At 73.4% G+C, this 56,749-nt stretch carries 51 protein-coding genes and 1 pseudogene (1 of these 52 cut by a window edge); 19 read left to right on the top strand and 33 right to left on the bottom strand.

Annotated features, from left to right (window positions below; genetic code table 11):
- Together R2740_RS16425 and R2740_RS16430 are read right to left on the bottom strand one after the other, a co-directional pair.
- The coding region (locus tag R2740_RS16425) for a DEAD/DEAH box helicase (protein WP_371303774.1) at window positions 1-2,124 on the bottom strand (2,124 nt) is incomplete at its 3' end.
- A 296-nt stretch (window positions 2,125-2,420) separates the two neighbouring features.
- Window positions 2,421-2,873, bottom strand: coding sequence for a MarR family winged helix-turn-helix transcriptional regulator (locus R2740_RS16430; protein WP_371303775.1), 453 nt, complete (start codon window positions 2,871-2,873; stop codon window positions 2,421-2,423).
- A gap of 53 nt (window positions 2,874-2,926) precedes the next feature.
- On the opposite strand from R2740_RS16430, the gene R2740_RS16435 reads away from it, so the two are divergent.
- Window positions 2,927-4,054, top strand: a complete 1,128-nt coding sequence (locus R2740_RS16435) for a phosphotransferase (protein WP_371303776.1) — start codon at window positions 2,927-2,929, stop codon at window positions 4,052-4,054.
- Between the two features lie 11 nt (window positions 4,055-4,065).
- On the opposite strand, the gene R2740_RS16440 is transcribed toward R2740_RS16435, so the two are convergent.
- A complete protein-coding gene (locus R2740_RS16440; protein ID WP_371303777.1) occupies window positions 4,066-5,511 on the bottom strand; it encodes a glycine hydroxymethyltransferase in 1,446 nt (481 codons plus the stop codon).
- A 558-nt stretch (window positions 5,512-6,069) separates the two neighbouring features.
- Between R2740_RS16440 and R2740_RS16445 the strand changes: the two genes are divergently transcribed.
- The gene (locus R2740_RS16445; RefSeq protein ID WP_371303778.1) at window positions 6,070-6,813 is read left to right on the top strand and encodes a sirohydrochlorin chelatase; all 744 of its coding nucleotides are present in this window, start codon (window positions 6,070-6,072) and stop codon (window positions 6,811-6,813) included.
- Between the two features lie 20 nt (window positions 6,814-6,833).
- Here R2740_RS16445 and R2740_RS16450 read toward each other — a convergent pair whose 3' ends face one another.
- From R2740_RS16450 to R2740_RS16500, 11 genes are all read right to left on the bottom strand, one after another.
- Entirely contained in the window at window positions 6,834-7,229 is a 396-nt protein-coding gene (locus R2740_RS16450; RefSeq protein WP_371303779.1) for a DUF3037 domain-containing protein, read from the bottom strand.
- A complete protein-coding gene (locus tag R2740_RS16455; protein WP_371303780.1) occupies window positions 7,226-7,990 on the bottom strand; it encodes a HipA family kinase in 765 nt (254 codons plus the stop codon). Before R2740_RS16455 ends, R2740_RS16450 begins: the two co-directional genes overlap by 4 nt.
- The gene (locus tag R2740_RS16460; protein ID WP_371303781.1) at window positions 7,987-8,829 is read right to left on the bottom strand and encodes a PPK2 family polyphosphate kinase; all 843 of its coding nucleotides are present in this window, start codon (window positions 8,827-8,829) and stop codon (window positions 7,987-7,989) included. The genes R2740_RS16455 and R2740_RS16460 overlap by 4 nt, the downstream gene beginning before the upstream one ends.
- A 52-nt stretch (window positions 8,830-8,881) precedes the next feature.
- Window positions 8,882-9,586, bottom strand: coding sequence for a GNAT family N-acetyltransferase (locus tag R2740_RS16465; protein ID WP_371303782.1), 705 nt, complete (start codon window positions 9,584-9,586; stop codon window positions 8,882-8,884).
- 37 nt (window positions 9,587-9,623) lie between these two features.
- Entirely contained in the window at window positions 9,624-10,289 is a 666-nt protein-coding gene (locus R2740_RS16470) for a regulatory protein RecX (RefSeq protein WP_371303783.1), read from the bottom strand.
- The gene (gene recA, locus R2740_RS16475; RefSeq protein ID WP_371303784.1) at window positions 10,273-11,334 is read right to left on the bottom strand and encodes a recombinase RecA; all 1,062 of its coding nucleotides are present in this window, start codon (window positions 11,332-11,334) and stop codon (window positions 10,273-10,275) included. Before recA ends, R2740_RS16470 begins: the two co-directional genes overlap by 17 nt.
- A 193-nt stretch (window positions 11,335-11,527) precedes the next feature.
- On the bottom strand, window positions 11,528-11,980 hold the full coding sequence (locus tag R2740_RS16480) for a hypothetical protein (protein WP_371303785.1): 453 nt from the start codon (window positions 11,978-11,980) through the stop codon (window positions 11,528-11,530).
- Window positions 11,980-13,152: a molybdopterin-dependent oxidoreductase gene (locus R2740_RS16485; RefSeq protein ID WP_371303786.1), complete on the bottom strand. Its 1,173-nt coding sequence runs from the start codon at window positions 13,150-13,152 to the stop codon at window positions 11,980-11,982. The genes R2740_RS16480 and R2740_RS16485 overlap by 1 nt, the downstream gene beginning before the upstream one ends.
- Entirely contained in the window at window positions 13,149-13,793 is a 645-nt protein-coding gene (locus R2740_RS16490) for a class I SAM-dependent methyltransferase (RefSeq protein WP_371303787.1), read from the bottom strand. Before R2740_RS16490 ends, R2740_RS16485 begins: the two co-directional genes overlap by 4 nt.
- The gene (locus R2740_RS16495) at window positions 13,790-14,491 is read right to left on the bottom strand and encodes a DUF2064 domain-containing protein (protein ID WP_371303788.1); all 702 of its coding nucleotides are present in this window, start codon (window positions 14,489-14,491) and stop codon (window positions 13,790-13,792) included. The genes R2740_RS16490 and R2740_RS16495 overlap by 4 nt, the downstream gene beginning before the upstream one ends.
- Window positions 14,488-15,144: a glycosyltransferase family 2 protein gene (locus R2740_RS16500; protein ID WP_371303789.1), complete on the bottom strand. Its 657-nt coding sequence runs from the start codon at window positions 15,142-15,144 to the stop codon at window positions 14,488-14,490. Before R2740_RS16500 ends, R2740_RS16495 begins: the two co-directional genes overlap by 4 nt.
- 113 nt (window positions 15,145-15,257) lie before the next feature.
- On the opposite strand from R2740_RS16500, the gene R2740_RS16505 reads away from it, so the two are divergent.
- Window positions 15,258-16,613: a hypothetical protein gene (locus R2740_RS16505; RefSeq protein ID WP_371303790.1), complete on the top strand. Its 1,356-nt coding sequence runs from the start codon at window positions 15,258-15,260 to the stop codon at window positions 16,611-16,613.
- A 188-nt stretch (window positions 16,614-16,801) separates the two neighbouring features.
- On the opposite strand, the gene R2740_RS16510 is transcribed toward R2740_RS16505, so the two are convergent.
- From R2740_RS16510 to R2740_RS16520, 3 genes and pseudogenes are all read right to left on the bottom strand, one after another.
- A complete protein-coding gene (locus R2740_RS16510) occupies window positions 16,802-17,497 on the bottom strand; it encodes an NAD-dependent epimerase/dehydratase family protein (protein ID WP_371303791.1) in 696 nt (231 codons plus the stop codon).
- Between the two features lie 77 nt (window positions 17,498-17,574).
- Window positions 17,575-17,841: pseudogene (locus R2740_RS16515) on the bottom strand (NAD-dependent epimerase/dehydratase family protein); the annotation flags it as partial.
- Entirely contained in the window at window positions 17,838-18,650 is an 813-nt protein-coding gene (locus R2740_RS16520) for an S-methyl-5'-thioadenosine phosphorylase (RefSeq protein ID WP_371303792.1), read from the bottom strand. The gene R2740_RS16520 and the pseudogene R2740_RS16515, both read right to left, overlap by 4 nt.
- Before the next feature lie 108 nt (window positions 18,651-18,758).
- Here R2740_RS16520 and R2740_RS16525 point away from each other — a divergent pair, with 108 nt between their 5' ends.
- The 8 genes from R2740_RS16525 to R2740_RS16560 are packed head-to-tail and all read left to right on the top strand — an operon-like array spanning window position 18,759 to window position 27,336.
- Window positions 18,759-19,559: a DeoR/GlpR family DNA-binding transcription regulator gene (locus tag R2740_RS16525; RefSeq protein WP_371303793.1), complete on the top strand. Its 801-nt coding sequence runs from the start codon at window positions 18,759-18,761 to the stop codon at window positions 19,557-19,559.
- A complete protein-coding gene (locus R2740_RS16530) occupies window positions 19,556-20,599 on the top strand; it encodes an SIS domain-containing protein (RefSeq protein WP_371303794.1) in 1,044 nt (347 codons plus the stop codon). The genes R2740_RS16525 and R2740_RS16530 overlap by 4 nt, the downstream gene beginning before the upstream one ends.
- Entirely contained in the window at window positions 20,596-21,894 is a 1,299-nt protein-coding gene (locus R2740_RS16535; RefSeq protein WP_371303795.1) for an extracellular solute-binding protein, read from the top strand. Before R2740_RS16530 ends, R2740_RS16535 begins: the two co-directional genes overlap by 4 nt.
- 21 nt (window positions 21,895-21,915) lie before the next feature.
- The gene (locus tag R2740_RS16540; protein ID WP_371303796.1) at window positions 21,916-22,932 is read left to right on the top strand and encodes a carbohydrate ABC transporter permease; all 1,017 of its coding nucleotides are present in this window, start codon (window positions 21,916-21,918) and stop codon (window positions 22,930-22,932) included.
- Window positions 22,932-23,834 carry a carbohydrate ABC transporter permease gene (locus R2740_RS16545; RefSeq protein WP_371303797.1) on the top strand — a complete coding sequence of 301 codons (903 nt, stop codon included), beginning with the start codon at window positions 22,932-22,934 and terminating at the stop codon, window positions 23,832-23,834. The genes R2740_RS16540 and R2740_RS16545 overlap by 1 nt, the downstream gene beginning before the upstream one ends.
- The gene (locus R2740_RS16550) at window positions 23,835-25,169 is read left to right on the top strand and encodes a hypothetical protein (protein ID WP_371303798.1); all 1,335 of its coding nucleotides are present in this window, start codon (window positions 23,835-23,837) and stop codon (window positions 25,167-25,169) included.
- Window positions 25,166-26,071: a carbohydrate kinase family protein gene (locus tag R2740_RS16555; RefSeq protein ID WP_371303799.1), complete on the top strand. Its 906-nt coding sequence runs from the start codon at window positions 25,166-25,168 to the stop codon at window positions 26,069-26,071. Before R2740_RS16550 ends, R2740_RS16555 begins: the two co-directional genes overlap by 4 nt.
- Window positions 26,068-27,336, top strand: coding sequence for a class II D-tagatose-bisphosphate aldolase non-catalytic subunit (locus R2740_RS16560; RefSeq protein WP_371303800.1), 1,269 nt, complete (start codon window positions 26,068-26,070; stop codon window positions 27,334-27,336). Before R2740_RS16555 ends, R2740_RS16560 begins: the two co-directional genes overlap by 4 nt.
- A 46-nt stretch (window positions 27,337-27,382) precedes the next feature.
- Here R2740_RS16560 and R2740_RS16565 read toward each other — a convergent pair whose 3' ends face one another.
- The 3 genes from R2740_RS16565 to R2740_RS16575 are packed head-to-tail and all read right to left on the bottom strand — an operon-like array spanning window position 27,383 to window position 30,014.
- Window positions 27,383-28,657 (bottom strand): MFS transporter, encoded by a 1,275-nt coding sequence (locus R2740_RS16565; RefSeq protein WP_371303801.1) that lies wholly within the window; start codon window positions 28,655-28,657, stop codon window positions 27,383-27,385.
- Window positions 28,654-28,848, bottom strand: coding sequence for a DUF3046 domain-containing protein (locus tag R2740_RS16570; protein ID WP_371303802.1), 195 nt, complete (start codon window positions 28,846-28,848; stop codon window positions 28,654-28,656). Before R2740_RS16570 ends, R2740_RS16565 begins: the two co-directional genes overlap by 4 nt.
- Complete coding sequence (locus R2740_RS16575; protein ID WP_371303803.1) at window positions 28,845-30,014, bottom strand: class I SAM-dependent methyltransferase; 1,170 nt, start codon at window positions 30,012-30,014, stop codon at window positions 28,845-28,847. The genes R2740_RS16570 and R2740_RS16575 overlap by 4 nt, the downstream gene beginning before the upstream one ends.
- Before the next feature lie 69 nt (window positions 30,015-30,083).
- On the opposite strand from R2740_RS16575, the gene R2740_RS16580 reads away from it, so the two are divergent.
- The gene (locus tag R2740_RS16580) at window positions 30,084-30,575 is read left to right on the top strand and encodes an N-acetyltransferase family protein (protein ID WP_371303804.1); all 492 of its coding nucleotides are present in this window, start codon (window positions 30,084-30,086) and stop codon (window positions 30,573-30,575) included.
- Window positions 30,576-30,593: 18 nt separating this feature from the next.
- Here R2740_RS16580 and R2740_RS16585 read toward each other — a convergent pair whose 3' ends face one another.
- The 3 genes from R2740_RS16585 to R2740_RS16595 are packed head-to-tail and all read right to left on the bottom strand — an operon-like array spanning window position 30,594 to window position 33,157.
- Complete coding sequence (locus tag R2740_RS16585) at window positions 30,594-31,409, bottom strand: ABC transporter permease (protein ID WP_371303805.1); 816 nt, start codon at window positions 31,407-31,409, stop codon at window positions 30,594-30,596.
- A 9-nt stretch (window positions 31,410-31,418) separates the two neighbouring features.
- The gene (locus R2740_RS16590; protein WP_371303806.1) at window positions 31,419-32,240 is read right to left on the bottom strand and encodes an ABC transporter permease; all 822 of its coding nucleotides are present in this window, start codon (window positions 32,238-32,240) and stop codon (window positions 31,419-31,421) included.
- Window positions 32,241-32,242: 2 nt separating this feature from the next.
- Window positions 32,243-33,157: an ABC transporter ATP-binding protein gene (locus tag R2740_RS16595; RefSeq protein ID WP_371303875.1), complete on the bottom strand. Its 915-nt coding sequence runs from the start codon at window positions 33,155-33,157 to the stop codon at window positions 32,243-32,245.
- A 133-nt stretch (window positions 33,158-33,290) separates the two neighbouring features.
- On the opposite strand from R2740_RS16595, the gene R2740_RS16600 reads away from it, so the two are divergent.
- The 4 genes from R2740_RS16600 (at window position 33,291) to R2740_RS16615 (ending at window position 41,438) form a co-directional block, all read left to right on the top strand.
- Window positions 33,291-34,871: an MFS transporter gene (locus tag R2740_RS16600; protein WP_371303876.1), complete on the top strand. Its 1,581-nt coding sequence runs from the start codon at window positions 33,291-33,293 to the stop codon at window positions 34,869-34,871.
- Window positions 34,872-34,920: 49 nt separating this feature from the next.
- Window positions 34,921-35,919 (top strand): beta-ketoacyl-ACP synthase III, encoded by a 999-nt coding sequence (locus R2740_RS16605; protein WP_371303807.1) that lies wholly within the window; start codon window positions 34,921-34,923, stop codon window positions 35,917-35,919.
- 119 nt (window positions 35,920-36,038) lie between these two features.
- Window positions 36,039-40,643: an ATP-dependent helicase gene (locus R2740_RS16610; protein ID WP_371303808.1), complete on the top strand. Its 4,605-nt coding sequence runs from the start codon at window positions 36,039-36,041 to the stop codon at window positions 40,641-40,643.
- A 3-nt stretch (window positions 40,644-40,646) separates the two neighbouring features.
- Window positions 40,647-41,438 carry a DNA-formamidopyrimidine glycosylase family protein gene (locus tag R2740_RS16615; protein WP_371303809.1) on the top strand — a complete coding sequence of 264 codons (792 nt, stop codon included), beginning with the start codon at window positions 40,647-40,649 and terminating at the stop codon, window positions 41,436-41,438.
- Window positions 41,439-41,445: 7 nt separating this feature from the next.
- Here the strand turns inward: R2740_RS16615 and R2740_RS16620 are convergent, their stop codons facing one another.
- Window positions 41,446-41,766, bottom strand: a complete 321-nt coding sequence (locus tag R2740_RS16620; protein WP_371303810.1) for a helix-turn-helix domain-containing protein — start codon at window positions 41,764-41,766, stop codon at window positions 41,446-41,448.
- A 49-nt stretch (window positions 41,767-41,815) separates the two neighbouring features.
- On the bottom strand, window positions 41,816-42,331 hold the full coding sequence (locus R2740_RS16625) for a CinA family protein (RefSeq protein WP_371303811.1): 516 nt from the start codon (window positions 42,329-42,331) through the stop codon (window positions 41,816-41,818).
- 48 nt (window positions 42,332-42,379) lie between these two features.
- Between R2740_RS16625 and R2740_RS16630 the strand changes: the two genes are divergently transcribed.
- Window positions 42,380-44,146 (top strand): glycoside hydrolase family 15 protein, encoded by a 1,767-nt coding sequence (locus R2740_RS16630; RefSeq protein ID WP_371303812.1) that lies wholly within the window; start codon window positions 42,380-42,382, stop codon window positions 44,144-44,146.
- A 63-nt stretch (window positions 44,147-44,209) separates the two neighbouring features.
- On the opposite strand, the gene R2740_RS16635 is transcribed toward R2740_RS16630, so the two are convergent.
- From R2740_RS16635 to rimO, 4 genes are all read right to left on the bottom strand, one after another.
- The gene (locus R2740_RS16635) at window positions 44,210-45,892 is read right to left on the bottom strand and encodes an ExeM/NucH family extracellular endonuclease (RefSeq protein WP_371303813.1); all 1,683 of its coding nucleotides are present in this window, start codon (window positions 45,890-45,892) and stop codon (window positions 44,210-44,212) included.
- A 34-nt stretch (window positions 45,893-45,926) separates the two neighbouring features.
- Window positions 45,927-47,042: a lamin tail domain-containing protein gene (locus R2740_RS16640; protein ID WP_371303814.1), complete on the bottom strand. Its 1,116-nt coding sequence runs from the start codon at window positions 47,040-47,042 to the stop codon at window positions 45,927-45,929.
- 128 nt (window positions 47,043-47,170) lie between these two features.
- Entirely contained in the window at window positions 47,171-47,800 is a 630-nt protein-coding gene (gene pgsA / locus R2740_RS16645) for a CDP-diacylglycerol--glycerol-3-phosphate 3-phosphatidyltransferase (protein ID WP_371303815.1), read from the bottom strand.
- On the bottom strand, window positions 47,793-49,238 hold the full coding sequence (gene rimO, locus R2740_RS16650) for a 30S ribosomal protein S12 methylthiotransferase RimO (RefSeq protein WP_371303816.1): 1,446 nt from the start codon (window positions 49,236-49,238) through the stop codon (window positions 47,793-47,795). Before rimO ends, pgsA begins: the two co-directional genes overlap by 8 nt.
- A gap of 101 nt (window positions 49,239-49,339) precedes the next feature.
- Between rimO and R2740_RS16655 the strand changes: the two genes are divergently transcribed.
- Window positions 49,340-49,771 (top strand): GNAT family N-acetyltransferase, encoded by a 432-nt coding sequence (locus R2740_RS16655; protein WP_371303817.1) that lies wholly within the window; start codon window positions 49,340-49,342, stop codon window positions 49,769-49,771.
- Between the two features lie 49 nt (window positions 49,772-49,820).
- Here R2740_RS16655 and R2740_RS16660 read toward each other — a convergent pair whose 3' ends face one another.
- From R2740_RS16660 to R2740_RS16675, 4 genes are all read right to left on the bottom strand, one after another.
- Window positions 49,821-51,386, bottom strand: a complete 1,566-nt coding sequence (locus R2740_RS16660; protein ID WP_371303818.1) for a helix-turn-helix domain-containing protein — start codon at window positions 51,384-51,386, stop codon at window positions 49,821-49,823.
- Entirely contained in the window at window positions 51,383-53,932 is a 2,550-nt protein-coding gene (locus R2740_RS16665; RefSeq protein WP_371303819.1) for a DNA translocase FtsK, read from the bottom strand. Before R2740_RS16665 ends, R2740_RS16660 begins: the two co-directional genes overlap by 4 nt.
- Before the next feature lie 80 nt (window positions 53,933-54,012).
- Window positions 54,013-54,888 (bottom strand): M56 family metallopeptidase, encoded by an 876-nt coding sequence (locus tag R2740_RS16670; protein ID WP_371303820.1) that lies wholly within the window; start codon window positions 54,886-54,888, stop codon window positions 54,013-54,015.
- A 1-nt stretch (window position 54,889) separates the two neighbouring features.
- On the bottom strand, window positions 54,890-55,273 hold the full coding sequence (locus R2740_RS16675; protein ID WP_371303821.1) for a BlaI/MecI/CopY family transcriptional regulator: 384 nt from the start codon (window positions 55,271-55,273) through the stop codon (window positions 54,890-54,892).
- A 104-nt stretch (window positions 55,274-55,377) separates the two neighbouring features.
- Between R2740_RS16675 and R2740_RS16680 the strand changes: the two genes are divergently transcribed.
- A protein-coding gene (locus R2740_RS16680) for a cytochrome ubiquinol oxidase subunit I (protein ID WP_371303822.1) crosses the window boundary here: on the top strand, window positions 55,378-56,749 show its 5' portion. 74 nt of this gene lie beyond the right edge of the window; 1,372 of the gene's 1,446 nt are visible here — the first part of the coding sequence; its start codon is at window positions 55,378-55,380; the stop codon falls past the right edge of the window.

Here is a 56,749-nt window from a genome sequence, read left to right on the forward strand (position 1 = left end):
GAGCGCCTGGGTGAGGATCTCCACCAGCGCCTCGACCTGGACGTCGACGGTCTCGCCGGTGTCCTCGGCCGCACCGTCGAGGGCCCGAGCGGCGAGGCCGGCCTTGCTGTCGACCAGCTCGGCGATCTTGGCGTCGATGGTCTGCGCGGCGATGATCCGCCACGCGGTGACCGGCTCGGTCTGGCCGATGCGGTGCACCCGGTCGATCGCCTGGGTCTGCTCGGCGTCGGTCCAGGACAGCTCGGCGAGCACCACGTTGGACGACACCTGGAGGTTGATGCCGACGCCGGCGGCGGTCAGCGAGCAGACGATCACGGCCACGTCGGGGTCGTTGACGAACCCGTCGATCGCGGCGGTGCGGGCCGTCGGGGTCTGGTCGCCGCGGATGGTCGTGGTGCGCAGCCCGCGCTTGGCGAAGACCTCCTCGGCGGTGTCCATCACGTCGAGGTGCTTGGCGAAGAACACCACCTTGCCGGCGTTGCGGGCCAGCTGGGCGGCGTAGTCGGCCGCGAGCTCGGCCTTGGCCTGGCCGATCTTGCGGACCATCGTGAAGACGTTGTCCTCGGTCTTGGACTCGGCGGCCTCGGCGATCTCGCGCTCGGCCACCCGGCGTACGAGCGTGAGGTCGATGCCGTCGATGGTGGCGCCGGCGCGGCGGTGCTCCAGCGCGGCCTGGTAGCGGCTGACCAGCCGCTTGGCGAGCCGGTCCTCGGCGTCCTGGATGGAGCGGCCGACGGCGCCCTCGAGCTCGACCGGGAGGTCGGCGACCCGGCGGGCGGGGATGTCGGCGGCCACCTCGACCTTGCGGCGGCGGACGATGCCGAGGTCGATGACCGCCTGGCGGGCCAGCGGGTAGAACCCGTGGGAGGCCGGCGTCAGGTCGGTGTCCTCGAGCGCGGCCATCAGCGTGTTGCCGGGCCGGCGCTCCTCGATCCAGCCGAGGAACTGCCAGATCGTGCGGAAGTCCTCGATGTCGTTGATCAGCGGGGTGCCGGTGAGGGCCATCAGCAGCGGGCGGGCCATCCGGCGGCGGATCCGCTCGGAGATCTCCAGGACGTGCTGCGAGCGCTGGGACTTCTTGTTCTTGATGTAGTGGGCCTCGTCGACCACCATGCCCCGGAACCCGTGGTTGCCGATCCAGTCGACGTGCCGGTCGAGCACCTCGTAGTTGACGACCACCACGTCGGCGAAGCCGTCGACGGTCACGCCGTCGCCCTGGATCACGGTGACCGAGCGCTGCGGGGTCCACATCCTGACCTCGCGCGCCCAGTTGGTCTTGACGACGTTGGGCACCACGCACAGCAGCGGGTAGGCGTCGGCGACCTGGGCGGCCAGCAGTGCCTGGGCGGTCTTGCCGAGACCCGGCTCGTCGGCCAGCAGGAAGGTGCGGTGGCCGTCGGCGACGGAGGCCAGCAGCCGCGCCTGGTGGGCCATCAGATCGACGTCCGGCGGCAGCAGGATCGGCCGCGGGTCGGGCAGGTCCATGCAGGCCGGCGCGCCCGGAGCCGGGTGCTCGAAGGCGTTGAGCAGGGGCCCGATCAGCTCCCAGCCCACCAGGGTGCCCTGAGTCCGCGGGGGCGCCTGGGAGAAGTCGGGGACCAGGAACGGGTTGGCGAGCTGGGCGGCCATCACCGACGGCGGGATCACCCGGCGCTCGTGCCGCAGCGACTCCTCCGCGTCGGGCTCCTCCGGCTCCGGCTCGGGCTCGAACCCGGCCTGCCTCTGCATCTCCTGCTGCAGCCGGCGGGTCGCCTCGCTGACCTCGGCGTCCTCGGACAGCAGGCCGAAGAAGGCGGGCTGGTGGGCCGCGATCTGCGCCAGGATGGTGGCGATCCCGTCGAGCCGCTTGAGCTGCCCGTCACGCTGCGCGTCGGTGAGGGCGGTGTCGGCCTTGACCTTGGCCCGCTCGGCGCGCGCCAGCAGCGCCACCGCCTGGAACCGCGCGGTCGTGCCGGAGGACAGCTGGCCCTTCTTGACCGCCGTCTCCACCTCGCGCACCGTCATCGCGAGGACCGGGATGATCCCCTCGTTGTCGCGGGCCCGGGTGCGGGAGCGCCCGTTGCCCTGCCGCGAGCCGGAACGCTGTCCGCCCCGACCCGACCGGGATGTCTGTCGTGCCGCCAACCTGGCAGCCCCTTCCTGTGCGGCCGCGCGCGCGGCGGGCCGGTCGTGCTGCGCCGACGACGCTTGCGTCGGACGAGGTGCGGTCCGGGCGTCGCCCCGCGGACGGGGCGGCTCACCTGGACGAGTGCGGCGCCCGGCGGTGCTGCCGTGGAGCGCCTGACTGCGAGACCACAGCCGCGCCCATGATGGCGTCGAGCGGTGGCGGTCGCAACTACCTGCGGTCGAGTGTACGCCGTGGCGGCGGGTCCGCACAGCCGGACCGGGCGACGTTGCCGACCGGGGCCGGGAGCCCGCGATCAGACATCGCTGTCCGGAGCCGACGACAGCGCGGCCAGGTCCGCTCGGAAGCTGGCGTAGCGATCCGGGCCGATCCGGCGGGCCAGCTGGTCCTCGAACGCGGAGAGACGCTGGTGGATCTCGGCCACCAGGGCCCGACCGCGGCGGGTGAGCGACACCGTGCGCACCCGTCGGTCGGCTGGGTCGGTGGCGACCTCCAGGTGTCCGGAGCCGGTGAGCGCGGCGACGAACTGACCGCACCCCTGCTTGGTCATCCCCAGCCGCTGGGCCAGCTCGGTGATGCTCAGACCGCTCTCGTCGACGCCGGCGACCACCCGCAGGTGCGAGGGGCGAAGGCCGTCGAGGCCGTGGGACTCGAGCACCTGCCGCAACGGCTGCTCGCGGATCTGGTCGAAGAGCCCGGCAAGCAGGTCGGGGAGGGGGCGGTCCGCAACCTGGTTGACCACGATCATCAAGCAAGTTTACCTTTGGTCATTGGGAAAGCAACTTTCCGAAAGAGGCGATCATGGGCGACCGAACCCTGCTGGGCGCCGCCGGCGTCAGCGACGCATGGCTGGAAGGGATCGTGCGCGACCGACTGGCCGACCCGGCCGCAGCGCTGCTGAGCAGTCGCGTCGACGAGGTCGACTACGCGCTGCCCGCCATCACCACGGGTGGCAGGTGGTGGGTGAGCGGGACCGCCGCGTCCCGGGGCGAGGTGACCCCGTTCCGGTTCTTCGTCAAGGTGGTGCGCTGCTGGAGCCGCTCCCCGGAGTTCGTCCAGGTGCCCGAGGACCTCCGCGAGATGGCCGCCGCGGACGTGCCCTGGCAGACCGAGGCCGAGGTCTACCGCAGTGACCTCGCGGACCGTCTCCCGGCGGGGCTGTCGATGGTGCCGGCGTACGCCGTGCTCGACCTCGACGACCTCTCGCGCGCGCTGTGGCTGGACGCGGTCGAACCGGTCGACCTCGCCTGGGACCTGCCGACCTTCGACGCGGCCGCCCACCTGCTCGGGCGGATGGCCGCCAGCGCCAGGGTCGCTCCGCTCCGCAACGTCGGCCACACCGCGGCCGGCCCGCGGACCTACCTGCGGGGTCGGCTTCGCCACGCGGTGCTGCCGATGCTGCGCTCCCGGGTCTGGGATCACCCGCTGGTGGCCGAGACCTTCTCACCCGAGCTGCGCGCTCGCCTCCTCGCCGTCGCCGACCGGGTCGAGCAGGTGGTGGAGGAGCTCTGCTCGTTCCCGACGCACGCCGCGCATGGCGACGCCTGCCCGAACAACCTGCTCGGCCGCCCCGACGGCGGCTTCTGGCTGATCGACTTCGGGTTCTGGAGTCCGCAGCCAGTCGGCTTCGACCTGGCCCAGCTCCTGGTCGGCGGCGTGCAGACCGGTGCGATCCCGGCCGATCGGCTCGCGGAGATCGAGGCGACGATCGTGCCGGCCTACACGCAGGGGCTGCACGCGGAGGGCTCCTCGGTGACCGAGGATCAGGTCCGCCGGGCCCACGCGCTCCAGCTGGTCGTGTTCACCGGCCTGTCCACCCTGCCCTTCGAGCACCTCGAGTCGGCGATCACCCCCGCACTGGTCGCGGATGCCCGGGGGCGCGCCAGCATCGCCGAGCACAGCCTGGACCTGCTCGACGCGACGGGGTGAGCGCCGACCCGTCAGCCCAGGTCGAGGCCGGGGTAGAGCGGGTTGGCGTCGAGCAGCTCCGCGGAGGCGGCGCGGACCCGGTCGGCGACTCCGTCGCCCAGCGTGTACGACGCCTTCGACGGCGCCCCCGCGCTGGTGGTGCCCGGCGTGGTGTTCGAGAGCACGTCGACCATCAGCTCGGCGACCTTGTCGAACTCGTCGGCACCGAAGCCGCGGGTCGTGAGCGCCGGCGTACCGATGCGGACGCCGGAGGTGTACCACGCGCCGTTGGGGTCGGCGGGGACCGAGTTGCGGTTGGTGACGACGCCGGCGTCGAGCAGCGCCGACTCGGCCTGGCGGCCGGTGATGCCGAAGGAGCCGACGTCGAGCAGCACGATGTGGTTGTCGGTGCCGTCGGTGACGAGCTTGACGCCGCGCTTCATCAGCCCCTCGGCGAGCGACTTGGCGTTGTCGGCGATCCGCTGGGCGTAGTCCTGGAACGCGGGCTGCCGGGCCTCGGCGAGCGCCACGGCCTTGGCCGCCATCACGTGCGAGAGCGGACCGCCGAGCACCATCGGGCAGCCGCGGTCGACCGAGGAGGCGAACTCCTCCTGGGCGAGCACCAGGCCGCCACGCGGTCCGCGCAGCGACTTGTGGGTGGTGGTGGTGACCACGTGGGCGTGCGGCACCGGGTCCTCGTCGCCGGTGAAGACCTTGCCGGCGACCAGGCCCGCGAAGTGGGCCATGTCGACCATCAGCGTGGCGCCGACCTCGTCGGCGATCTCGCGCATCGTGGCGAAGTTGACCCGGCGGGGATAGGCGGAGTAGCCGGCGATCAGGATCAGCGGGCGGAACTCCCGCGCCTTGGCGGCGACGGCGTCGTAGTCGAGCAGCCCGGTCTCGGGGTCGGTGCCGTACTGCTGCTGGTGGAACATCTTGCCGCTGATGTTGGGTCGGAAGCCGTGCGTCAGGTGGCCACCGGCGTCGAGGCTCATGCCCAGCAGGCGCTGGTTGCCGAGCTCGGCGCGCAGCGTCTCCCAGTCACCCTCGGAGAGCTCGTTGACGTTCTTGACGCTGTGCTTCTCCAGGGCCGGAGTCTCGACCCGATGGGCCAGGATCGACCAGAACGCGACCAGGTTGGCGTCGATGCCGGAGTGCGGCTGGGCATAGGCGTACGGCGCGCCGAACAGCTCGCGGGCGTGCTCGGCCGCCAGTGCCTCGACGGTGTCGACGTTCTGGCAGCCGGCGTAGAAGCGGTGGCCGACCGTGCCCTCGGCGTACTTGTCGCTGAACCAGGTGCCCATGGTCAGCAGCACCGCCGGGGACGCGTAGTTCTCCGAGGCGATCAGCTTCAGCGAGCCGCGCTGGTCGGCGAGCTCCTGGCGGGTGGCGGCGGCGATCCGCGGCTCCACGCTCTCGATGACCTCGAGGGCCTGACGGTAGGTCGAGCTGACGAGCTCGCTGGAGGGGTCGGTCATGCGAGACAGCCTAGGAGTCCGGGTGAGGCGGCGTCAGCAGGGGCGGGTCGTCTCATTTGACGAGACGCCGTCTCACCACACGAGATTGCGATTTGTGGGACGGGCGTCCGACCCGTGAGACTGGTCGGGTGATCACTGCGGACACGCATCCCGTCCTCGTGGCCAGGCGCCACGTGGGCCTCGGTCGCGTCGTTCCTCTGATGTGTTGGCATCGCTGACCCGCCGTCCCGAGCCTCTCGGAACCCGACGGCGACCCGCCCAGCAACACCCCTCTGGGCGCCGGTCAGCGGCCCAGCCGGTCACATCCTCAGCGTCGAGGAGCCCCGAGCCGCCGATCGAGCGTCTTCCACACCCCAGGAAGCAACCGATGACCTCCCTCGCTCCCTCCCCCGCACGGACGTCGCGGACCCACGGTCCGGTCGGCCTTCCCGACCGCGCGCCGGCTCCCGGCGGCCGCCGGTCCAGGGCCCGCACCCGTCCTCGCCGGTCCGGAGACCTCGACAGTGCCGTCGGGAGCGCCCCTCGTGTCACCCCACTCCTCGAAGGGAGTTCGCTGTCATGACCGCACCCGCCCTGGTGGCGCTGGCCCCCGGCAGCCGCGACAAGCGCTCGTCGCAGACCATCACCGCACTCGTCGACGAGGTCCGTGGGCTGCGCCCGGACCTGCGGATCGAGAAGGCCTTCCTCGACCAGGCCCGACCCGACTTCCAGACGGTCGTCGAGCGCCTGGTGAAGAAGGGCCACGACGAGATCGTGGTGGTCCCGCTGCTGCTGACCGAGGCCGACCAGGCCAAGGTCGACGTACCCTCGGCGGTGGCCGAGGCGACCGCTCGGCACGAGGGCCTCAAGATCCGGGTGACGAAGATCCTGGGCCTGGAGGCGTGCTTCCTGGAGGTGCTCGACCTGCGGATGCGCGAGGCCCTCAAGACCGCGCGGGTGCGCGAGCTCGACGCGCTGGTGCTCGCCGCGGCCGGGTCGTCCGACGCGCTCGCCAACCAGTCGGTGGCCCGGCTCGCGCGGGTGTGGGGCACCCACCACAAGCTGCCGGTGACGGCGGCGTACGCGTCGTCCGCGCCGCCGGCGACCGGCGAGGCGGTGCGTGCCTTCCGCGCCGAGGGCCGCCGGCACATCGCCGTCGCCTCGCTGTTCCTCGCCCCCGGGCCGCTCCCCGACCGGGCCGCCGAGCTCGCGCTCGAGGCCGGCGCCGTCGCGGTCTCCGAACCGCTCGGCGCCCACCCGGAGATCGCCCGCACGATCCTCGCCCGCTACGCCGTCGGCGCCGTCGAGCTCGTCCCCGTCTGACCGCGAGGCGACGCGTCGGGCTAGGAGACCAGCTGGTCCAGGAGGCGGTCGAGCTGGCGGGCCGGGTCGCCGGTGACCCCACCGTGCACCGGGCCGGGGCGCAGCACGGTCGAGCGCGGGGCCTTCAGGAAGCCGAAGCGGGTGCCGCGGGAGCCGAGCCCCGCGGGCCCGGCGCGCTCATCGCCGGCGCACACATCGGTGACGAACTCCAGCCCGGAGCGGACCTGGGCCAGGTCGACGCGGGGGTCGAGGGCGAGCAACCGCTGCTCGTCGACGTGGCAGGCGGCCTGGAGGAAACCGGCCTCCTCGCAGAACAGCACCACGCCGACGTTGAGGAACTCCTCGCGGTCCGCGCGCGGGACGCAGCGGAGGACGACGTACTGGTAGGACAGCCTCGCCCCGGCGGGCATGCTCATGCCGCGCCTCGCCGCGGGAGCCACTGCCGGGCGGCGAGCCGCGCCCCCAGGAACCGCACGTACGCCGACCGCACGGCCGCCGCGTCGGCCGCCCCGGGCACCGGCGTCAACCAGTCGTCGGGCACCTCCTCGACGATCTCCGCGAGCACCGCCTCGTCCACCCGGGCGCGCAGCTCGTCGTCGACGTCGGCGACGGACGGCACCGCGAAGCCCAGCACGTGGTCCTCGGCGCTCCAGGGCTGGGCGGCGAACCGAGCGGGGTCGCCGACCCCGCCGCCCCATCCGTGGTGGAAGTAGAGGCAGGCGCCGTGGTCGATCGCCCAGGTCCGGCCGTGCCAGGACAGCAGGTTGGGGTTGCGCCACGACCGGTCGACGTTCGCGGTGAACGCGTCGAGCCAGACGATCCGGGCGGCGTCCAGCGGTGAGGGACGCTCGCCGTCGTAGCCGAAGGCGCCGGGCAGGAAGTCGACACCGAGGTTGAGCCCGAGGCTCGCGGTCAGCAGGTCCTGGACCTCCTCGTCGGCCTCGTACCGCGCGATCTCGCGGTCGAGCTCGAGCGCCACCAGGCGGGGAGTCGGGATGTCCAGTCGGCGGGCCAGCTCTCCGACGATGACCTCGGCGACGAGCACCCGCTCGCCCTGGCCGGCGCCGCGGAACTTGCAGACGTAGGTGCCGAGATCCTCGGCCTCCACCAGGCCGGGGAGCGAGCCACCCTCGCGCAGCGGGGTGACATAGCGACTCACCGCGACGGTGGGGATCACGCGATCGGCGCCTCGGTCTCGAGGCGGCGGCGCTGCTCGTCGATGTCGAAGTCGGCCTCCGGCCAGCGCAGCCCCATCCCGCGCAGCGTGTCGCGCAGCAGCACCCCGATGGCAAGGTTGCGCAGCCACTTGCGGTCGCTCGGGATGAGGTACCACGGCGCGACCTCGGTGTTCGTGCGCTCGAGGGCGATCTGGTAGGCCTCGCGGTACTGCGCCCAGCGGGACCGCTCGTCGATGTCGCCCGGGTTGAACTTCCAGTACTTCTCGGGGTCGTCGAGGCGGGCGAGCAGCCGCTCCTTCTGGGTGTCGGCGGTGATGTGCAGGAAGCACTTGACGACCTTGACGTCGCTCTCGACCAGGTCGGCCTCGAAGTCGTTGATCGCGCCGTAGCGCCGCTCGATCTCGTCGGCGTCGGCCCACTCGTGGACCCGGACGATCAGGACGTCCTCGTAGTGCGAGCGGTCGAAGGCGCCGATCTTCCCCGGCCCGGGCAGCGCCTTCTTGATCCGCCAGAGGAAGTCGTGCTTCTTCTCCTCGTCGGTGGGGGCCTTGAACGCGGTGATCCGCACGCCCTGCGGGTCCACCAGCCCGACGGTGTGCTTGAGCACGCCACCCTTGCCCGAGGTGTCCATGCCCTGGAGGACCAGCAGCACGCTGCGCGCGTGGTCCGCACCTCGTTGCGCGAAGAGCTGCTCCTGCAGCTCGGCCAGCTCCGCACCCAGCCCGGCCAGCGCCTCCTTCCCTTGGTCCTTGTCCTCGGGGAAGCCAGCGGCGCTGGCGGCGTCGAAGGTGGTCAGGTCGACAGGGCCGGGCGGAAGCCGGAGGACGTCGCTGCGCATGGGCACACCCTAGTCACCACGCCGCCGGCCGGCCGGGAGCGCCGTCTCGGGGTCAGCCGAGGACGGTGGGGACGTCCAGGGTGCAGCCGACCACGGTGCCGGTGGTGCCGTCGGCCCGCGGCTCGTCGAACCACACGCCACGCACGAAGCCGGCCTTGTCGAGCATCCGCAGCGAGGCTTCGTTGCGGTGGTCGGGCGCCGCGAAGTACGTCGTCACGTCGGCGAAGCGACGCTCCGCCCGGCGCGCCCACACCCAGACCACGCGGGCGCCCAGCCCGCGGCCCACCCAGGCCGGGTCGCCGATCGCGTAGTCGAGGCCCACCGCGTCGGGCTCGGGGCAGACGAGGGCGAAGTCGGGATGCTCGGCGATGCGATAGTCCTGCACGAAGCCGACCGACCGGCCGTTCACCTCCGCGACCCACATCCGGGTCGGGCTCATCCCGTCGATCCGCGGACCGTACTGCTCGGCCACCGACTCCGGCGTCGGGTCGCCCTCGGCGTGCCACCAGCGGCGTACGTGCTCGGCCCCTCGCCAGCGCACCAGGTCGGGGAGGTCGCCGCGGGTCATCGCGCGCAGGGTCACCATGCAGTCGTGGTCGACGACGAAGTGCTTGACCTCGCCGGAGAGGTCGACCGGGAGCGGCTCCCCCACCACGGACCGGGCGGTCCGACGGGCGGCGGCACCCCAGGACTCACCCTCGTGCACGACGCCGGAGAGCTCTCGACCCCGGTCGTGCACGACGACGTGCACGCTCATGGGGGCTTCCGCGGCGACATGCCGGCAGCCTACGACCTCAGTCGGGCGGCACCACGCCGTCCAGCGCCTCCGCGTCGTCGCGGTCGGCGAGCTCCTCACGGACCACCGCGAAGGCCAGCCCCGAGGAGTAGCCCTTGCGGCCGAGCATGCCGACCAGCCGCCGGGTGGCGGTCTGCGTGTCGACGGAGCGCAGCGACCGCAGCTTGCGGCGCACCAGCAGGCGGGCCGCGTCGCGCTGCGCCTCCTCGTCGACGACCGCGAGCGCCTCGCGGGCCACCTCGTCGGGCACTCCCTTGCGGCGCAGCTCGGCGGCCAGCGCCCGCGGGGCGAGCCCCTTGCCGGCCTGCCGGGACTCCACCCAGGACCGGGCGAAGGCGGCGTCGTCGACCAGGCCCACCTCGGTGAAGCGGTCGAGCAGCCGCTCGGCGATCTCGGGCGGCACGTCGCGGCCGTCGAGCTTGGCCCGCAGCTCGGCACGGCTGCGGGCCCGACCAGTGAGCTGGTCGAGCAGGATGGTGCGCGCCACCGACTCGGGGTCGGCGTCGGGTCCGACCGCGGCCTCGTCGTCCGGGGGCGGGGCGGCCGCCTCGGGTCGCTCACCGACCCAGGCGGTCACCCCCGCCGAGACGTCTCCGCGCCAGTGGCCGGCCGGGCGGCTCGCGGTCTCGACCCGCCCGGCTGCGCGGTCAGAAGTCGTTGACACCGATGGGCTCGTCAGACAGCGCCTCGAGCGGGTCGGCCTCGGCGTCGACCTGCGGGCCCACGCCGAGCTTCTCGAGGATCTTCTTCTCCAGCTCGTTGGCCAGGTCGGGGTTGTCCTTGAGGAACTGGCGGGCGTTCTCCTTGCCCTGGCCGAGCTGGTCGCCGTCGTAGGTGTACCAAGCGCCGGACTTGCGGACCAGGCCGGCCTCGACGCCGACGTCGATCAGGCCGCCCTCGCGGGAGATGCCCTTGCCGTACATGATGTCGAACTCGGCCTGCTTGAACGGCGGGGCCACCTTGTTCTTGACGACCTTGACCCGGGTGCGGTTGCCGACCGGCTCGGTGCCGTCCTTGAGCGTCTCGATGCGACGCACGTCGAGGCGGACCGAGGCGTAGAACTTCAGCGCCCGGCCACCGGTGGTGGTCTCGGGGCTGCCGAACATCACGCCGATCTTCTCGCGCAGCTGGTTGATGAAGATCGCGGTGGTGCCGGCGCCGTTGAGGGCGCCGGTCATCTTGCGCAGCGCCTGGCTCATCAGCCGGGCCTGCAGGCCCACGTGGCTGTCGCCCATCTCGCCCTCGATCTCGGCCCGCGGCACCAGCGCGGCCACCGAGTCGATGACGATCAGGTCGAGCGCGCCGGAGCGGATCAGCATGTCGGCGATCTCCAGGGCCTGCTCCCCGGAGTCGGGCTGGGAGACCAGCAGGGCGTCGGTGTCGACGCCGAGCGCCTTGGCGTATTCAGGGTCGAGGGCGTGCTCGGCGTCGATGAACGCCACGATGCCACCGGCGCGCTGGGCGCTGGCCACGGCGTGCAGCGCGACGGTCGTCTTGCCGGAGGACTCCGGACCGTAGATCTCCACCACGCGGCCGCGCGGCAGGCCGCCGAGGCCGAGCGCGATGTCGAGGCTGATCGCCCCGGTGGGGATCACCTCCAGCGGCGCCCGGGCGTCGTCACCCAGCCGCATCACCGAGCCCTTGCCGAACTGCTTCTCGATGCCGGCCAGCGCGGCGTCCAGCGCCTTCTCGCGGTCTCCAGCGGCCATGTCGCTCCTGCCTCTCCAGCGGTGCGCCCGCTGACGTCGGTCGCCGCGGTCCCGCGGCCGGTCGGATCGGTCGATCTGTGGAGGTGACGCTAGATCGGGCCACCGACAACGCCCGAGGAAGGCGGAGACGTCTGTGGAGGACCGGGCCAGCCGTGTCACCTGTGGACACAACCTAGCCCGAACACGTGTTCGATCAGGGTACGTCGTCCCGGCGTGTCGCGACCCCGGAGCGACCCTCCAGCCAGGCGCCGACGGCGACGCCGACCAGGCACAGGCCGACCAGCAGCGCCCAGCCGGGCCAGTAGGCCCGGTCCAGCAGCGTGGCGTTGTCGGCCCGGGCGCCGAACCGGCCGAGCACCGGCACCGCGAGCAGGGTGACCGGCCCGACGAGGACCCCGAACCGCGCCGCCGGCCCCAGCCATCCGCGAGGCAGCAGCCGGGCGGCCAGCAGTCCCGCCAGCAGCGTCAGCGGGGCCAGCAGCCCGTCGTGGCCGACCACGCCGGCGCCGAGCCAGACGGCCGTCGCCACCAGGTCGGCGAACCCGCGCTGCACCAGCAGCCAGCCGCCGTACGCCGCCCCCGCGACGCCCAGCGCGCCCAGCACCACCCGGCCCGCCGACACCCGGCCCGCCCCCACTCGACCCATCACACGACCTCCAGCCGGGCGACCCACTTCGTCTGCAGCACGCCGGGGCGGTTGGGCGCGATCACCCGGGCCGGGTAGCCGTGGTCGAGCGACAGCGGCTCGCCGGCCAACGCGAGCGCGAGCAGGCTCGAGGCGTCGTCGGCGAAGGCCGCCGGCAGCCGAGTGACCCGGAACGGTCCCGAGGGCTGCAGCGAGGTGACCAGCACCGCCGACCCGTGCGGGGCGTCGACCAGGTCGAGCAGCTCGCGGATGCGGACCCCGGTCCACGAGCCCTGGGCGCTCCACCCCTCGACGCAGGCGATCGGCAGCTCCGCGGTGGTCTGGGGCATCGCCTCCAGGTCCGCCCGCGACAGCGACGTCTCTCGGTCGCCGTGGGCCACGACCAGCCGATAGTCCGCGGCGTCGGCGAGACCGGTCACCCGCGCCGCGGCCGCTGACTTGTTGATGGGCACCCCGCCCGGCCCGTCGCCGGACCTGACCGCCAGCACCGACACCTTGCGCAGCCACGGCACCGTCGCTCCCGCGGTGGCCAGGACCGCGACGCCGGCCGCGACCCAGGTGGTGCGCAGCAGCGACCGGCGGCCCAGCGCCGAGGCCGGGAGGTCGGCCGGCCGCTCGACGATGTCGTCGTCGACGTCGTGCGCGAACGCCTGCCGGACGACGGGCAGCTTGACCGCGATATGCACGGCCAGCGCGCCGATCGCGACCCAGGCGACGGCGTCGTGGGTGGCCCGGAAGGAGAACGTCCAGGGGTACCACTGCGCGGTGTTCATCAGCCCGGTCACGAGCTGGAAGATCGCGGCCGCCATCAGCACGCCGATCGACACCCGCTCGGCGCCGTGCAGCGCCAGCTCGCGCAGCTCCTTGGGTGGCCGCGCGAAGAGCTTCGGGAAGACCGACCAGAGCTTCACGAGCAGCAGCGGCACCGCCGCCGTGCCGGCGGTCACGTGCAGCCCCTGGGTGAGCCGATAGAGCCACACCGGGTGGGTCGGGAGCGGGATCACCGGGTCGGGTTGCTGGGAGAGGTGGCTGTAGACCCCGGTGAGGAACGCGACGGCGAAGCAGACGCCCAGCCAGACGCCGATCCGCGACGTCACCTCGGGCCCGCGCAGGCGGGACCGGAAGTCCTCCTCGCGGGGGATCCGCGGACGCGTCGGGAGCCCCGTCGTCATCGAGCCACCTCCAGGACGCCGAACCAGCGGCCGGCGTGCTCGTGCACCTCGGTCGTCACCAGCCCGGCCGCCTCGGCGACCGCTGCCACGGCATCGGCGCCCACGATCGCCCACGGGAAGGGCTCGCTGTGCTGCTCCTGGGTGCGGATCGTCAGGGAGGTCCGGCGTACGCCGGAGCCGTAGGCCGCCAGGTCGGCGACCACCCGTCCGCCGACGGCCAGCAGTCCCACGACCCGGCGCAGCAGTCGCACCGGGTCGCCACCGATGCCGATGTTGCCGTCGGCGAGCAGGGCGGTGTCCCAGTCACCTTCGTGCGGGACCGGCCCGAAGACGTCGCCCTGCACCGCCGGCACCCCCCGCGCCCGCGTCTGGGCGACCGCCGCCGGCACCAGGTCGAGCCCGACCACGGCGTGGCCGAGCGAGGCCAGGTGGGCGCTCATCCGCCCGGGGCCGCAGCCGATGTCGAGGGTGCGACCCCGGCAGTGGGCGAGCAGCGCCATGTCGGAGTCGTCGGCCGGCCCGAGCCACCGCAGCACCGGCAGCATCCGGTCGTCGCCGTTGCCGCCCACCACGGCCCGACCGTCACCGGTCAGCGCCGCGGCATAGACCTCCGCGAACGGAGGGCGGTCCATGGTGGTCATCCCTGCTCCCTCTCCCCCGGACCCACGTGGAGCCCCGAGACCTCGGCCCAGGCCCGCGCGAACGCCGAGCCGGGGGCGGACGCGGCGACGGCCGCGGCGTCGTCGTGGTGGTCGACGTCGCGCAGCGTCGCGGTCGCCCCGACGGTGAGACCCGCCGCGACCAGGGCGCTGAGCGTCGCCGCACCGGTCTCGGGGGTGGACATCGGAACCCCGCGAAGCAGCTCGGCCCGGCCGGGGTCGCGCAGGGCCAGCACCCACCAGCCACCGTCGGCCGCGGCGCCCAGCACCGCGCTCGCCCTGTCGAGGCCGGCGGCCACCTCGAGAAGCAGCGCGGCCGTGACCTGGGGCGTGTCCATGCCGACCTGGACCACCGGCCCCGGGCCGGCGTCGGCGTCGGCGTGCGCGGCGACCAGCCGCTCGGCGAGGCCGTCGCCGCGCTGTGGGACGACCGTCCAGCCCCGGACGGCGTCGGTCAGGGCCGCGCCGTCGACCGCCGTCGACAGGTCGCCGTCGAGCGCCAGCACACAGCGGTCGGCGCCCACCGCCGCGGTGGCGGCGACGACGGTGTCGAGCAGCGCCGCAGCGGCCAGGCGGGCGGCGTCGGCCATCCCGAGCGTGGCGCCGAGGCGGGTCTTCACCCGGCCGGGCACCGGGGCCTTGGCCACCACCAGCACCCGGGCGTCGTACGCCGCGTTCATCGGGCCACCCGCCACAGGTCGCGGGCGGTGCGCAGGGTGCCGCGCAGCGAGCCGGAGACCTTGGAGCGGGTCCCCTCGGCGCGCGGCAGGTAGTCGACGTCGTGCTCGCTCATCCGCCAGCCCGCCTCGGTGGCCCGGCGCAGCAGCTCGAAGGGGTAGCCGAACCGGCGGTCCTCGACGCCGAGCGCCAGCAGCTCCTCGCGACGGCACACCCGCAGCGGCCCGAAGTCGCGCACGGGCAGCGACCACCGCCACCGCATCCACGCGACCACGAGCGCGTTGCCGGCCCGCGCGTGCCAGGGCCAGACACCGCGACCGACCGGCCGGCGACGGCCCATGGCCAGGTCCGCCCCGCCGTCTCGCACCTGCGCCAGCAGGGGCAGCACCGCGGTGGGGTCGAAGGAGCCGTCGCCGTCCATCACCGCGACGTACGGCGCCGACGCCGCCTCGACGCCGGCGTGCACGGCGGCGCCGTAGCCGGGCCGCGACTCGTGCACCACCAGGGCCCCCAGCCCCGCCGCCACCGCGGCCGTGTCGTCGGTCGACCCGTTGTCGACGACGATCACCCGCAGCGCCGCGGGCACCTCCGGGAGCAGGGCGCGCAGGGCCGGGCCCTCGTCCCTGCACGGGAGGATCAGGTCGCAGTCGGTCACGCTGGCCACGCTAGGTCCTCCCGAGGGTCGAAGGGCTGCCGAAAGCCTTACGAGTGCCTGACGGTGCGGTACCCGACCGGGTGATCGCGACACCCGCGCCTAGGCTCGGCAGCGTGCCCGCCACCACTGCGCCCGTTCGCGCCTCCACGACCGAGGCGCCGGCCGCCCGCGCCGTGCCCTGGGCGCTCGGCGCCGGGCTGGTGCTGGTGGTCGTGGCCATGGCGCTGCCGGCCGTGACCGGGTGGAACGTCCACGTCTTCCACTTCCCACCGCTGCACGCCGACTGGGACCCGCGCGTCGGCTGGGGCACTCCCCTGGCCCTGGTCGTCGGCGGCCTCGGGGCGACGTACGCCGTCCGGCTGGCGCAGGCGCTGTCGTGGGGCCGGCTGCTGCTCACCGTCTATGCCGGCGGGCTCGCCTGGCTGCTGTCGCTGGCCTTCGTCGACGGGACGGAGGGGATCGGCCACATCCTCACGACGAGCTACGAGTACCTCGGCACCGCCCGCGCGGTGACCGACTTCCCGGCGACCCTGCAGGAGTACGTCTCCCGCATCCCCTACTCCGCCGAGCCGAACAACTGGCCGGTGCACATCGCCGGCCACCCGCCGGGGGCGCTCCTGTTCTTCGTGGTGCTCGTCCAGCTCGGGCTCGGGTCGGGCTTCGGGGCCGGCTTCGTGGTCACCCTGTTCGCCGCCAGCACCGCGGTGGCGGTGATGGTCACGATGCGGGTGCTCGGCGCCGAGGAGTGGGCGCGGCGCGCGGCGCCGTTCCTGGTGCTCGGCCCGGCCGCGGTCTGGCAGGCGGTCTCTGCCGACGCGATGTTCGCGGCCGTCGCCGCCTGGGGGATGGCCGCGCTGGCGCTGGCGGCGACCAGTCGGGACCGACGGTGGGTCCTCTGGTCGGTGGTCGCCGGGCTGCTCCTGGGCTACACGGTGATGCTGTCCTACGGCCTGCCGCTGCTGGGCATTCTGGCGCTGACCGTGCTCTGGCTGGGGCGCAGCTGGCGGCCGCTGGTGCCGGCCGCGGTGGCGGCGCTCGGGGTGGTGCTGGCCTTCGCGGCCTACGGCTTCTTCTGGTGGGACGCCGTGCGGGTGCTGCACGGCCGCTACTTCGAGGGGGTCGCCGGGCGCCGCCCGCCGGCGTACTGGATGTGGGGCAACCTGGCCGCCCTCACCTTCTCCGCCGGGCCCCTGGTGTGGGCCGGCGTCGCCCAGGCGGCGGGTCGCTGGCGCGACTGGCTGGTGGCCGCGCGGGTGCCGCTGGGCCTCACCGCCGCAGGCACCGCGATGGTGCTCGCCGCCGACCTCTCCCAGATGAGCCGGGCCGAGGTGGAGCGGATCTGGCTGCCGTTCGTGCCGTGGATGCTGGTCGGCTGCGCGCTGCTGCCCGAGCGGTGGCGGCAGCGCGGACTGTGGCTGCAGGTCGGCGTCGCGCTGGTCGTCCAGCACCTGCTGTTCACGGGCTGGTGAGCCGGCCGGGCCCTCGACGACGGCGGGCGTCGCTGGAGCGACTGGTTGGCGTCATACGTTCCGGCGTGCCGGGCGACCACCTCGGATGACGCTGCCGGGACGTCATCCGGAAGGCTCGCCCCGGCAGCCGCTTCGGATGACGTCCCGCGCACCGACACGGTGGCCCGGCGGGTAGCCACCGGCGGGGCTCACCGCAGGGGCGCGGTGGCGAAGGCCGGCAGCCCCTTGGCGGGACCGACCTGCGCAGTGAAGCCCAGCTCGACGGTGGCCAGCGCCGGGGAGGCGACGATGTGCCGGACGTCGCCGAGGCGGTACTCCCCCGTGGTCACCGGCTCGAGGTCACGCTCGGCGCCCCGGGCGACCAGCCGGGCCACCTCCGCGATCGAGACCGGCTGACCCGAGCAGACGTTGTAGGCGGCGTACGACGACCCGGCCGCCGCGAGGGCCGCGTCGATGGCCGCGAGGTTGGCGCGGGCGACGTCGTCGACGTGCACGAAGTCGCGCATCTGGCCGCCGTCCTCGAAGACCCGCGGCGGCTCGCCGCGCTCCAGGGCGGAGCGGAAGATCGCGGCCACCCCGGAGTAGGGCGTGTCGCGCGGCATCCCGGGGCCGTAGACGTTGTGGTAGCGCAGCGCGACCACCCGACCGCCGCCCTGGCTAGCCCAGGCGGCGGCGTAGTGCTCCTGGGCGACCTTGCTGGCGGCGTAGGAGCTGCGCGGGTCGAGGCGGGCGTCCTCGGGCACCGTCGCCCAGCCCATCGGGCCGGCGCAGACCGGGCACGGGTTCTCGAAGCGGCCCGCGTCCAGGTCGGCGATCGCCCGCGGCGCGGCGGGCTGCCGGCCGTGCTCGGGGCAGGTGTAGCGCCCCTCGCCGTAGACCACCATCGACGAGGCCAGCGCCAGCGCCCCACCCCCGCCTCGTGCATCGCGGCGAGCAGCGCGGCGGTGCCCAGGTCGTTGTGGGCGGCGTACGCCGGCAGGTCGGCGACCGTCACACCGGCGCCGACGATCGCCGCCTGGTGGCAGACCACGTCGACGCCGCGCAGCAGGTCGCCCCAGGCGTCGGCATCGCGGACGTCGAGCCGATGGGTGCCCTCCGGAGGGGAGCCCGCCCCGTGCGCCTGCGGGACCATCAGGTCGACCGCGACGACCTCGTCGCCGCGCGCGACCAGCGCCCGGCCCACGGCGCCGCCGATGAAGCCGGCGGAGCCCGTGAGCAGCACCCTCACGAGGCGTCCCCGGGGATCTGGTAGGTGAGCTCGATCCCGTCGGCCCAGGTCGAGCAGCCGCAGCCGGCCGGGTCGGGCAGCTCGCCGACGACGCGGACCAGCAGCCCCTTGAGCCGCTCGATGTTGCGGGCGAACGCCGCGAACACCTCGGCCTGCCCGACGCCCTCGCCCTCCTCGACGCCGGCGTCCATGTCGGTCACCAGGGCCACGGCGGAGTAGCAGAGCCGCATCTCGCGAGCCAGCACGGCCTCCGGGTGGCCGGTCATGTTGACCAGCGTCCAGCCCTGCGCGGCGTAGGACTGCGACTCGGCGCGGGTCGAGAACCGCGGTCCCTCGATCACCACCATCGCCCCGCCGCGCTTCACCGCAGGGTCGGCGGCGGCGACGGCGTCGGAGAGGCGCGGGCAGTAGGGGTCGGCGAAGGGGGCGTGCACGGCGCCGGTCTCGACGTAGGTCTGCAGCCGCCCGCTGGTGCGGTCGACGAGCTGGTCGGGCACGACCACGTCGCCGGGCGCCACCTCGGGCCGGAGCCCACCGACCGCGCAGGGCGCCAGCACCTGGCGCACCCCCAGCGAGGCCAGCGCCCAGAGGTTGGCGCGGTAGTTGATCCGGTGCGGGGGGTACTCGTGACCGGCCCCGTGCCGGGGCAGGAAGGCGACCCGGCGGCCGGCGGCCTCGCCGATCGCGATCTGCCCCGACGGGGCGCCGTACGGCGTCTCGACGGTGACGCCGACGGGGTCGTCGAGGAACTCGTAGAAGCCGCTGCCGCCGATCACGGCGACCTCGGCGCGGGGAGAGGGTGCGCTCACGCGGTCACTCTGCCAAACGTCCACCAACCCCCGACAGCGGGCCGGCGCGACGTCACGGATCGGCAAGAACCCTTGACAGACTCCGATCAGAAATGAGCAGAATCTGTCATGCCCGCTCACAAAACGCTCAAGATCGCTCGCCATGCGCAGATCCAGACGGCGCTGCGCGGCAGCGACGCGGTCAGCGTGCGCGAGCTGACCGAGCTGCTGGGGGTCAGCGAGGCCACCGTCCGGCGCGACCTGGAGGACCTGGAGCGCTCCGGGGTGGTCCGCCGCACCCACGGCGGCGCGGTGCCGGTGCGCGAGCTGCCACTCCCCGACCGCGAGGGTCGCCAGGTCGCCGAGAAGCGGGCCATCGCCACCGCGGCGCTGCCGCTGGTGCGCCCCGGCTCGACCTGCTTCCTGGGCGGCGGCACCACCACGCTGCAGCTCGCCGAGCTGCTCGGCGGGCTCGACCTGACCGTGGTCACCAACTCGATCCCGATCGCCAGCAGCCTCGCCGACGGTCGCGCCCGGGTGATCGTCATCGGGGGCACGCTGCGCACCCCGGAGCTGTCGATGATCGGGCCTCGCGCGGCCGAGGCGATCCGCGCCTACCGCGCCGAGACCGCCTTCCTCGGCGCCCCGGCCCTCGACCCGGTCTCGGGCTTCACCCAGGACGGGGACGCCGAGGCGGCCACCGACCTGGCCTTCCTCGAGATGGCGCGAGCCACCGTGATGCTCGTCGACCACACCAAGCTGGGCAGGGTCAGCACCACCTTCGTCGCCGACCTCGACTCGATCCACACCGTGGTGACCGATGCCGGCGCGCACCCCTCCGACGTGGAGGCGCTCAGCGAGGCCGGCACCAGGGTCGTCGTCGCCGACCCTGCCGCCGGTCCCGCGACGGACGACGGCGGCCGGGCATGAGCGCGCTGAGCCACACCGAGCGGGAGATCTGCTCGCAGCCCGAGGTCTGGCGCGAGACCCTCGACGCGCTGGACGTCTCGGCCGCCGATCGGCTGGTCCGGGACAGCGACGACGTGGTCGTCACCGGCTGCGGGTCGACCTACTATCTCGCGCTGTCCGCCGCCGCCCTGCTGCGTGCCGCCGGGGTGCGCGCCTGGGCGGTGCCGTCCTCCGAGCTGCTCACCCCCGCAGGCCTCCCGGTGCCCGACCAGAGCCGCGCCACGCTGCTGGCGTTCTCACGCTCGGGCACCACGACGGAGACCGTGCGTGCGGCCGAGCAGGCGCTCGCCGCCGGCACCGGCACCGTCGCCGCCGTCACCTGCGACCCCGACTCCACGCTGGCCGAGCTGGCGACGCTGGGCTGGCACGCCCCCGCGGCCGCGGAGCGGTCGGTGGCCCAGACCCGGTCCTTCGGGAGCATGCAGCTGATCGGGCAGGCGCTGGCCGCGACGGTCGCCGGAGGCCCCCTCGACGACCTGCGCCGGCTGCCGGGGATCGCGGCCGACCTGCTCGACTCCTCGCGGGCCTCGATGGCCGACCTGGCCCGAGACCCCGCGCTGTCGGCGTACTTCTTCCTCGGCAGCGGCCCGCTGTTCGGGCTCGCCAGCGAGGCGATGCTGAAGCTGAAGGAGATGTCGCTGACCTCGTCGGAGGCCTACCACACGCTGGAGTTCCGGCACGGCCCGATGAGCATGTGCGGCCCCGAGACCGCGGTGGTCGGGCTGCTCGACCCGGCGCGGGCGGTCCTCGAGCGGGCGGTGTTCGACGACATCGCTCCCTTCGGGCCGCGGATCCTCACCGTGGGTGCGGGCGCCGAGGTGTCGGTGCCCACCGACCTCGACCCCTACGCCGCGCCGGTGCTGCACCTGCTGCCGCTGCAGCTGCTGGCCCTCGAGCGAGCGCTCGCCAAGGGCCTGGACCCCGACTCCCCGCGCCACCTGGTCGCGGTGATCCGCCTCGACGACCGACCCGAGCCAGTCCACCCAGGAGGAATCTCATGAAGCGCACCCTCGCCGCGGCCGCCGTCGCGGCCCTCGCCCTGTCGCTCACGTCGTGCTCGGGCGACGACGGCGGCTCCGGCTCCTCCGGCGGGGCGGCCGGTGACATGACCGGCACGATCCGGGTCTGGACCCACCAGAACAAGTCGTTCAACAAGTCCTACAAGGCGCTCGCCGAGAGCTACATGGCCGACCACCCCGGGGTGGACATCCAGTTCGAGACGTTCGTCTACGACACCTACATCCAGACCCTGCAGACCTCCCTCCCGGCCGGCACCGAGGCCGACGTGCTGCAGATGTTCGGCTCCTGGACCTGCTCCTACTCCTCCAACCTCTCGCCGGTCCCCGACGACGTGATGACGATGTCCGACGCGGAGGCGACCTACTTCCCCGGCCCGCTCGGCGGCTACCAGTGCGACGACGCGCTCTACGGCCTCCCCCAGGAGTCCAACGTCGAGTACGGCGCGGTGCTGCTCAACACCGACATGGCCGCCGAGGCGGGCGTCGGCACCGACGGCTGGGCGAGCTTCGACGAGTTCATCGCCGACGCCAAGGCGATGACCGTCACCGACAACGGCACCATCACCCGGGCCGGCTACCACTTCACCACCAACGACGGCATCGCCTACACCTTCCTCAGCCTGATCCTCCAGAACGGCGGCAGCTACCTCGCCGACGACGGCAGCTTCACCTTCCAGACGCCGGAGGCGCAGGCCTCGCTGGAGCTGATGAAGCGGATGGTCGACGAGGGCATCACCGACCCCACGCTGTTCGGCGACACCGCCAACTGGGTCGGCGACTGCTACTTCACCGAGCTCTGCGCGATGGGTCTGGTCGGCCCCTGGGTGGTGCCCGAGTACGCCTCCGACTTCCCCGACATCGCCGCGGTCACCAAGTACGTCCCCCTGCCGACGCTGGACAACCCGACCTTCGCGGCCGACTCCGGCTGGGGGCTCACCGTCTCCGGGGCGAGCCAGCAGCAGGCGCTCGCCTGGGACTTCGTGAAGTACGTCGCCGCCGAGCAGGACAACTCCCTCCAGTGGAACCTCGACACCTCGACGCTGCCGGCGATGCAGGCCAACACCGAGGGGGCGGCGCGCGACCGGATCGTCAGCGAGCTGCCGCACGTCGAGCCCTTCCTCGACATCCTGGGCAACGCGCAGTACCTCGGCAGCCTGTCCGACCGCGACCGGCTGTTCTACGACGTGATCGTGCCGGCCATCCTGACCGTGCTCGAGGGCAACGGCTCGGTCGACGACGCGCTGGCCACCATCGAGCAGCAGTCCAACGCGATCTGACGCCTCCGGCGAGACAGCACGATGACGACCCTCCTGAACCGCGCGGCGGGGCCGCGACCTCCCCGGGCCCGGGCCCGCGAGCGGCGTGAGCGCGAGCGGCCCCAGCGCTGGTTCCGGCGGCTGGTCCTGACGCCGAGCCTGGCCTACCTGGCGTTCTTCACGCTGCTGCCGCTGGTCTGGGTGGGCGCCCTCGCGCTGTTCTCCTACAGCCCGCGGCGTGAGGGCAGCGGGCCGGGTGGGCTGGGCGGCGCCAACCCGTTCGTCGGCCTGGACAACTTCACCGCGATGTTCGACACCAGCGGCGCCAACCCCCTGGCCGACGCCTTCCGCGGCTCGCTGGTGACGACGCTGCTGTTCGCCTTCCTGGTGCTGCCCCTGAACCTGATGATCACGCTGCCACTCGCGGCCATGATCGAGTCGGTCGCGCGCCGGCTGCGACCGCTGTTCCGGACCCTCTTCTTCATGCCGGTGCTCACCTCGGCAGTCGCGGTGGCGGTGATCTGGAGCTATGTGCTCAACCCGCAGTTCGGACTGGCCAACTCGATGCTCACCAAGGTCCGGGGCGTCAGCACGGTGATCGCGTGGATCAACGACCCGTCCCTGGTGGTGCTCGGGATCCCCGTGGCACTGCTCGCCGTCACCGCGGCGTACCTCTGGATGGACATCGGCTACAACCTGGTCATCTTCATCGCCGCGCTGCAGGGCATCCCGAGCTCGGTGACCGAGGCCGCGGTGCTCGACGGCGCCAACGCCTGGCAGCGGTTCCGGCACATCACCCTGCCCATGCTCAAGCCCACGATCATGCTCACGGCCGTGCTCACCATGATCTCGTCGTTCCAGGCCTTCGACCTGTTCCAGGTGATGACGCTGGGTGGCCCGGACCGGCAGACCCGGGTGCTGGCGCTGGACATCTACGAGAACGCGTTCCGGTTCCAGGCGATGGGCTGGGCGGCGGCCGAGTCGCTGGTGCTGATGGTCCTGGTGCTGGCCATCGCCCTGATCCAGTCCCGGCTGCTGCGCACGAGCTGGGAGTACTGATGACCTCCCTCACCGGACCCTCGACCGACGAACAGCCCGGCCGGCTGCGGCGGGCCCCTCGGCTGGCCGCCACCCGCGGCGGCAACCCCCTGGCGCGGGCCGCGCTCTACGCCGTGCTGTGCATCCTCAGCGTGATCGCGGTCCTGCCGTTCCTCTGGATGGTGTTCGGCGCGTTCAAGTCGGGCCAGGAGATCCGCACCTTCCCACCCGACCTGCTGCCCCGCGACTGGACCCTCGACAACTTCCGGACCATCCTGTCCGACCCGGAGATGCCGCTGCTGACGTTCTACAAGAACTCGCTGTTCGTCGCCGTCGCCAACGTCGTGATCCAGCTGTTCCTGGCGTCGCTGCTCGGCTACATCTTCGCGAAGTACGACTTCCGGTGGCGCCAGCCGCTGTTCTGGTACCTGCTCGCGCTGATGATGGTCCCGCCGAGCGTCCTGATGATCCCCAACTACCTGATCCTCAGCGAGCTGGGGCTGCTCAACAACCTGTGGGGGCTGGTCGTCACCGCCGCGATCAACCCGTTCGCCATCTTCGTGATGCGGCAGTTCATCTCCACGCTCCCCAACGACCAGATCGAGTCGGCGCGCATCGACGGCGCCTCGGAGTGGCGGATCTATCGGTCGGTGGTGCTCCCCCAGGTCCGCCCGGCACTGGCGACCCTGGCCCTGCTGGAGTTCATGTTCAACTGGAACGCCTACCTCTGGCCGCTGATCGTGCTCACCGAGAACGACAAGCGCACGCTGCCGGTGATCCTGACGTGGTACTCCACGCAGCACGGCGCTCAGCTCAACCTGGTGATGGCGGCGTCGGTGCTGCTCGTCATCCCCGTGCTGATCTTCTTCCTGCTCACCCAGCGCTGGATCGTCGCTGGACTGACCCTGACCGGAGGCAAGTAGATGACCACCGTGACCATCATCGGAGCCGGGAGCACGGTGTTCGCCGCCGAGCTGGTGACGGACTTCCTCCTCACTCCCGGGCTGCCCGAGGGTGAGTTCCGGCTGGTCGACCTCGACCCGGTCCGCCTCGACCTCGCGCATCGGTACGCCGAGCACCTGGTCGCCCGGGCCGGTCGCGACTGGACGGTCCGCTCGGCCACCGACCGGCGCGAGCTGCTGGCCGGCAGCGACGTGGTGATCTCGACCATCGAGGTGGCCGGGCTGGCCACCGTCGACCACGACTACGAGATCCCGCTGCGCTACGGCGTCGACCAGTGCATCGGCGACACCATCGGCCCCGGCGGCCTGTTCAAGGCTTTCCGCACGGTGCCGTCGGTGCTGGCGATCCTCGCCGACGTCGAGGCGCTGTGCCCCGACGCGCTGGTGCTCAACCACACCAACCCGATGTCGATCACCGTGGAGGCCGCCGCCCGGTCCGGCTCGGTGCCGATGTGGGGCATGTGCCACTCGGTGCACTACACCGTCGAGCAGCTCGCGGAGTACCTCGGCCGGCAGCCCGGCGACCTGCGGTTCCGCGCTGCCGGGGTCAACCACCTCGCCTGGCTGACCGAGCTCGCCGACGGCGACGGCGACCTCTACCCCGCTCTGCGCCGAGCCGGCGCCGTCCCCGAGATCCGCGCCCAGGACCCGGTGCGCTTCGAGCTGATGGACCAGCTCGGCGCCTTCCCCACCGAGAGCAGCGGGCACGTGTCGGAGTACGTCCCGTGGTTCCGCACCCACCCCGAGCTGGTGGCCTCCTGGGCCGGCACGGACTACCGCGGCGAGTCCGGGTTCTACGCCAAGAACTGGCCCGACTGGCGGCGCGACAACGACGCGCAGCTCGAGGCGGTGCTCGCCGGCGGCGAGGAGCTGCCGTTCGAACGGGGCGGGGAGTACCCCTCCCACATCGTCGAGGCGATGACGAGCGGCGAGCCGACCACGATCTACGTCTCCACCCCCAACCTCGGGTGGGTCGACAACCTCCACCAGGGCCGCGTCGTCGAGGTGGCGGCCCGGGTCGACCGGGACGGCATCCACCCCGAGCCGTTCGGCTCCCTGCCCGAGCACCTCGCGTCGCTGGTCCGGCGGCACCAGGAGGTCAACGAGCTGGCGGTGACCTCGCTGCTGGAGCAGGACCGCGAGGCCGCCGTCCACGCGCTGATGCTCGACCCGCTGACCTCCGCGGCCTGCGAGATCGGCCGGATCCGGGAGATGTTCGACGAGATGGTCGCCGCCCAGGCCGAGCACCTGCCGGACTACCTGGTGGCCGGCACGCCCGGCGTGGGGGCCTCGTGACCGACCTGCTGGTGATCGGCGACGTCAACCCCGACGTCGTGGTGTCCGGGGTGCCCGCCGACCTCGCCTTCGGCCAGGCCGAGCGGCTGGTCGACGGGATCGACCTGCTGGTCGGCGGCTCCGCCTCGATCACCGCACACGGCGCCGCCCGGCTCGCTGCCGACGTCTCGCTCGTCGGCGTGGTCGGCGCGGACCCGCTCGGCGGGTGGCTGTGCGAGCAGCTGTCGAGCGCCGGCGTCGACGTGTCGCGCGTGCGGGTCGACGACGCCGCGCCCACCGGCGCCTCGGTGGTGCTCGACCGCGGTGGCGACCGGGCGATCCTCACCCGGCTGGGCGCGATCGGGTCGCTGTCCGCCGGTGACCTGGAGGACCTGCCCGACCTCCCGGCCCGACACGTCCACGTGGCGTCGTACTTCCTGCTGCCGCCGGCGGCCCGCGAGGCGCTCCCGTCGCAGCTGGCCCGCTGGCGGACCGCCGGGGCGACCTGCTCGGTCGACACCAACTACGACCCTGCCGGGCGCTGGGACGTCGGTGGGCTGCTGACCTCGGTCGACCTGTGCCTGCCCAACGAGACCGAGGCCGCGGCCCTGGACTGGACCGGGTACGCCGGCGAGCGGGTGACCAAGCGCGGCGCCGCAGGTGCCGACTGGGAGGGAGGTGGAGACCGGGTCCGGGTCGCCGCCCCCACCGCCGACGACTACGTCGACTCCACCGGTGCCGGCGACTCCTTCGACGCGGCCTACCTCGTGGCCCGCCTGGAGGGCCGCACCCCCGCGGAGGCGCTCACCTGGGCGGTCGCCGCGGGCACGCTGTCCACCCGGGGCCGCGGCGGCACCGCGGGTCAGCCCACCCGCGCCGAGCTCGTCGAGCTCGCCGCCCGGCTGGAGCCGAGGGCCGGATGAGCCTGCTCGACTCCCTGGTCTCGACCCCCGGCTCCGGGGTGGCCTCGGTCTGCTCCGCCCACCCCGTCGTCCTCGACGAGACGCTGCGGCACGCGGCCCGGACCGACCGGCCCGCCCTGGTCGAGGCGACCTGCAACCAGGTCAACCACGAGGGCGGCTACACCGGGATGACGCCGGCCGACTTCGCCCGCGACGTCCGCGACCGGGCCCGGGAGGCCGGGCTGCCGCCCGAGGCGCTGGCGCTGGGCGGCGACCACCTCGGGCCCAACCCCTGGAAGCACCTGTCGGCCACCGACGCGATGGCCCGTGCGGAGCAGATGACCGCCGACTATGCCGGCGCCGGGTTCACCAAGCTCCATCTGGACACCTCGATCCGCTGCGCCGACGACCCACCGGGCGCCCTGGCCCCCGAGGTCGCCGCCGCACGAGCCGCGCGGCTGGCCGTCGTTGCCGAGCGCGCGGCCGACCCGGCCACCCTGCGCTACGTCATCGGCACCGAGGTGCCCGTGCCGGGCGGCGAGTCGGCCGGCGACCACGGCATCCACGTCTCGGCCTCGGCCGACGTGGCGCGCACCCTCGAGGTGTCGCACGCCGCCTTCGAGGCCGCCGGCGTCGCCTCGGTGTGGGAGCGGGTGCGGGCCGTGGTGGCACAGCCCGGCGTGGAGTTCTCGGACCGGGAGCTGTTCGACTACCACCCGGGCCAGGCCGCGCACCTCACGGAGGTGCTGCCCGCCACCATGGTCTTCGAGGCGCACAGCACCGACTACCAGCGGGGCGAGGCGCTGGCGGCGCTGGTGCACGACCGCTTCGCCGTGCTCAAGGTCGGCCCCGGGCTGACCTACGCCTACCGCGAGGCGATGTTCGCTCTCGCCGCGGTCGAGGACGAGCTGCTCGGGACGCGCGGATCGGGGCTGCGCACGGCCCTGGAGGCCGCGATGCTCGCCGACCCGCGGCACTGGGAGCCGTTCTACCCCTCCACGCCGGTCCCGGCGGCCTTCGCCCGGGCCTGGTCGCGCAGCGACCGGTCGCGCTACTACTGGCCGGTGCCGGGCGTCGAGGCGGCGGTCTGCCGGCTGCTGGCCAACCTCGACCGGGTCGGCATCCCCGACGAGCTGGCCAGCCAGTACCTCCCCTGGCTGTCCGCCGGCGAGGTCCCCGGCATCGCGCTCGACCCCGCCCCCACCGCGGACGTCGTACGCCGGGCCGCGGTGCGGCGGGTCCTCGACGTCTACGCCGCCGCCACCCCGCCGCCGGTCACCCCCTGACCGCGACGCGTCGCAGACGGGCACCCGAGGCGTCGCAGACGGGGCTTCAGGCCTCGGCGGGGGTCGCGACCCGCGTCAGCGAGACGCGGGCGGCAGCCGCAGCGGCGAGCGTGCCGGCGGCGATCAGCGCGGCGAAGGCGTTGAGCGACGGGTAGCCCCAGGCGCCGACGATGAGCCCGGCGACGCCGCCGGCCAGGGCCGCCGCGACGTTCATCAGCAGGTCGGCCGCGCCCTGGATGTCGGTGCGCGACTCCAGCGGCGCGTGCTCGGCGATCAGCGTCGAGGAGGCGACGGTGGCCAGCGACCAGCCGAAGCCGAGCAGGAAGAGCCCCGCGAAGATCTGCCAGGAGCTGCCCTCCGGGGACCGGCCGCTGAAGAACAGGCTCACGAGCAGCACCACCCCACCGATCGCGACGGTGGTCGCCCGGCCCAGCCGGTCGGCCGCCCAGCCCGAGACGGGGGCGAAGGCGAACATGCCGAGCACGTGGATCGAGATCACCAGGCCGATGACCCGCAGCTGCGCGCCGCCGTGTTCCATGTGCAGCGGCGTCATCACCATCACCGCCACCATCACCGCGTGCGCGGTGCCGAGCCCGGCGGTGGCCGCAGCCAGCACCGGCCGCTCGCGGACCGCACGACGCACCCGCTTCCAGGAGGTCCCCCGAGGAGGGGCCGGCGCGGCGCCGGCGTGCTCCCGGGCCACGAACAGCGGGTCCGGTCGCAGGAAGAACCCGACGACCAGCGCGGCGAGCAGCATCCCGATGCTGCCGAGGGCGAAGGGACCGGTCAGCACGGGGATCCCGACGGTGTCGGCGACGTCGCGGGCGAGGCCGGTCAGGTTGGGGCCGGCGACTGCTCCGATGGTGGTCGCCCAGACCACGATCGCCAGCGACCGACCACGGGTGTCGTCGGTGGCCAGGTCGGTGGCGGCGTAGCGCGCGCCGAGGTTGGCCGCCGAGGTCGAGCCGAGCAGCAGCGCCCCGAGGAGCAGCACCGTCATCGAGTCGAGGACCCCGGCGACGACGACCACCACGGCACCGAGCGCGCCGAGCAGGAAGCCGGTGACCATGCCGACCCGACGCCCGCGCACGGCCATCACCCGGGCCAGGACGTAGGACGCGACGGCGGTGCCGAGCACCTGGAAGGTCTGCGCCAGACCGGCCATCTTCTCCGAGCCGGAGATGTCCTTGGCCAGCAACGACGCGGTGGCGATGCCGATCGTGATGCCGACCGCGCCGAGGGCCTGGCCGGCGACCAGCGTGCCGAGGGTGCGCCGCTGGACGGCGTGCAGGTCGGGGCTCGACCCCGTGACGGCGCTCACCGCTCGCTCGCCGGCAGCTCGAGGGCTCGCCAGACGGCGGCCCACACCTGCTTGGGGGGTACGCCGTCACGCAGCGCCTGCCCGGCGGTTCGCGAGCCGAGGTCGGCGATGACGAACTGGTCGGCCCAGTGGTGCGCGTAGGCGCCTCCCAGCGCGTGCTCGAGACGAGCCCAGAACTCGGTGTGCCTCATCGGCTCTCCTCGGACCCGCGGCTCGCGAAGACGGCCAACCACGGCTCGCCCTGGCTGCCCGTGCTCCGCTCTACCGTGACCACGCTCCAGCCCGCCCCCTCCAGCGCATCGCGCAACGCCTGCTCGCGCCAGAGCACGAAGCGCCGCGGTCCGGCCACGTGGCCGTGCACCGACCAGCGCTCGCCATCTCCTTCCTTGAGCGACAGGTGCAGCACCCCACCGGGCGCCGTGACCTCGTGCAAGCGGCTGAGAACGCCGCGCAGCGCCGAGCGGTCGACGTGCAGCAGGCAGGCCGAGGCCCAGACGGCGTCGTAGGGCGCGCCGGAGCGGTCGGGGTCGCTCAGGTCGCCGGTCACGGGATCGACGACGTCGGCGGACAGACCGTGGGCACGCAGGTCTGCCACGAAGCCCGGGGAGATGTCGGTGCAGCGCACCGAGAGCCCGGCGGCGGTCAGCGCCCGGGCGTCGTGGCCGCCGCCGCTGCCGATCTCGAGGACCCGCGCGCCCGCCGGCACCAGGGTCAGGAACCGCTCGACCTCCTCCTGGACCCTCTCGGCCAACGCCGCGACTCCCTCGCGGTAGGCCGACGCCGAGGCGTCGTACGACGCCCGGGTGACCTCGCCGGCGTCGAACCCGACGTCCCACAGGTGGTGGACGATGTCGTGGAGGTGGTAGCGGCCCAGCGACTCCACCGTGAAGGTCGAGCCGTTGCTGCGCCGGCCGGGGCGCTGCCACCGGTCGCCCTCGACGCCGGCGTAGACGGCCGCCACGTCGGCGGCGGCCGCCACCAGTTCGTCGGACACCACCGCGGGGTCCTGCCGGTGGTAGCGCTGCTCGAGCGCCGTCTCGTCCTGGTCCCAGTTGGCGAACAGCGGGTCGTCCTCACCGAGCATCAGCCGCAACCGCTCGGCGAACAACCGGTGCACGTCACGCACGTGACAGGCGTACTCCAGCGGCGACCAGGTCTGCGGGTCGGGACGCACCGTCGCGCCGGGCTCGGCCAGCACCCGCTGGAAGCCGGCGGCGTTGGTCTCGATGGTGCCGGGCAGGTCGGCGACGGCATAGGCGGCGGCCACGAAGCCGCACTCCGGGCAGGGAGCGTCGAGCACCCAGGTCCAGTCCTTGGTGTCCGGCGCGATCTCCTCCGGCGCCTGCGCGTCAGTCATGCGCGCCATCCTCTCAGGCCCCTCCACCGCGCCTGCCGGACGTCCGGAGGCACGCTGGATACTGCTGACATGGAGACGATCCGGCCGGCGGCGGCTGACGACCTGACCGGCGTCGCCGCGATCTACGCCGACGCCGTGCGCACCAGCATCGCGACCTTCGACGTCGACCCGCGACCGACGGCCTACTGGGAGGACCGGCTCGCCTCCACCGACCCCGGCGACCACCTGGTGGTCGCCGTCGAGGGCGACCGGGTCCTGGGCTATGCCTACTCCTCGCCCTACCGGCCGCGGCCGGCGTACTCCCGGACCCGGGAGACCTCGGTCTACCTCCATCAGGACGCGCGAGGCCGCGGCCTCGGCCGGCGGCTGTACGACGACCTGCTGGCGCGGATGGCCGGCAGTGACGTGCACACCGTGGTCGCCCTGGTCGCGCTCCCCAACGACCCGAGCGAGGCGCTGCACCGCGCCTGCGGGTTCCGGCACGTCGGGACGATGACCGAGGTCGGCTTCAAGTTCGGCCGGTGGATCGACACCGCGTGGTATGAGCTGCGGCTCGTCTGAGCGCCTCGTGCTGGGCCCCTACTTCAGCAGCAGCCCGTCGAACCGCCGGCGGACGATCCGCAGACCGAGCAGCCCGATGGCGGCGAGGTAGACCACCGAGAACACCGAGCCCCAGGTGAGCAGCCCGGTGGTCAGCTCCCGGCACAGCACCACGCCGCGGTAGAGCGGCGTCAGCTCGACCAGCCAGCGCACTCCCGCGGGATAGGCGGAGACCGGGAAGAAGGTGGCGGAGAACAGGAACATCGGCAGCTGGACCAGGGTGACCTTCTCGAAGTCCTGCCAGCTGGTGAAGTAGGTCGTCACGGCCATGCCGACCGCGGCGGTGGCCAACGCGATGAGCAGCGTGGCGGGCAGCACCAGCAGCGCCCACCACGAGCCGACGTAGCCCATCGCGAGCATCACCAGCAGGAACGCCGCGGAGTAGGTGCCACCGCGCACCAGGCACCAGGCGACCTCGCCCCGAGCCACGTCCGACGTCGTCAGCGGCGTGGCCAGCATCTGGTCGTAGACCTTGTCGTACTTCAGCTTGAAGAACATGTTGAAGGTCGAGTCGAGCAACGCGCCGTTCATCGCCGACGCCGCCAGCATCGCCGGTGCCACGAACGCGGCGTAGGGGACCGGCTGACCGTGGAACTCGAAGGACTCCACCAGCTTGCCGACGCCGATCCCGATCGAGAAGAGGTAGAGCACCGGCTCGAGGAAGCCGGTCACGAACAGCGGCCAGGCGCCGCGGTAGGCGATGGTGTTGCGGTCGAGGATGCGCAGCATCGCCTCGACCGGCGTCATCACCCGCGGCCTGGTGGCGGTCGCCGGAGTCGTGGTGCCGTCTGCCATCGCCATCGCCTAGTCCGCCATCCGCTTCGCCAGGCCACGCACCGACAGCCACCAGCCGACGGCGGTCATCGCCGACAGCACCAGCAGGTGCAGCGCCGCGATCGGCGCGTCGACGGTGCCGAGGGTCAGCATCCGGGTCAGGTCCACGCCATGCCACAGCGGGGTCAGCCGAGCCACCCAGGCCAGCCCCGAGCCCAGGTTGGCGATCGGGAAGAAGGACCCGGAGAACAGCACCAGCGGCAGCACGCCGAGGCGGAAGACCAGCCCGAAGCCCTCCGGCGACTTCAGTCGCACGGAGTAGGCGTAGGTCACCGTCGCGAAGGCCATGCCGACCAGCAGCTGCACCGCCCACGCGGCCACCGCTCCCCACCAGGTCGCGAACAGCCCGAACGGGGCGACCACCAGCACGAACACCGCGCTCGAGCTGCCGAGCCGGAACAGGATGAACGCGAAGTGCCCCGCCACCAGGTCGCCGGTGCGCAGCGGGGTCGCGCGCATGGAGTAGTAGACCTTGTTCCACTGGATCATCCCCATCACGGGGTAGGTCGTCTCGCCCACGGCGGTCTGCATCGACTGGGCGGCGAGCATGCCGGGCACGATGAAGGCGAGGTACGACGACGCGCCGTCGAGCCGCGCCGGGTCGACCGAGACGAAGCCGCCGAGCAGCACGCCGAAGGCCAGCACGTTGAACAGCGGGACCAGGAACGAGGACACGACCGAGCCGCGCCAGGTGCGGCGATAGACGGTCAGCCAGTAGTCGACCTGGCGGCCGACGCCGTCCCAGGCGGACAGCCGCCGGTCCGGCTCGACGCGGGGCAGGGTGGCGGCCATGGTCAGTCCACCAGGGTGCGTCCGGTGAGCCGGAGGAAGACGTCCTCCAGCGTGGAGCGCCGGACGAGCACGGCCACCGGCTGCAGCCCTCGCTCGTGCACCCGTGCGATCACCGCCTCGCCGTCGTCGCTGTAGACCAGCAGCCGGTCGGGCAGCACCTCGACCCGCTCGCCGAGGTCCTCGACCTTCTGGCGCAGCGCCTCGTGCTCGCCGACGCCGAAGCGAAGCTCGGCCACCTCGCGGGTGGAGTGCTCCCGGATCAGCGCCAGCGGCGAGCCGTGGGCCACGATCTCGCCCTTGTCCATCACGACCAGCCGGTCACACAGCTGCTCGGCCTCATCCATGTAGTGCGTCGTCAGCACCAGCGTCACGCCCTGCTGCTTGAGGCGGAACAGCTGGTCCCACAGCAGGTGCCGGGCCTGGGGGTCGAGGCCGGTGGTCGGCTCGTCGAGGAGCAGCAGCTCGGGGCGGTTGATGAGGGACCTCGCGATCGTCAGCCGGCGCTTCATGCCGCCGGAGAGGTCCTCGACCTTGCTGGCGGACTTGTCGGTCAGCTGCACGAAGCCCAGCAGCTGCTCGGCCCGCTCCCGCACCTCCTGCTTGGGCAGCCCGAAGAAGCGGCCGTAGACGTAGAGGTTCTCGTAGACGTTGAGCTCGTTGTCGAGGGTGTCGTCCTGCGGGCAGACCCCGATCCGGGCGCGGATCTGCGCGCCGTCGGAGCTCGGGTCGAGCCCGAGGATGCTGAGCTCGCCGCTCGAGCGTGGAGAGACCGCCGCCACCATCCGCATCGTCGAGGACTTGCCGGCGCCGTTGGGCCCGAGGAAGCCGAACGCCTCCCCCGGCAGCACCTCGAGGTCGATGCCGCGCACCGCCTCGAAGTCGCCGAACGACTTGCGCAGCCCCCGTGCGCGGATCATCGGCGCGCCGGCCCGCGGCCCGCTCGCCTCCCCCGCCTCCCCCTCGATGCTCACGAGCAGCGACCCTAGCCCGGGCCGCCGACAACCGCCCACCCGGTTTCCGCCACGGCTCACCTGCCAGGATCGGGGCGTGATGACGCGACGCGACTGGGCCGCCCTGCTGACCATCGGCTTCGGCGTCAGCCTGGTCATCATGGACGCCACGATCGTCAACGTGGCGCTGCCGACGGTGATCGCGGACCTCGACCTCACCGCCACCGAGGCGCAGTGGATGAACGCGGTCTACTCACTGGTCTTCGCGGCGCTGCTGATCACCGTGGGCCGGATCGGGGACCTCTACGGACGGCGTCGGCTGTTCCTGGTCGGCATGGTCGTCTTCACCCTCGCGTCGGTGGTGGCCGGCCTGTCGGTCACCGCGCTGATGCTGATCGGGGCCCGGCTGGTCCAAGGCATCGGCGCCGCGATGATCCTGCCCTCGACACTGTCGAGCCTGAACGCGCTGTTCACCGGCCGGCGCCGCACCATCGCCTTCGCGGTCTACGGCTCGGCCATCGGCGGCATGGCGGCGGTCGGCCCGCTGATCGGTGGCTGGCTGGCCACCGACGTCAGCTGGCGGTGGGCGTTCTGGCTGAACATCCCGGTCGGGCTGCTGGTGATGCTGGGCATCTGGCGGGCGCTGCCGGAGACCCGCGACGCCTCCGCGACACCGAGCCGCGACTACGGCGCGATCGTGCTGACGATGGCCGGCATGGGCGCGATCGTCTTCGGGCTGATCGAGGCCGAGACCTACGGCTGGTGGCGGGCCAAGGAGGGGTCGGGACTCTCCCCCATCCCCTGGGTGCTGGCGGCCGGCGTCGCGGCGATGGCGGCGTTCGTGCTGCTCGAGCGGCGACGGGCCGCCGCGGGGCGGCCGGTGCTGGTCGACCTCGGCCTGTTCACGATCCCGACCTTCAGCGCCGGCGTCGTCGCGGCCCTGATCGTCGCCTTCGGCGAGTTCGGCCTGCTCTTCACGCTGCCGCTGCTGCTGCAGGGGGCCCTGGGCTACTCCGCGCTCGGCACCGGCGCGATCATCCTGGTGCTGGCGCTGGGCACCTTCCTGGTGTCCGGCGCGCTGCCCAGGATCTCCCAGCGACTCCCCCAGCGCACCGTCGTCCAGATCGGCCTGGGCTGCGAGGCGGTCGCCGTCGGCGGGCTGGCGCTGACGTTGTCCGACGGCGTCGCGAGCTGGGTGCTGTGCGGCTGGCTGTTCCTGTACGGCGTCGGGGTCGGGATGGCCACCGCCCAGCTGACCTCGCTGCTGCTCACCGACGTGCCCGTCGACGAGAGCGGCCAGGCGTCGGGCCTGCAGAGCACGGTCCGTCAGCTGGGCTCCGCCCTCGGCGTGGCCGTCCTCGGCGGGCTGCTGATCTCCAGCCTCGGGCGGCTGACGCGCCACAACCTCGAGGCGTTGTCGCTGTCGGCCTCGGTGGTCGACAAGGTCACCACCGCGGTCAGCGAATCGGCCGGCACCGCCATCGCGGGCCTGCAGGCCCAGCCGTCGATGAGCCAGGTGGCGGGCGCCGCGACCGACGCCATGGTCGCCGCCAGCCGGCTCACCACCGGGTTCGCGGCGGTGGCCCTGGTCGTCGGGCTGCTGGCCACCTTCCGGCTGCCTCCCGAGGCCGGCGATCACACCGAGGAGGCCGCCACGGACGCCGCCGGCGGCGCGGCCTGAGCCGGTCGTCGTACGCTGGCCGCACGGGGAGCACGGTGAGGAGCAGGCGATGGCGACGATCGGACTGACCAAGGGCATCCCCGCGGCGGGCATCCTCGGGCTGGGCGTCCACCGCCCGGAGCGGTTGGTGGACAACGAGGAGATCTGCCGGGTCCTCGACTCCAGCGACGAGTGGATCCAGACCCGCTCGGGCATCAGGACGCGACGGTACGCCGGCCCCGACGAGTCCCTGCTCGACATGGCCGAGGCGGCCGCCCGTGCGGCCCTGGAGTCGGCGGGGATCTCCGGCGAGCAGGTCGGCACGGTCATCGTGGCCACGTCGACCTACACCCAGCACACCCCGCCCGCGGCCCCGCAGATCGCGCACCGGCTCGGCTCGACCGCCGGGTCCTTCGACCTGGTCGCCGGCTGCGCGGGCTTCTGCCACGGGTTGGCCGTCGCGTCCGACCTGGTGCGGTCCGGCAGCACGTCGTACGCCTTGGTGATCGGGGTCGAGAAGCTCAGCACCTTCCTCGACCCCACCGACCGGTCGACGGCGTTCATCTTCGGCGACGGCGCGGGAGCGGTGGTCGTCGGCCCGACCGACGAGCCGGGCATCGGGCCGGTCGCCTGGGGCTCCGACGGCGGACAGTCCGAGGTGATCATCCAGACGCCGCGCTGTGAGCACGTCGACGCCGACCATCCCCCGGTCGTGCAGATGCAGGGCCAGGCGGTGTTCCGCTGGGCTCCGTTCGCGATGGCCGACGTGGCCCGGGAGGCCGTCAAGAGCGCGGGGCTGTCGCTCGACGACCTCGACGCCTTCATCCCCCACCAGGCCAACCTGCGGATCACCCAGCTGCTGGTGAAGAACCTCGGGCTCTCCGACGAGGTCGCCGTCGCCACCGACGTCGTCGACTCCGGCAACACCTCCGCCGCCTCGGTGCCGCTGGCGATGGAGCGGATGCTGCGCGACGGCACGGCCAAGGCGGGCGACACGGCGCTGCTGATCGCCTTCGGCGCCGGGCTGAGCTTCGCCGGCCAGGTGGTCCGGGTCCCGGCACTGGGCTGACCTCGCGCGCTTTCCCCATCGTTTGCTGCGGAAGGCCCGCGACACGCCGGCGGGCAGGGACAGAACGCAGCAAACGATGGTGAGGGGCGCGTGTCGGCGGCGTAGGACAGGATGGGGTGGTGACCGCCCTGGACCGCTTCAGCGAGCCGACGCGCAGCTGGTTCGCGGCGGCGTTCGCGAAGCCGACGGCGGCGCAGGAGGGGGCGTGGGACGCCGTCGCCGCCGGGCGGCACGCGCTGGTCGTCGCCCCCACCGGGTCGGGCAAGACGCTGTCGGCCTTCCTCTGGTCGCTCGACCGGCTGCTCACCACCCCGCGGCCCGAGGACCGGAGCCGTCGCACCCGGGTGCTCTACCTCTCCCCGCTCAAGGCGCTGGCGGTCGACGTCGAGCGCAACCTGCGCGCGCCACTGGCGGGCATCCGGCACACCGCGGAGCGGCTGGGCAGCTCCCTGGGTGAGGTCACCGTCGGCGTCCGGTCCGGGGACACCGCCGCAGCCGACCGCCGCCGGCTGGTGACCCAGCCGCCCGACATCCTGATCACCACCCCCGAGTCGCTGTTCCTGATGCTCACCTCGCAGGCCCGCGAGACGCTGCGCGGCGTCGAGACCGTGATCGTCGACGAGGTCCACGCGCTCGCCGGCGGCAAGCGGGGCGCCCACCTGGCCGTCAGCCTCGAGCGGCTCGACGCCCTCCTCGACCGACCGGCCCAGCGGATCGGCCTGTCCGCGACCGTGCGCCCCCACGAGGAGGTCGCCCGCTTCCTCGGCGGCGCGGCTCCGGTGCGGATCGTCGCGCCGCCCAGCGAGAAGCAGTGGGACCTCCGGGTGGTGGTCCCGGTCGAGGACATGACCGCACCCGGGGGCCTCGACGGCGACACCGACGAGGAGTCGGAGCGGGCCACCTCGATCTGGCCGCACGTCGAGGAGCACGTCGCCGACCTGATCCAGCAGCATCGCTCGACGATCGTCTTCGCCAACTCCCGCAGGCTGGCCGAGCGGCTCACCGCCCGGCTCAACGAGATCGCCGAGGAGCGGGCCGAGGGCAGCGAGCCGACCGAGACCGACGGACGGCGGCCCGGGCCGCCGGCGCAGGTGATGGCCCAGTCCGGGCAGACCCACGGGGCGGCCCCGGTGATCGCCCGCGCGCACCACGGCTCGGTCTCCAAGGAGCAGCGCGCGCTGATCGAGGACGACCTCAAGCGGGGCCGGCTGCCCGCCGTGGTCGCCACCAGCAGCCTCGAGCTGGGCATCGACATGGGCGCCGTCGACCTGGTGGTGCAGATCGAGTCCCCACCCAGCGTGGCCAGCGCGCTGCAGCGGGTCGGCCGCGCCGGACACCAGGTCGGCGAGATCTCCCGCGGGGTGCTGTTCCCCAAGCACCGCGGCGACCTCGCGCAGACCGCGGTCGCCGTACGCCGGATGCGTGAGGGCGCCATCGAGGCGCTACGGGTGCCGACCAACCCGCTCGACGTGCTGGCCCAGCAGGTGGTGGCCGCGGTCGCCGTCGACACCTGGGCGGTCGACGACCTCTTCGACGCCGTCCGCCGGGCGGCACCCTTCACGGGGCTGCCCCGCTCCGCCTACGACGCCGTGCTCGACCTGCTGGCCGGGCGCTACCCGTCCGACGAGTTCGCCGAGCTCCGCCCGAGGATCGTGTGGGACCGGGTGGCCGGCACCCTCGCCGGGCGACCGGGCGCCCAGCGACTCGCGGTGACCAGCGGCGGCACCATCCCCGACCGCGGCCTCTTCGGGGTGTTCCTGGTCGGCGGCGAGGGACCGGGCAACCAGGGGGGCCGCCGGGTCGGTGAGCTCGACGAGGAGATGGTCTATGAGTCCCGGGTCGGCGACGTCTTCGCGCTGGGCGCGACCAGCTGGCGGATCGAGGACATCACCCACGACCGGGTGCTCGTCACCCCGGCTCCCGGCATCCCCGGCCGGCTGCCGTTCTGGAAGGGCGACACCCTCGGCCGGCCGGCCGAGCTGGGGGCCGCGGTCGGCGCGTTCACCCAGGAGCTCGCCTCGGTGCCCGAGCGGCAGGCGCTCGAGCTGGCCCGCGCCGGGGGCCTCGACGACAACGCCGCCCGCAACCTGCTGACCTACCTCGCCGAGCAGCGCGACGCGACCCGGGTGCTGCCGAGCGACCGCACGATCGTGGTCGAGCGCTTCCGCGACGAGCTCGGCGACTGGCGACTCGTCGTCCACTCCCCCTTCGGCACCCCCGTGCATGCCCCCTGGGCGCTGGCGATCAACGCCCGGCTGCGGGAGCGCTACGGCATCGACGGCCAGGCGATGGCCTCCGACGACGGCATCGTGATCCGGATCCCCGACTCCGACGCCGAGCCCCCCGCCGGTGACCTGGTCGTCTTCGACCCCGAGGAGATCGCCGACCTGGTCACCACCGAGGTGGGCGGCTCCGCGCTGTTCGCCTCCCGGTTCCGCGAGTGCGCGGCCCGCGCCCTGCTGCTGCCGCGGCGCGACCCCGGTCGCCGCTCACCGCTGTGGCAGCAGCGGCAGCGCTCGGCCGCGCTGCTCGAGGTGGCCGCCCGCTACCCGTCGTTCCCGATCGTGCTCGAGGCCGTCCGCGAGGTGCTGCAGGACGTCTACGACCTGCCCGCCCTCACCGCGCTGCTCGGCCGCATCGAGCGCCGCGAGGTCACCGTCACCGACGTGGCCACGACGCAGCCGTCACCGTTCGCCCGCAGCCTGCTCTTCGGCTACGTCGCCCAGTTCCTCTACGAGGGCGACTCACCGATCGCCGAGCGTCGCGCGGCAGCGCTGGCGCTCGACCAGGGGCTGCTGGCCGAGCTGCTGGGCCGGGCCGAGCTCCGCGAGCTGCTCGACCCCGACGTGCTGGCCGAGCTCGAGGCCGAGTTGCAGCGGCTCACCCCCGACCGGCAGGCACGCCACCCCGAGGGGGTCGCCGACCTGCTCCGGCTGCTCGGACCGCTCCATGCCGACGAGATCGCCGACCGGTGCGTCGAGGGCGCCGAGGTGGCTCAGTGGCTGGCCGAGCTGGGAGCGGCGAGGCGCGTTGTCCAGGTCCGGGTGGCGGGCGTCGAGCGCTGGGCCGCCGTGGAGGACGTCGGGCGGCTCCGCGACGCGCTCGGGGTCCCGGTCCCACCGGGCACCCCCGAGGCCTTCACGGACCCGGTCGAGGACCCGCTCGGCGACCTCGTCAGCCGGTTCGCCCGCACCCACGGGCCGTTCGTGACCGAGGCCGTCGCCGAGCGCTTCGGTCTGGGCGGCGCGGTGGTGCGCCACACCCTGGAGCGGCTGGCCGCCCAGGGCCGGGTCCTCGACGGTGAGTTCCGGCCCGCCGGCACCGGCCAGGAGTGGTGCGACGCCGAGGTGCTCCGTCGGCTGCGCCGGCGCAGCCTGGCCCGGCTGCGCAAGGAGGTCGAGCCGGTCGAGCCTGACACGCTCGGCCGGTTCCTGCCGGCCTGGCAGCGGGTCCGTGCGCCGGGCAGGTCCGGGCGGGGCGCGCTACGCGGGGTCGACGGCGTGCTCGCTGCCGTCGAGCAGCTGGCCGCGGCCCCGGTGCCGGCCTCGGCGCTCGAGTCCCTGGTGCTCCCCAGCCGGGTGGCCGACTACCAGCCGGCCATGCTCGACGAGCTCACCGCTGCCGGCGAGGTGCTGTGGTCCGGCCACGGCGCGCTGCCGGGCACCGACGGCTGGGTGAGCCTGCACCTGGCCGACCAGGCCGACCTCACCCTCCCCGAGCCCACGGACGCTCCGGGCGGCGACCTGACCGAGGCCGTGCTGCAGGCGCTGGCCCCCGGAGGGGCGTGGTTCTTCCGGCAGCTCGCCGACACGGTCGGCGCCGCGCGAGGCGAGAGCGTGTCCGACACCGACCTCGCAGCCACCCTGTGGGAGCTGGTGTGGTCGGGGCGGGTCACCAACGACACGCTCACCCCGCTGCGGGCGCTCACCCGCAGCGGCCGCACCGCCCACCGGTCCCGGCGACCGCCGCCGCGGGCCCGGATCGGCAGCGCCGGCCGTCGGCTCCCCTCACGCACCGGTCCTCCCGAGACCGCCGGCCGCTGGACGCTCCTCCCCGACCTCGACACCGACCCGACCCGGCGCGCGCACGCGGTCGCCGAGCGGCTGCTCGACCGGCACGGCGTGGTGACCCGCGGCGCGGTCGTGAGCGAGCGGGTCGCGGGCGGCTTCGCCGGCGTCTACCGCGTGCTCACCGCGTTCGAGGAGTCGGGGCGGTGCCGCCGCGGCTACTTCGTCGCCGGGCTCGGGGCCGCGCAGTTCGGCACGGCCGGTGCGGTCGACCGGCTCCGCACCTTTGCCGAGGTGCCCTCCGACGCCGCGCCCGAGGCGGTCACGCTGGCGGCCACCGACCCGGCCAACCCCTACGGCGCCGCGCTGTCCTGGCCGGAGCGCGCCGCCCCGGGCCGCGCGGACGACGCCGACGAGGGCTCCGGGCATCGCCCGGGGCGCAAGGCCGGCGCGCTGGTGGTGCTGGTCGACGGGCGGCTGGTGCTCTACGTCGAGCGCGGCGGCCGCACCCTGCTCACCTGGAGCGACGACGGCGACCTGCTCGGGCCGGCAGCGGCGGCGCTGGCCGAGGCCGTCGGCCGCGGCGCCCTCGGGAGGCTGACGGTCGAGCGCGCCGACGGGGCGCAGCTGCTGGGCGCCGGCCAGACGCCGCTGCGACAGGCCCTCCAGGACGCCGGCTTCGTGTCCACGCCGCGCGGGCTGCGGCTGCGGGGCTGAGCCGTGCCCGAGGGCGACACCGTCTTCCGCGCCGCCCGGGCGCTCGACACCGGGCTCTCCGGGCAGGTGCTGACCCGCACCGACCTCCGGGTGCCGGCGCTGGCCACCACCGACCTGCGCGGTGGCACGATCACCGGCACGGTCAGCCGCGGCAAGCACCTGCTCACCCGGATCCACCACGCGAGCGGCGACTGGACCCTGCACACCCACCTCAAGATGGAGGGACACTGGGCCATCCACCGTCCCGGTGAGCGCTGGCGACGCCCCGCCCACCAGGCACGGGTGGTCCTCGGCACCGCCCGCCGCGAGGCGGTCGGCTTCTCCCTCGGCATCGTCGAGCTGCTCCCGACCGACGACGAGGGCGGCGTCGTCGGTCACCTCGGGCCCGATCTGCTGGGCCCCGACTGGGACGAGGCCGTGGCGCTGGCCAGGCTGAGCGCCGATCCCGACCGCCCGCTGCGTGACGCGCTGCTCGACCAACGCAACCTGGCCGGCCTCGGCAACATGTACGTCGCCGAGCTGTGCTTCGTCTCCGGGGTCCACCCGGAGCGGCCCCTCGGTGAGGTGCCCGACCTCCCGCGGCTGGTCCGCACCGCCGCGTCGATGCTCGCGGTCAACAAGGAGCGACCGGTGCAGGCGACGACCGGTGACCTGCGCCGCGGCGAGCGGATGTGGGTCTACCGCCGCGACCGGCGGCCCTGCCGTCGCTGCGGGACACCGGTCGAGGTGGCGATGGCCGGTGAGCCGGGCCGGGAGCGGGCGTCGTACTGGTGTCCGCGCTGCCAGCCCGAGTGAGCGGGTGTCAGGCGGCGGAGGCGACGACGTCGCCGGCGGCCGGCTTGGCGACCTGGAGGGGCGTGGCCTCGACGGCGACCGGGGCCAGCTCGGCCTCCCGCTCGGCCACCGCGTCGCTCACCTCGCGGAGCACGGCTGACAGGGGCACGTCGAGGGCGCCGCACAGCGAGGCCAGCAGCTCGGAGGAGGCCTCCTTCTGCCCGCGCTCGATCTCGGAGATGTAGCCCAGGCTGACCCGCGCCTCGGCGGACACCTCGCGCAGGGTGAGGCCCCGGTGCATGCGACGGCTGCGCAGCACATCGCCGAGCAGCTGGCGGAACAGCACCATCCGAGGGTCCTCTCAGTCCGTCGTCGTGCGGGGACGATCTGGTGCAACGCTACCCGAGGCCGGGAACTTCCCGGGTGAGAACCTCGCCCAGCGCGTCGAGCGCGCGCCGGCAGGCGGCTCGCCGGACGGCCTCGCGGTCGCCCTCGAGGCGCAGCTCGCGTGCGCTGGCGCCGCGCGGCGACGCCACGGCCACGAACACCGTCCCGGCCGGCTTGCCCTCCTGGAGGTCTGGACCGGCCACCCCCGTCGTCGAGACGGCGTACGTCGACCCGCCGAGGCGGCGGGCACCCACGGCCATCGCCTCGGCGCAGGCCGCCGACACCACGCCGTGCTCGGCCACCAGAGCCGTCGGGACGCCCAGCACCGACTCCTTGAGGTCGGTGGCATAGGCCACCACGCCGCCGCGGAAGCTGCGCGAGGCGCCGGGCACGTCGGTGAGCAGCGCGGCCAGCATGCCGCCGGTGAGCGACTCCGCGGTCACCAGCGTCTCGCCCCGGGCCGCGAGCAGGTCGAGCACCCATCGGGCCGCCGGCTCCGGCGGGGTCGCGCGCGGGGTGGAGGACACAGCCGGATGCTAGCCGCCCGCCTGGGTGCGGCCGCCTAGGTTGGGGACATGCCGCTGCCGATCGAGCGCTACGCCGTCATCGGTGACCGCCACACCGCCGCGCTGGTCGGCGACGACGGCTCCATCGACTGGCTGTGCCTGCCCCGCTTCGACTCACCCGCCTGCTTCGCCGCGCTGCTCGGCTCCCCCGAGCACGGCCGGTGGCTGATCGGGCCGGTCGACGAGGCGACGGTGACCCGTCGCTATGTCGGTGACTCACCGCTGCTGGAGACGACGTTCACGACCGGGTCCGGCCGCGTCCGGCTGCTCGACGCGATGCCGACCGACGACGAGCGTGCCGACCTGGTGCGCCGGGTCGTCGGCGTCGAGGGCACCGTGCGGATGCGCCACGACTGGGTGGTGCGCGGCGGCTACGGCCGGGTGCGCCCGTGGGTGACACGCGAGGAGCACCAGCGCAGCGAGGTCATCATCGCCGTCTCCGGTCCCGACAAGCTGACCCTGCGCGGGCCGCGGCTCCCGGTCGGCGACGGCGGGCACCACCGTGACGAGTTCGACGTCACCGCGGGCGACGAGCTCACCTTCGTCACCACCTGGACGCCGTCCTGGCAGGACACTCCCGGTCCGCACCGGCCGGAGCGGGCCGAGCAGCAGGTCCGCGAGTGGCAGGAGTGGGCCGACCGGTGCCCGGCCGACGTACCGCACCGCGACGCGGTGGTGCGCAGCCTGGTCACCCTCCGGCTGATGAGCCATGCCGACACCGGCGGCATCGTCGCGGCGCCCACGACCTCGCTGCCGGAGGAGATCGGTGGCACCCGCAACTGGGACTACCGCTACTGCTGGCTGCGCGACGCCGCGCTGACCCTCGAGTCGCTGCTCACCGCGGGCTACACCGACGAGGCGGGCAGCTGGCGCCGCTGGCTGCTCCGGGCGGTGGCGGGCGACCCCGAGGACCTGCAGATCATGTACGCCGTCGACGGCGGCCGCGAGCTGCCCGAGCGGGAGCTCGACCACCTCCCCGGCTACGAGGGCTCCACGCCGGTGCGGATCGGCAACGGCGCCGTCGGCCAGCGGCAGCTCGACGTCCTCGGCGAGGTGATGATCGCCCTCGACCAGGCGCGCGACGAGGGGCTCGCCGAGAGCTCCTTCAGCTGGGGGTTGCAGGTGGCGCTGCTCGACCAGCTGGTCGCCGACCTCGACACCCCCGACAACGGTCTGTGGGAGATCCGCGGGCCGCTGCGCTACTTCACCCACTCACGGGTGATGGCCTGGGTGGCCCTCGACCGGGGTCTGCGCGGCATCGAGAGACACGGCCTCGACGGACCCGCCGACCGGTGGCGGGCCGCCCGCGACGCACTGCGCGAGGAGGTCGAGACCCGGGCCTTCGACCCCGACCGCGGCACCTTCGTCCAGCACCGCGACACCCGCGAGGTCGACGCCGCGCTGCTGGTGCTGCCCGGGGTCGGCTTCCTGCCCGGCGACGACCCACGGATGCTCGGCACCCTCCGCGCCGTGGAGGAGGACCTGCTCCACGACGGCCTGCTGCTGCGCTACCGCACCTCCTCGGGGGTCGACGGCGTGAGCGGCAGTGAGAGCCCGTTCCTGGCCTGCTCCTTCTGGTTGGTCTCGGCCTACGCCGCGGCGGGCCGTCGCGACGACGCCGAGGAGCTGATGGAACGGCTCGTCGCCCTCGCCAACGACGTGGGCCTGCTGGCCGAGGAGTACGACCCGCGGGCGGAGCGGATGCTGGGCAACTTCCCCCAGGCGTTCAGCCATCTCGCGCTGGTGCGCGCGGCGTTCGACCTGCGCCGACCGTGACCTGGGCCGGCCCTCGCTGCTCGGGACAGCGAGGGCCGGACCAGGGGTCTCGGACCCGTCGCGTCAGCGCCGGACGCGCACCGTCACCGTGGCGGTGGCGGGGTTGGTCGTGTCGTTGCCGAGGTAGCGGATCTCGATGTCCTGCGGCCCGAGCGTGTCGAACGGGCCGACCCGCAGCCGGACCGTGCCGCGCACCAGGGTGCCGGAGGCGACCGGGGCGCCGTCGACGTAGGCCTCGACCTCGCCGGTGGCCCGCCGGCCGTCCGCGCGCACCTGGACGGTGATCCAGGCCTGGCCCCGGTGGACCTTGACCGCCTTCGGCGACACCCTCGCCCGCACCGTCGCGTCCGCCCGATGCGGCACCGTCATGCCGACGACCTCCGGGTTGTGGTCGGAGGCGCGATAGACGTCGGGCGCATAGAAGTCGGTCAGGTTGTAGTTGCGCCGGCTGTACTCGAACGCCACCGCCTCGTTGGCGTTGATCTCCCACACGTCCGCGCCGGTCACCGTCGTCAGCGCGGCGTCGTTGGCCAGCACGTGGTCCAGCGAGCCCGACAGCCCGCTGAAGCTGTACGACGCGTCGCGGGGGTCGTCGGAGGCGACCTTGGTGAACCCGGCGTCGTAGAGGACGTGCATCGGGTCCTCCTGGGTGTAGGAGTTGAAGTCGCCGGTCAGGAAGACCTTGGTCACCCCGCGGTCGGCGGCGAAGCCGTCGGCGAAGTCGACCAGCGCCGCCGCCTGACGGGTCCGGTCGCCGTTGAACGCGCCCTGGTCGCCGTTGGCGTTGTCACCGGTGGCGGGCGGACTGCTGTCGCCCTTGGACTTGAAGTGGTTGACGACGACGGCGAAGCCGTCAGCGTCCTGGCCGCCGACCGCCTTGAACACCTGGGCCAGCGGCTCACGGGCGTTGCTGAAGGCCGGGTCGCCGACGAGGACGCGGGACCCGCCCACGGGGACGACCGTCGACGGGTCGTAGATGAACGCCGTCCGGATCACGTCCTGGTCGGCCAGGTCGGGCAGGTCGGCCGGGTCCGGCGACGGCGCGTAGGCCCACCGGGTCGAGCCGGCCGCCGCGTTGAGGGCGTCGACCAGGGTCGCCAGCGCGGCGTCGCGGTCGGTCTCGCCGGTGACCGGGCCGAGCTTCACGGAGTTCTCGATCTCCTCCAGCGAGACCACGTCGGCGTTGAGCGCGTTGATGGCGGCGACGATCTTGTCCTGCTGGCGCTGCAGGTCCTCGACCTGCGCGGCGCCGCGGGGCCCGTCGGGCGTGCACGACCGGTCGGTCACCGGGTCGCCCACGCGGTCGTTGTAGTAGGTGCAGGCGCCGCCGGCCGCCACGAACTCCTCGCCCGTGGTGCTGAAGTAGTTGAGCACGTTGAAGGTCGCCAGCGTCAGGTCGCCGCCCACCGGCTCGGGGGCCGGGGTGCGGGTGTCGCCGAAGGTCACCACGTCGGTGCCCTCGTCGGTCACCTGGTGGGTGGGCTGGAACTTCCAGGCGCTGTTGCGGTAGTCGAGGATCACCGGCTGGTTCAGGGTGGCCGGTGCCCCGACGCGGACCGTGTTGGTCGGGCTCAGCCAGGGCAGGGCGATCGAACTGCCGGTCGCGGACAGGAAGTTGGTCGAGGCGCCGTCGTCGAGCACCACCTTGCGGGCGTCGTTGTCGGCCTTGACGGCGTCGAGCTCCGGCGTGCCGACCCTGGCGACGTCGGTGGGCTGGATGAGCGGGTGTCGCCGGTCGCGAGCCACACCTCGGCGTACTGGTTGGTGGTGTAGTTGTTGGTCACCGTGAAGTCGTCGGTCGGGGCGAGCAGCTCGCTCTCGTGCGCCTCCCGGTCGGCCTCGGTCGTGGGGTACGCCGTGGCGAGGGGGTCACCGGCTGCGGGGTGCCGCCCAGCTTGACCACGCCGCCGGTGGCCGGCACCAGCTCGGTGAGGCCGGCGAACTCCTGGACCGGCGCGGTGACCTCGACCAGGTCGCCGATCTGCGGGTCGGCAGCCATGCCGGCCGCGCCGAAGACGTAGACCGCGTCGGAGGCACCCGGTGTGGCGTCGGTGCCGCCGCCGGTGCCCTCGGTCTGGATGACGAACCCGTTGAAGCCGCCGGTGGGGTAGGCCGCGGTGACCACGCCACGGGTGATCACGGTCTGCCCGAGCAGCGGGCTGACCGCCGCGTCGGTGCCCTGGATCTCGGCGATGGAGACCTCCGAGGGCGGCGGAGGCGGCGGCGCGCCACCGCCGTTCGTGGGCGTCGGAGCGGCCAGGGAGAAGTCGGCCGCGTTGTTGTCGGTGTCGGTGCCGGCGGCCGAGCGCTGGGCCGACTGGGAGGCGCTGGTGGTCGGTCCGGTGGCGGTCTCGAAGGAGCTGGACGACGCGAGCCCGACCATGTCGACGACGTCCGCACGGCCGGCCATGTCTCCGGTGTCGGTGACCGGGGTGGTGCCGTTGAGCAGGTAGACCTGACCGCCGCCGCCCGCCATGTTGAGGACGGGGAGCGCGGTGGCGTCCGGGGTGGGCAGCGCGACGCCGTTGGTGCCCGCGCCCGTCATCTGGATCAGGAAGTGGCCGCCGGCCGCCACGGTTCCCGACAGGGCGTAGGGGTTGCCGCCGCTGCTGCCGCCCGTCGATCGGTAGTGGACCGACAGCCCGTTGAGGTCGATGTCGGCCGCCGTGGGGTTGTAGAGCTCCACGAAGTCGGCGTTGTAGACCGCGCCGCTGTTGCCGCCGGCGCCGTAGACCTCACTGATCACCAGGCCGGTGCCGGCCGGGTTGGCCTGAGCGGCGGGGGCCAGCAGGACACCGGTGCCGGCGAGCGCGAGCGCGCCCGCCGCCAGCGGCAGCGCCGCCCGTCGGAGTGCACGGCGGTCGGACGACAGGGGCAGCTTGGAGCGGACAGGCACGGAACCTCCCGAGATCGGCGGTGGCTTGCGGGCCTCACCCTAGCCAGGGGTCCGCGGGGTCGCGCTACCCCCGCGCGCCGAAATTCTCGGTTTCGGTCAGGTGAACGACCGGCCGCAAGTCGTCCGGCTCAGGCGGTCGAGCCCCGAAGAGCGTGCCGCTGGCGCCAGACATCGCGGAAGAACTCGTAGCCCGACCACAACGTCATCACGACGGCCCCGGCCAGCATCACCTGGGCCAGGTAGAACAGCACCTCACCCACCGTGCCGAACCGGTCGAAGGCTCCGCCGTGGGCGTCGCCGTGGGGCAGCGGCAGGCACAGACCCGCCAGCGCCACCGCCTGGAGGGTGGTCTTGATCTTGCCGCTCTGGTTGGCCTGGAGCACGACGTGCTTGAGGATCGAGAGCCGCAGCAGCGTCACCGACCACTCCCGGACCAGCACCACGATGGTCACCCACCACCAGATGTCCCCGACCAGCGACAGCCCGATGAACGCCATGCCGGTGATCGCCTTGTCGGCGATCGGGTCGGCGATCTTGCCGAAGTTGGTGACCAGGTTGCGGGCGCGCGCGATGTCGCCGTCGATCTTGTCGGTGATCATCGCGGCGACGAAGATCACGAAGGCCACGCATCGCCACAGGATCGAGTCGCCGCCCTCCTGGAGCAGCGCCCAGCCGAACACGGGCACCATCAGGATGCGCAGCGTGGTCAGCACGTTGGGCAGGTTGAGGTTGCTGACCTCGGTGGTCTGCTCACCCATCCGCGCCTCCGCTGTCTGCTGCCGTCATCGGGACCGCCACCAGGTCCGCACCGTCGCTCTCCACGACCCGGGCCAGGACCAGGTCTCCCCTCGCGGGGTCCGGTGACCCCTCGAGCCCGGCCAGGGTGGTGACGCCGTCGACCTCTGGTCCTTGGTGGTCGGCCCGGCCCTCGGGCCCGGTGTCCCCCGACGATTCAACCAGGACTCGCACCTGCTCGCCGACCCGCGCGGCCGCGCGCTGGGCGGTGAGCTCCTCGACGAGGTCGGTGACGTGGGCGACCCGGGAGCGGATCTCGTCGGGGTCGTGCTGGTCGTCGTACGTCGCCGCCTCGGTGCCGTCCTCGTCGGAGTAGCCGAACACGCCGGTCACGTCGAGCCGGGCCGCGACGAGGAAGTCGCACAGCGTCGCCACGTCCTCCTCGGTCTCGCCGGGGAAGCCGACGATCACGTTGGAGCGGACACCCGCCGTCGGCGCGACGGCGCGCACCTGGTCGAGCAGCCCCAGGAACGCGTCGGGATCGCCGAAGCGCCGCATCCGGCGCAGCACGGCGGGCGCGGCGTGCTGGAAGGACAGGTCGAAGTACGCCGCCACCCCGGGCGTGCCGGCGATCGCCTCGACCAGTGAGGGGCGCATCTCGGCGGGCTGCAGGTAGGACACGCGCACCCGGTCGACACCGTCGACCATCGCCAGCTCGGGCAGCAGCGTCTCCAGCAGCCGCAGGTCGCCGAGGTCCTTGCCGTAGGACGTGGAGTTCTCGCTGACCAGGAACAGCTCGCGCACCCCCTGCTCCCCCAGCCAGCGGGCCTCGGCCAGCACGTCGGACGGGCGTCGGCTGACGAACGAACCGCGGAACCGCGGGATCGCGCAGAACGAGCATCGGCGGTCGCAGCCGCTCGCCAGCTTGAGCGCGGCGGTCGGGCCGGTGTCGAGCCGCACCCGGTCGGCGAGTCCGTGGCCGGGCACCACGGCGTCGGTGTCCTGCCGGTCGACCGGCGACAGCGGGAGCAGCAGCCGGCGGTCCTGCGGCGTCGGCGCGGCCGGGCGGTCACCCGCGAGCACCGCCCGCAGCCGGGCCGCGATGTCGGGGTAGTCGTCGAAGCCGAGGACGGCATCGGCCTCCGGCAGCGAGTCGGCCAGCTCGCCGCCGTACCTCTCGGCCAGGCAGCCCACGGCCACCACCGCCTGGGTGCGGCCCTCGGCCTTGAGGTCGGCCGCCTGGAGCAGCACGTCGACGGAGTCCTTCTTGGCGCTCTCCACGAAGCCGCAGGTGTTCACCACCACCGTCTCGGCGTCCTCGGCATCGGCCACCAGCTCGAAGCCCTCGGCGGCGAGCCGCCCGGCCAGCTCCTCGGAGTCGACCTCGTTGCGCGCACACCCGAGCGTCACCAGCGCCACCGTGGGTCGGTGCGCGGCTCGGGGCTGGTCGGTCGTCGTCATGAGATGTCGAGTATGCCCGGGTGACCCCTCGGCCCCGGCCCGCGGCCCTCCGATGGCCGGTCACCGGCGGGGCACCACGCGCGGCCGCCTAGCCTGGAAGGGTGTCGATCGAGGTCACCACCGTCGTTGACGACGCCGCCGCGGAGCTGTGGCGGCAGGTGCACAACACGGTGATCCCCGCCACCCCCCTGACCTCGAGCGAGGTGCGCGACCGTCGACGGCGCAACCGCCTGACCTTGGCCCACGCCGCCGGAGTCCTGGTCGGCAACGCGACCGTGCGCCCGGCCACCGACCAGCGACCGCCCACCGTCATCGTGCGGATCCTGCCGGAGCATCGTCGCCATGGCTACGGCACCGAGTACCTCCAGCGGCTGCTGACCGACGACCCTGCCCTGCGCGCCGGCGACCTCGCGACGGTCGTCCTGTGCGCCAACCACGACGGCCTCTCGTTCGCCCGACGCCACGGCTTCGTCGAGGTCGAGCGCTACCAGGTCGGCGGCGCCGAGTACGCCGACCTGGTCCGGCGCCGCTGACGCCCGGGTGGCGACGGGCCCGGTCGGACGTCCCGCAGGACCGGCAGGCTCAGCCGCCGTCGTAGGTCGCGGAGGCGGAGTGACCGAGCTCGCCGAGGCGGCCTTGCTCCTCGCCGTTGACGACCACCTCGACGCCACCGTCGGAGGAGTCGAGACGCAGCGGCGGGACCACGTCGAGTCGGCGCGACTCACCGAAGGCGAGGTCGCCGGTGAAGGCGATGCGGCCGTTGCCGTCGCGGACCACCACGTGGGCTCCCCCGCCGGCGGCACGCAGCAGCACCGGCACGGCCTTGCCGCTCGCGCCGGCTCCGTGCACACCGCCCGAGCCCGCACCGAGACCGGCCACCCGCTGCTGCGGCATTGGCGACTCGATCACCAGCCGGGCCACCGACCAGGCCAGCACCACGGCCATCACGGCCGCCACCAGGACCGACCAGCGCGGGCTCCCTCGCGGCGGCACGGGGTCCCGGTCAGGGAGGGCGGCCGGCCGAGCGACCGAAGGGGCACCGATCACCACCGGGCGGTCGGCGTACAGCTCGTCGTAGCCCGCGACCAGCGGAGCGGCGTCCAGTCCCAGCACCCGAGCCAGGGTCCGCAGGTGGCCGCGCGCATAGAAGTCACCGCCACAGGCGCGGAAGTCGTCGCGCTCCACGGCCTCGAGCACCCGCGCCGGGATGCGGGTCCGGGTCGCGAGCTCGTCGAGGGTCAGGGCCAGGCGCCGGCGGGCCTGCAACAGCTGTGGGCCCAGCACCGGGTCGGCGACCGGCCACACGATCGCCTCGGTCAGCTCCTCGTCGTCGGTGCGCGCGCCGGCCGAGGCGGCGCCCGGGTCGAGCAGCGCACCGTCCCCGCGGCGCAGCTCGGCGTCCTCGGGGAGCACGATCGCCACCGTGTCCTCGGCGCCGAGGGCGTCGAGGGCGAGGGCACCGTCGACGGAGGCGTCTCCCGGCCCGTGGGGAAGGTGCGGCCGACCGCGGCCCAGCCGGGCCACCGCGCCCAGGCCGGCACGGCCGGGCAGCCGGTCGGCCAGCGCGGAGATCCCGGACGCGAGGACCGGCCGCGGGTCCCGCCAGTGGGGAGCGGACGGAGGAGGTGCGTTCGTTGCGGCCTCCGGCTCCGCGGCCGGGGAGTACGCCGGAGCGGCCACGGCGAGCGCGGCCAGTGCCGCCACCGGGTCGCCGTCGCCGACCACGCGGGTGCCGAGCCCGAGCGGCACCCGGGCCTCCCGGCCACCGGCGTCGACGAGTCGGATCAGTCCGTCGCGCAGTCCGGACCGGGGGTGCAGCTCGGCCGCGCTGACCTCGGACCAGGGACTGCCGGCCCACCGGCGGCCACGCCGGATCCGGACGCCGTCGGCGTCGGCGACGACCAGGGGTGCCCGTGAGTCGAGCAGCCCACCCAGGAAGAGCAGCGCCAGCCCGGCCAGGACGATGGTCAGCAGCCAGTCCAGCGTGCTGGCGGAGGTCAGCGCTCGTCCGAGATAGGCCGCCGCCACCGCCGCCGCCGAGACCCCGATGGCGCCCAGCAGCGCCCCGCGCCGGCGTACCTCCACGACCGGGGCCGCGGGCGCCTCGCCGTCCGCCTCGATCGGCTCGGACAGCACCGGCCCGCTCACGCCTCCCCCTGCAGGGTCACCAGCACCGACTCGAGCTCGTCGGGCTTGACCAGCACGTCACGCGCCTTCGAGCCCTCGCTCGGGCCGACGACGCCGCGCGACTCCAGGATGTCCATCAGCCGGCCGGCCTTGGCGAACCCGACCCGCAGCTTGCGCTGCAGCATCGACGTCGAGCCGAACTGCGTGGAGACGACCAGCTCGATCGCCTGCACCACGAGGTCCATGTCGTCGCCGATGTCGTCGTCGAGCTCGCGCTTGGACGAGGCCGGCGCGGTGACGTCCTCGCGGTAGGTCGGTGCCAGCTGGCCCTTGACGTGCTTGACGACCTGGTGGATCTCGGCCTCGGTGACCCACGAGCCCTGCACGCGCACCGGCTTGGAGGCACCCATCGGCAGGAACAGCCCGTCACCCTGACCGACCAGCTTCTCCGCGCCCGGCTGGTCGAGGATGACCCGGCTGTCGGCGAGGCTCGAGGTGGCGAACGCCAGCCGCGACGGCACGTTGGCCTTGATCAGCCCGGTGACCACGTCGACCGACGGTCGCTGGGTCGCGAGCACCAGATGGATGCCCGCCGCGCGGGCCAGCTGGGTGATCCGGACGACGGCGTCCTCGACGTCGCGCGGGGCGACCATCATCAGGTCCGCGAGCTCGTCGACGACCACGAGCAGGTAGGGGTACGGCGCCAGCTCGCGCTCGCTGCCCGGCGGCACCGTGACCTTGCCCGCCCGCACCGCCTTGTTGAAGTCATCGATGTGCCGGAAGCCGAAGTTGGCCAGGTCGTCGTAGCGCATGTCCATCTCGCGCACGACCCACTGCAGCGCCTCCGCCGCCTTCTTGGGATTGGTGATGATCGGCGTGATCAGGTGCGGGATGCCCTCGTAGGCGTTGAGCTCGACCCGCTTGGGGTCGACCATGATCATCCGCACCTCGTCGGGCGTGGAGCGCATCAGCACCGAGACCACCATCGAGTTGATGAAGCTCGACTTGCCGGAGCCGGTGGCGCCGGCGACCAGCAGGTGCGGCATCTTGGCCAGGTTGGCGACCACGAAGCCGCCCTCGACGTCCTTGCCGAGCCCCGCGAGCATCGGGTGGTGGTCGCTGCGCGCGGTGCTCGACCGCAGCACATCACCGAGGGAGACGATCTCCTTGTCCGTGTTGGGGATCTCGATGCCGATCGCCGACTTCCCCGGGATCGGGCTGAGGATGCGGACGTCGGCCGACGCGACGGCGTAGGCGATGTTCTTCGAGAGCGCGGTGACCTTCTCGACCTTGACCGCGGGACCGAGCTCGACCTCGTAGCGGGTGACCGTGGGCCCGCGGGTGTAGCCGGTGACCTGCGCGTCGATGCCGAACTCCTCGAGCACCTGCGTCAGCCGGTCGACGACGTCGTCGGAGGCGCGCGACCGCGGCTTGTGCGGCGAGCCGGCCTTGAGCACCTGGCTGTCGGGCAGCGAGTAGGTCACGTCGCCCGACAGCGCCAGCTGCTCGACCCGGGGCGGGAGCGGGGTGTGCGGCGGCGGGGTCAGCTCGACCTTCTCCTCCGCGGCGGGGACCTGGGCCGGCACCTCGACACCCGCCGTGGCCTCCTCGGCGGTGTCGGCCGACCGCCGCCGCTTGCGGACCTCGCGGTCCTCCAGCACGGGCGAGTCGTAGGCCGGCATGCCGTCGGGCTCGAAGTCGTCGCCCTTGCGCCGGCGGCGCGCTCGCACCGGCTGGGTGGCGTCCGGGTCGGCGTCGTCGACGGGGTGGCGTCCGAGAGCGCGGTCGCGGAGGGCAGCGAGCCGTCGCGGGATCTGGTAGACCGGCGTGGCGGTGATCACCAGGACGCCGAACAGCGCCACCAGGGCGAGCACCGGCACCACGACGTAGGGCGTCCGGAGCAGGTCGAGCAGCAGCGAGGAGACGACGAAGCCGATCGCCCCGCCACCCTCGCGCAGGTCGGTGGTGTCGCCCAGGTCGGGCTGCGGGTTGCCGGCGGCGAGGTGCACGATGCCGAGCAGACCGAGCGCCAGCGAGCTCCAGCCGACCACCTGGCGGCCGGCGGGGCCGTGGTGGACGGGGTCGCGCATCGTGCGCCACCCGACATAGACCAGCGCCAGCGGCACCAGCCAGCCGACCTTGCCGACCGAGCCGGACACCACGGTCCGGGCGAGCTCCATGACCGACCCGGGCACCTGCCACCACACCGCGGCGGCCGACACCACGGCCAGCGCCAGCATCAGCAGCCCGACGCCGTCGCGACGGTGCTCCGGCTCGAGGTCGCGCGCGGCACCACCGATCCGGCGAGCCACCGCCCCGAGGGCGTGGGCCACGCCCAGCCACACGGCGGCGAGACTGCGCCCGATCGCGTGGAGGAAGCGGTAGACCGGACCGGGGCCCTTGCGCACCGCCGGCGGCGGAGTCCGCCGGGTGAGCGCGCTGGACCGACCGCGGCCGGTGCTGCGGGTACTCCGGGATCGGGAACGGGACCTGGTCGTGGCGCTCTTGCCGCGCGTGGACGTGCTCCTGCTCCGCGACCCCGGCGGGGAAGACGTACGGGTCGCCATGGTGTGACCTTAGGTGCTCGTCACACCAGCATCACGCACCCCAGGAGCGTGTCGCCGCCCCAGGAGTCACCGCCCCCCGGTCAGCGGGCGGCCAGCGCCGTGAGCCAGGGCCACACGACGAGGGCCGTCGGGAGCACCAGCAGCGCGGCCGCGGCGACCCTCACGACCGCGGCCTGGAGCCGATGCTCCCGCGGGTCGGCAAGCAGCTCGACCCGGGTCGCCAGACCGTCCTCGGCCGCCCCCAGTGCCCCGTCGGGATGGCCCGCCCCGGTCATCGCCCCGAGCGCACGCTGCAGCTCCGGTCCCCGGCCGTCGCGAGCAGCGGCCCGGTCCGCGTGCGCCTCGACCAGCAGCGCCACCTCGGCGCGCGCCGTACCGCTGCGGACGCCGCGCGGGAAGGACCGCTGGAACACCGTGAACCACTCCAGCAGCAGGTCGTGGCGGGCCTTCAGGTGGGCGCGCTCGTGCGCCAGCACGGCCGCCAGCTCACCGGAGCCGAGCCGGCTCAGCGCGCCCGAGGAGAGCACGATGCGCGAGCGCCGCATGCCCGGCAGGCAGTAGGCCACGGGCAGCGGGTGCTCCAGCACCCGGACGTCGTTCTCGTCGACGCGGTGCCCGACCAGGTCGACCTGGTGCCGGTGCCGGCGCCGCAGCGACCTGAGCTCGGTGCCGACCCGGTGACCGGTGAGGAGGAGCCGCCCGACGACGAGCGCGGTCAGCAGCAGCGCCGCGCCCGCCACGACGTACGACGGCCACCCGGGGTCGGTGTGCCACACCCGGTCGGTCACCACCGCCAGACCGCCGCCCAGCGCGGACAGCACCGCGGCCAGCGCGACCGCCTGCCACAGCACGAGCGTGGCCGCCGGGGTGCGCCGCAGCCGCGGCATCCGGCCCAGGGCGGCGGGCAGCGCCCCGGACAGCACCAGGGCGAGCAGGCCCAGCGTCAGCGGGGTCACGTCAGCGGTCGAGGTCGGCCAGCGCCCGACGCAGGGCGTCGAGGTCGGCGGCCGACGCGTCGCCGACGAAGGCGACCAGCGCCTGTCCGCGGTCGTCGCGGGTGAAGTCGGACAGTGCCTCGTGCATCAGCTCGGCGGTGAGCTCGGCGCGTGAGGCGCGCGGCCGATAGCGGAACGCCCGCCCGGCGCGCTCCTGGGTGACCAGGGCCTTGCGAGCCAGTCGGTCCAGCACCGTCATCACGGTGGTGTAGGCGACGTCCCGGTCAGGCACCAACGCGGCGTGCACCTCGCGCACGGTCATCGTGGTGTCCTCGTCGGCGGCCCAGAGCACATCCATGACCGCGCGCTCGAGCTCGCCAAGGTGAGGCTTCCCTGTGTGAGGCATGGCACCAGCCTAGGGGCAGCCCCGAGTTGTTACTACTTGATGTCGTAGGTGTTGAATGTCCACTAGAAATCAGTGTCACCGCCACTCACCCGAGGAGTCGCCGCGTGGACGTCCTGGACATCGCCCGCTGGCAGTTCGGCATCATCACCGTCTACCACTTCCTGTTCGTCCCACTCACCGTCGGTCTCACCGCGCTGATCGCGGTGCTCGAGACCCAGTGGGTGCGGACCAAGAACCCGGAGTACCTTCGCCTGACGAAGTTCTTCGGCCGTCTGTTCCTGATCAACTTCGCCATCGGCGTCGTCACCGGCATCGTGCAGGAGTTCCAGTTCGGCATGAACTGGTCCGACTACTCCCGCTTCGTCGGCGACATCTTCGGTGCGCCGCTCGCGGTCGAGGGGCTGCTGGCGTTCTTCCTGGAGTCCACGTTCCTCGGGTTGTGGATCTTCGGGTGGGACAAGATGCCGCGCGCCGCGCACGCCGGGATGATGTGGCTGGTCCACCTGGGCACGCTGGCCTCGTCCTGGTTCATCCTCGCGGCCAACTCCTGGATGCAGCACCCGGTCGGCTACACCTACAACGCCGACACGGGGCGCGCCGAGCTCACCGACTTCTGGGCCGTGATGTTCAACAAGGTCCAGCTGGTGACCTTCCCCCACGTCGTGCTGTCGGCCTACATGACCGCGGGTGCCTTCATCCTCGGCGTCGCCGCCTACCTCTACATGAAGGAGAAGCACGCCGACGACCGGCCGCTCTACCACCGGGCGATCCGCTTCGGCGCCGTGGTGACCCTGATCGCCGGCCTCGGCGTCGCGATCAGCGGTGACGTGCAGGGCAAGATCATGACCGAGGTCCAGCCCATGAAGATGGCCGCCGCCGAAGGCATCTACGACACCACGGACAGCGCACCGTTCTCGGTCCTCACCATCGGCAAGCTCGACGGGTCCGAGGCCACCAACATCATCGAGATCCCCGGCCTGCTGAGCTTCCTCGGCACCGGCTCGACCGGGGGCACCATCGAGGGCATCAACGACCTGCGCGAGCAGTACCAGCAGGAGTACGGCCAGGACCCGGGCGCGGCCTACTACAGCCCGGGCGACTACACCCCCGTCATCCCCATCACCTACTGGTCGTTCCGGTTCATGATCGGGCTCGGCCTGTTCGCCGCGGCCGGGGCCGCGCTCATCCTCTGGCTGACGCGCGGCGGACGGATGCCCACCGCACGCTGGGTCGGCACCCTCGGACTGCTGTTGCCGCTGGCCCTGGTGTTCGGCAACTCGTGGGGCTGGATCTTCACCGAGATGGGCCGGCAGCCCTGGGCGGTGTTCGGCCTGATGACCACCGAGAGAGCGGTCTCACCGGGCGTGAGCACCTTCGAGGCCGCCACCTCGCTGATCGTGCTGACGCTGCTCTACGCCGTCCTCGCGGTCGTCGAGATCAAGCTGCTCGCGAAGTACATCAAGCGCGGCGCCGAGC

The organism is Nocardioides sp. (assembly GCF_041393715.1).
Classification (GTDB): Bacteria; Actinomycetota; Actinomycetes; order Propionibacteriales; family Nocardioidaceae; genus Nocardioides.

Bases quoted from the DNA above. Each gene is read 5' to 3' on its own strand.
- R2740_RS16525 (WP_371303793.1), top strand. From the start codon at position 18,759: ATGCCCGCTCACAAAACGCTCAAGATCGCTCGCCATGCGCAGATCCAG.
- R2740_RS16570 (WP_371303802.1), bottom strand. From the start codon at position 28,848: ATGAGGCACACCGAGTTCTGGGCTCGTCTCGAGCACGCGCTGGGAGGC.
- R2740_RS16620 (WP_371303810.1), bottom strand. From the start codon at position 41,766: ATGGTGCTGTTCCGCCAGCTGCTCGGCGATGTGCTGCGCAGCCGTCGC.
- R2740_RS16535 (WP_371303795.1), top strand. From the start codon at position 20,596: ATGAAGCGCACCCTCGCCGCGGCCGCCGTCGCGGCCCTCGCCCTGTCG.
- R2740_RS16590 (WP_371303806.1), bottom strand. From the start codon at position 32,240: ATGGCCGCCACCCTGCCCCGCGTCGAGCCGGACCGGCGGCTGTCCGCC.
- R2740_RS16585 (WP_371303805.1), bottom strand. From the start codon at position 31,409: ATGGCAGACGGCACCACGACTCCGGCGACCGCCACCAGGCCGCGGGTG.
- R2740_RS16575 (WP_371303803.1), bottom strand. From the start codon at position 30,014: ATGACTGACGCGCAGGCGCCGGAGGAGATCGCGCCGGACACCAAGGAC.
- rimO (WP_371303816.1), bottom strand. From the start codon at position 49,238: ATGACGACGACCGACCAGCCCCGAGCCGCGCACCGACCCACGGTGGCG.
- R2740_RS16450 (WP_371303779.1), bottom strand. From the start codon at position 7,229: ATGAGCATGCCCGCCGGGGCGAGGCTGTCCTACCAGTACGTCGTCCTC.
- R2740_RS16560 (WP_371303800.1), top strand. From the start codon at position 26,068: ATGAGCCTGCTCGACTCCCTGGTCTCGACCCCCGGCTCCGGGGTGGCC.
- R2740_RS16630 (WP_371303812.1), top strand. From the start codon at position 42,380: ATGCCGCTGCCGATCGAGCGCTACGCCGTCATCGGTGACCGCCACACC.
- R2740_RS16675 (WP_371303821.1), bottom strand. From the start codon at position 55,273: ATGCCTCACACAGGGAAGCCTCACCTTGGCGAGCTCGAGCGCGCGGTC.
- R2740_RS16545 (WP_371303797.1), top strand. From the start codon at position 22,932: ATGACCTCCCTCACCGGACCCTCGACCGACGAACAGCCCGGCCGGCTG.
- R2740_RS16510 (WP_371303791.1), bottom strand. From the start codon at position 17,497: ATGGTGGTCTACGGCGAGGGGCGCTACACCTGCCCCGAGCACGGCCGG.
- R2740_RS16490 (WP_371303787.1), bottom strand. From the start codon at position 13,793: ATGACCACCATGGACCGCCCTCCGTTCGCGGAGGTCTATGCCGCGGCG.
- R2740_RS16605 (WP_371303807.1), top strand. From the start codon at position 34,921: ATGGCGACGATCGGACTGACCAAGGGCATCCCCGCGGCGGGCATCCTC.
- R2740_RS16550 (WP_371303798.1), top strand. From the start codon at position 23,835: ATGACCACCGTGACCATCATCGGAGCCGGGAGCACGGTGTTCGCCGCC.
- R2740_RS16435 (WP_371303776.1), top strand. From the start codon at position 2,927: ATGGGCGACCGAACCCTGCTGGGCGCCGCCGGCGTCAGCGACGCATGG.
- R2740_RS16430 (WP_371303775.1), bottom strand. From the start codon at position 2,873: ATGATCGTGGTCAACCAGGTTGCGGACCGCCCCCTCCCCGACCTGCTT.
- R2740_RS16600 (WP_371303876.1), top strand. From the start codon at position 33,291: ATGACGCGACGCGACTGGGCCGCCCTGCTGACCATCGGCTTCGGCGTC.
- R2740_RS16465 (WP_371303782.1), bottom strand. From the start codon at position 9,586: ATGAGCGTGCACGTCGTCGTGCACGACCGGGGTCGAGAGCTCTCCGGC.
- R2740_RS16485 (WP_371303786.1), bottom strand. From the start codon at position 13,152: ATGACGACGGGGCTCCCGACGCGTCCGCGGATCCCCCGCGAGGAGGAC.
- R2740_RS16495 (WP_371303788.1), bottom strand. From the start codon at position 14,491: ATGAACGCGGCGTACGACGCCCGGGTGCTGGTGGTGGCCAAGGCCCCG.
- R2740_RS16530 (WP_371303794.1), top strand. From the start codon at position 19,556: ATGAGCGCGCTGAGCCACACCGAGCGGGAGATCTGCTCGCAGCCCGAG.
- R2740_RS16665 (WP_371303819.1), bottom strand. From the start codon at position 53,932: ATGGCGACCCGTACGTCTTCCCCGCCGGGGTCGCGGAGCAGGAGCACG.
- R2740_RS16445 (WP_371303778.1), top strand. From the start codon at position 6,070: ATGACCGCACCCGCCCTGGTGGCGCTGGCCCCCGGCAGCCGCGACAAG.
- R2740_RS16480 (WP_371303785.1), bottom strand. From the start codon at position 11,980: ATGGGTCGAGTGGGGGCGGGCCGGGTGTCGGCGGGCCGGGTGGTGCTG.
- R2740_RS16440 (WP_371303777.1), bottom strand. From the start codon at position 5,511: ATGACCGACCCCTCCAGCGAGCTCGTCAGCTCGACCTACCGTCAGGCC.
- recA (WP_371303784.1), bottom strand. From the start codon at position 11,334: ATGGCCGCTGGAGACCGCGAGAAGGCGCTGGACGCCGCGCTGGCCGGC.
- R2740_RS16595 (WP_371303875.1), bottom strand. From the start codon at position 33,157: ATGATCCGCGCACGGGGGCTGCGCAAGTCGTTCGGCGACTTCGAGGCG.
- pgsA (WP_371303815.1), bottom strand. From the start codon at position 47,800: ATGGGTGAGCAGACCACCGAGGTCAGCAACCTCAACCTGCCCAACGTG.
- R2740_RS16540 (WP_371303796.1), top strand. From the start codon at position 21,916: ATGACGACCCTCCTGAACCGCGCGGCGGGGCCGCGACCTCCCCGGGCC.
- R2740_RS16460 (WP_371303781.1), bottom strand. From the start codon at position 8,829: ATGCGCAGCGACGTCCTCCGGCTTCCGCCCGGCCCTGTCGACCTGACC.
- R2740_RS16580 (WP_371303804.1), top strand. From the start codon at position 30,084: ATGGAGACGATCCGGCCGGCGGCGGCTGACGACCTGACCGGCGTCGCC.